Genomic DNA, 56,799 nt, shown 5'->3' on the forward strand with positions numbered 1-56,799 from the left:
GGCAGATCCTGCTCGGCGACTTCAACGCGGCACCGTCCGCTCCCGAACTCGCGCCGCTGTGGCGGGCCGGTCGCATGGCCGGGCGGTGTGCGGCGAGGTGGTCAGACGGGATGTCAGACCTCCTCGGTGCCACCGCTCTCCTCGTCGGTTGCCTTCTCTTCCTTGGCCGCTGCCGGTGTCGCACCCGGCTGGGGTTCGGCCACCGCCACCCGCGCGGGGCGGATGGTGCGCTCGCCGATCCGATACCCCGGCTGCAGGATCGCCACGCAGGTCGTCTCGGTGACATCCGGCGCGTACGAGTGCATCAGGGCTTCGTGGATCGTCGGGTCGAAGGGCTCGCCCTCCTTGCCGAACTGCTGCAGGCCCAGCTTGGCGACGACCGTCTCCAGGGACTCGGCCACCGACTTGAACCCGCCCACGAGCTCGCCGTGGTCCCGGGCCCGGCCGACGTCGTCGAGCACGGGCAGGAGCTCGGACAGGAGACCCGCAACAGCGATCTCCTTGACCGTGGCCCGGTCCCGCTCGACGCGGCGGCGGTAGTTCTGGTACTCGGCCTGGAGCCGCTGGAGGTCGCCCGTGCGCTCGTTGAGCGCGGTGCGGACCTGGTCCAGCTGCGCGGTCAGGCCGACTGTCTGCACTCCGTCCCCGGCCGGGGCCGCCCCCTCCTCCGAAGAGGAGGAAGAGGCGTCCTTCGGCTCAGCTCCGTCAGGGGTGGCGCCGGAGGGGACGTCGGGCTTCTCCTCGAAGCCCGGGGTCTCCTCGGTCACACCGCACCGCCCTTGGCGTCCTTCTCGTCGTCCACGATCTCGGCGTCGACGACGTCGTCGTCGGCCTTGCCCTGGGCGCCCGGCTGCGGGTCACCCTGCGGGCCGCCGTCGGCCTGGGCGTTGGCGTACATCGCCTGGCCGAGCTTCTGCGAGACGGCCGCGACCTTCTCGGTGGCGGTACGGATCTCGGCGGTGTCCTCGCCCTTGAGCTTCTCCTTCAGCTCGGTGAGCGCGGTCTCCACCTCCGTCTTCACGTCGCCGGGGACCTTGTCCTCGTTGTCCTTGAGGAACTTCTCCGTCTGGTAGACGAGCTGCTCGCCCTGGTTGCGCGACTCGGCGGCCTCGCGGCGGCGGTGGTCCTCCTCCGCGTACTGCTCGGCCTCCTCACGCATCCGGTTGACCTCGTCCTTCGGCAGCGAGGAGCCGCCGGTGACGGTCATCTTCTGCTCCTTGCCGGTGCCGAGGTCCTTGGCGGCGACGTGCATGATGCCGTTCGCGTCGATGTCGAACGCGACCTCGATCTGCGGGACGCCACGCGGGGCCGGCGGCAGGCCGGTCAGCTCGAACATTCCGAGCTTCTTGTTGTACGCCGCGATCTCGCGCTCGCCCTGGTAGACCTGGATCTGCACGGACGGCTGGTTGTCCTCGGCCGTCGTGAAGATCTCGGAGCGCTTGGTCGGGATCGTGGTGTTGCGCTCGATGAGCTTGGTCATGATGCCGCCCTTGGTCTCGATACCGAGGGACAGCGGGGTGACGTCGAGGAGCAGGACGTCCTTGACCTCACCCTTGAGGACACCGGCCTGGAGCGAGGCGCCGATGGCGACGACCTCGTCCGGGTTCACACCCTTGTTGGCCTCCTGGCCACCGGTCAGCTCCTTGACGAGCTCGGCGACGGCCGGCATACGGGTGGAGCCACCGACGAGAACGACGTGGTCGATCTCGGAGAGCTGGATGCCCGCGTCCTTGATGACGTTGTGGAACGGGCTCTTGCAGCGGTCCAGGAGGTCGGCCGTGAGCTGCTGGAACTGCGAGCGCGTGAGCTTCTCGTCCAGGTGCAGCGGGCCCTCGGCGGACGCCGTGATGTACGGCAGGTTGATCGTGGTCTCGGTCGAGGACGAGAGCTCGATCTTCGCCTTCTCCGCGGCCTCGCGCAGACGCTGGAGGGCCATCTTGTCCTTGGACAGGTCCACGCCGTGGCCGTTGGCGAACTGCTTCACCAGGTAGTCGACGACGCGCTGGTCCCAGTCGTCACCACCGAGGTGGTTGTCACCGTTGGTGGCCTTCACCTCGACGACGCCGTCACCGATCTCCAGGAGCGACACGTCGAAGGTGCCGCCACCGAGGTCGAAGACGAGGATCGTCTGGTCGTCCTTGTCGAGCCCGTACGCCAGAGCGGCGGCGGTCGGCTCGTTGACGATACGCAGGACGTTCAGGCCCGCGATCTCGCCGGCCTCCTTGGTCGCCTGACGCTCGGAGTCGTTGAAGTACGCGGGGACGGTGATGACCGCATCGGTCACCTTCTCGCCCAGGTACGACTCGGCGTCACGCTTCAGCTTCTGCAGGATGAAGGCGCTCATCTGCTGCGGGTTGAAGCTCTTGCCGTCCAGGTCGATCTTCCAGTCGGTGCCCATGTGGCGCTTGACCGAGCGGATGGTCCTGTCGACGTTGGTCACTGCCTGGCGCTTGGCGACCTCTCCGACCAGCACCTCGCCGTTCTTCGCGAAGGCGACGACGGACGGCGTGGTCCTGGCGCCCTCTGCGTTGGTGATGACGGTGGGCTCGCCGCCTTCGAGAACGCTGACGACGGAGTTAGTCGTGCCCAGGTCGATGCCGACCGCACGTGCCATTTCAATTCCTCCAGCTTGACTACTTGAGTGGATCTGACTCAAGGATGCATGACACCCGTCCCACTGTCAACAGACCTGAGCCGAGTCGACTCAACTATCGTGCGGACACCTAGCACCACCTGCGGATTTCCCCTGTGCGAGACCTGCACGGGAAAGCACACGCGAGGCGCGCGGGCCGATCACGCACGACACTCCCCGCCCCCCGGCCACGCAACCCCTCCCCATCATCGCCGCATGGGATCGTTCTGTCACAAAATGCCGTGAGCCACGCAAAACCGGCACTCGATCCACCGTGAACCCCTGGCAGGTGCGAACGATGCAGACACAGCAGAGGCGGAGTGCGGCACGCACCCGACGACGGAACCCGCACCGGGAGCGACCGTCGGCCAAGCGCGTACTGGACCTGACCCTCGGCTCGGCCCTCCTGGCCCTGACCTCTCCCCTGCTCGCCACGGGCGCCGCCGTCCTTGCGGCGCGACGGCCCCCCGGCGGCGTACTGACCCACTCGCCCCGGGTCGGGCAGGACGGCCATGTCTTCGTACTGCGCTCACTGAGCACCCGGAGGCTCCGGCTCGACCTGCTCTCCAGGCTGCCGTACGTCGTACGGGGAGACCTCTCCCTGGTCGGCCCGGAGCCCCTGACCCCGGACGAGGCGGACGCGGGGCGCAGCACGGACCCGGGCACCCCTCCCGCCGCGAGACACTGGCGGCAGGAACTGAAGCCGGGCCTCACCGGCCTGGCGCAGGTGCGCTCCCGCTCCGGGATGCCGTGGGACGAGCCGGCACTGCTGGACCAGCACTACGCCGAGCACCACGGAGTGGGAATGGACCTGGCCATCCTGGCGAGAGCCGTGCACGCTCCGCTCCGCGAGGCGGCCCGAGGGCTCACCCGGCGCGGAAAGGCACGCCTGAGCGACACAGATCACCGCCTGTCCGGCTACAGCGCGGCAGAAGAAGTGGGTAGTGTCAGCACAGACTGATTAAGTTACTGCTTAGTAATCCCGGATAATCGCCAGTACTCGCTCATTGACGCTGGATTCCACCCTCGCAGGCCCGAGGAGCCCCCAAATGCAACTCGCCGCGATCATCGTGTCGCTGGTTCTGATCGTGGTCGGCGTGGCCCTGTTCCTCCGCGCCCTCCTGCAGATCTACAACTTCATGCGGCTCGGCCAGAACGTGCCCGCGGGCACCCGCACGGACGAGCCCGCACAGCGCACCCTCACCGTGGCCAGGGAGTTCCTCGGCCATACCCGGATGAACCGCTGGGGCATCGTCGGTGTCGCGCACTGGTTCGTGGCGGTGGGCTTCTTCTCGCTGCTGCTGACGATCGTCAACGCGATCGGCCAGCTCTTCAAGGCCGACTGGCTCCTGCCGATCATCGGCGACTGGGCGCCGTACAACGTCTTCGTCGAGTTCATCGGCACGATGACCGTGCTCGGCATCCTGACCCTGATCGTCATCCGCCAGCTGGCCCACCCGCGCAAGCCGGGCCGCAAGTCCCGCTTCGCCGGGTCCAACTTCGGCCAGGCGTACTTCGTCGAGGCCGTCATCCTCATCGTCGGCGTCTGCATCTTCATGCTGCACGCCCTCGAAGGCGCCCAGCACCACGTCGACGGCTACGAGTCCTCCTTCTTCATCTCGTACCCGGTCGTCAACTGGCTGGAGGGCATGGACGTCTCCACCCTCCAGAACCTCACCTACTTCTTCGCCGGCCTGAAGATCGCGACCTCCTTCATCTGGATGATCACGGTCGCCCTGAAGACCGACATGGGTGTGGCCTGGCACCGCTTCCTGGCCTTCCCGAACATCTGGTTCAAGCGCGACGCCAAGGGCGAGACCTCGCTCGGCGAGCTGCTCCCGATGACCTCCGGCGGCAAGGAGATCGACTTCGAGGACCCGGGCGAGGACGACGTCTACGGCGTCTCGCAGATCGAGCACTTCTCCTGGAAGGGCCTGCTCGACTTCTCCACCTGCACCGAGTGCGGCCGCTGCCAGTCGCAGTGCCCCGCCTGGAACACCGGCAAGCCGCTCTCCCCCAAGCTCCTGATCATGTCCCTGCGCGACCACGCGCACGCCAAGGCCCCGTACCTGCTGGCCGGCGGCGGCAAGACGATGGAGGGCGAGGAGAAGGCGTCCGAGGAGCAGCTGAAGGACGTACCGGCCGCGGCTCTCGCGGAGGCCGGGCGCCCGCTGATCGGCACGGCCGAGGAGAACGGCGTCATCGACCCGGACGTGCTGTGGTCCTGCACCACCTGCGGTGCGTGCGTGGAGCAGTGCCCGGTCGACATCGAGCACATCGACCACATCGTCGACATGCGCCGCTACCAGGTGATGATCGAGTCCGCGTTCCCGTCCGAGGCGGGCACGATGCTCAAGAACCTGGAGAAGAAGGGCAACCCCTGGGGCCTGGCGAAGAAGCAGCGCGTCGAGTGGACCAAGGAGGTCGACTTCGAGGTCCCGATCGTCGGCAAGGACGTCGAGGACCTCACGGAGATCGACTACCTGTACTGGGTCGGCTGCGCCGGCGCCCTGGAGGACCGGGCGAAGAAGACCACCAAGGCCTTCGCCGAACTCCTCCACATCGCGGGCGTCAAGTTCGCGATCATGGGCGGCGACGAGAAGTGCACCGGTGACTCCGCCCGCCGCCTGGGCAACGAGCCGCTGTTCCAGCAGCTCGGCCAGGAGAACGTCGCGATGCTGAACATGGCGTTCGGCGAGGACGACGAGGACGACTCGACCAGGAAGCCGAAGTCGTCGAAGAAGATCGTCGCGACCTGCCCGCACTGCTTCAACACCATCGCCAACGAGTACCCGCAGCTCGGCGGCGAGTACGAGGTCATCCACCACACCCAGCTGCTCCAGCACCTCATCGACGAGGGCAAGCTGATCCCGGTGACCCCGGTCGAGGGCCTGATCACGTACCACGACCCGTGCTACCTGGGCCGTCACAACAAGATCTACACCCCGCCGCGCGAGATCATCGCGAAGGTCCCGGGCCTGCGGAACGAGGAGATGCACCGCCACAAGGAGCGCGGCTTCTGCTGCGGCGCCGGTGGTGCCCGGATGTGGATGGAGGAGCGGATCGGCAAGCGCATCAACAACGAGCGCGTCGACGAGGCCCTCTCCCTCGACCCGGACATCGTCTCCACCGCCTGCCCGTTCTGCCTGGTCATGCTGACCGACTCGGTCAACGGCAAGAAGAACGACGGCAAGGCGAAGGAGTCGGTCCAGGTCGTCGACGTCTCGCAGCTGCTGCTGGACTCCGTGAAGACCCCTGCCGACCCGGCCGGGGAGGCGGAGCAGGCGGACGCGCCGGAGCCGGAACCGGTGAAGTAGCCCGCTCAGTCGCGTGACGGAAGCGGCCGGACCTGCCTCGGGGGCAGGACCGGCCGCTTCTGCTTTCCCGTCCCCCGGGGCCGCCCCCGGGGTTCCCCTAGGGGATGTCACAGCTCGGCCGCAATGGCGGGCAGGTTCCCCAGGCCCTCTGACCGCACCGCCCCGGACCAGGTACGTTCGATGACGTGGCTGGATTCAGGATCGGACGCGGCCGGGACAACCGCACCCCGCAGCAAGCGCAACAGCAACCGCGGCAGCAGCCGTACGGCACACAGGCACCGCCGCCGTACGGCCAGCAGCCCTGGCCCCCGGCAGGAGGCAACACGGCCCCGCCCCCACCCCCGTACAACAACGGCGGCAACGGCGGCTACGGCGGTGGCGGCTACGGAAACGGCAACGGCGGCTACGGCGGAGGCCAGGGCGGCGGCCACGGTGAGCCGGAGTACTTCGGCGACCCGTACCACCAGCCCCAGCACCCCCACGGTTCCCCCCAGCAGGGCGACCCGTACGCCAACTCCCCCGGCCACACCCAGGCATTCAGCATCGGCGAGGATCCGTACGGCCCCGGCGACACCTACCGCGCCGGCCAGGCCCCCGCCCAGCCCGCGGGCCCCCGGCTGCGCTGGAAGGAGCTGCTCACCGGCATCGTGCTGCGCCCGGGACCGACGTTCTGGCAGATGCGCGACTACCCCGTCTGGGGTCCGGCGCTGATCGTCACGTTCCTGTACGGCCTGCTCGCGCTCTTCGGCTTCGACCAGGCCCGGGACGACGCGATCAACGCGACGATCTCCACAGCGGTGCCCTACGTCGTCATCACGGGCCTCGGCTTCGTCATCGGCGGCCTGGTCCTGGGCGCGGTCACGCACACGCTCGCCCGTCAGCTGGGCGGCGACGGCGCGTGGCAGCCGACGGTGGGCCTGTCCATGCTGATCATGTCGATCACGGACGCGCCCCGCCTGATATTCGCGCTCTTCCTCGGCGGCGAGAACTCCCTGGTCCAGATTCTCGGCTGGATCACCTGGCTGGCCTCGGCCGCGCTCTTCACCTCGATGGTGAGCAAATCGCACGACCTGCCGTGGCCGAAGGCGCTGGGCGCGTCCGCGATCCAGCTGATCGCCCTGCTGTCGATCATCAAACTGGGCACGATCTGACGCCACCGGCCCGCCCGCCCGAAGACACCGAAACCCCCGGCACACAGAATGTGCCGGGGGTTTCTCGCGCCCCATCCCGCTCAGGCGTCCAGAACCTGCCCGCTGCGCCGTACGACGGGCTTGTCCACGCTCCACGGGAAGTTGATCCAGCGGTCGGTCTTCTTCCACACGTATTCGCACTTCACGAGCGAATGCGACTTCTCGTAGATGACCGCGCTGCGCACCTCGGCGACATGATCGATACAGAAATCACGCACCAGCTTCAGCGTCTTCCCGGTATCGGCGACGTCGTCGGCGATCAGGACCTTCTTGTCCGAGAAGTCGATGGCATTCGGAACGGGCGCCAGCATGACCGGCATTTCCAGCGTGGTGCCCACGCCGGTGTAGAACTCCACGTTCACCAGGTGAATGTTCTTGCAATCCAGGGCGTAGGCGAGCCCGCCGGCGACGAACACCCCGCCGCGCGCGATGCTGAGCACGACATCGGGCTCGAACCCGTCGTCCGCCACGGTCTGCGCCAGCTCACGCACGGCACGGCCGAACCCCTCGTAGGTCAGGTTCTCGCGCACGTCATTCGCCTCATCGCTCATGGGACATCACACCTGGGTCCGGTGGAAATTCATGAATGAACGCGACGCGGTCGGCCCGCGCTGGCCCTGGTACCGCGATCCGTACCGCTCGGAGCCGTACGGGAACTCCGAGGGCGAACTCAGCCGGAACATGCACAGCTGCCCGATCTTCATCCCCGGCCACAGCTTTATCGGCAGCGTCGCGAGATTCGACAGCTCCAGCGTCACGTGCCCGGAGAAACCGGGGTCGATGAACCCGGCGGTCGAATGCGTCACAAGCCCGAGCCGCCCCAGCGAACTCTTGCCCTCCAGCCGCGACGCGAGATCGTCGGGCAGCGAGATGACCTCGTACGTCGAAGCGAGCACGAACTCACCGGGGTGCAGGATGAACGCCTCGTCCCCGTCCGGCTCGACCATGCGCGTCAGATCGGCCTGCTCGACGGCCGGATCAATATGTGGATAGCGGTGGTTCTCGAACACCCGGAAGTAGCGGTCGAGCCGCACATCGATGCTCGACGGCTGCACCATCGACGCGTCGAACGGATCAATGCGTACACGTCCGGCGTCGATCTCGGCCCGGATGTCCTTATCTGAGAGAAGCACGCCCCGAGGATACGCAGAACGCGCGGGCCCACCCCAATCCGGGACCGCCCGCGCGCCTGCCACCACCGCTTAACGCTGCTCGAACACCACCGGCACGGCATGCCGCAACCGCGCACAGCGCGGACAGCGAATGAGCCGCCCGGGCCCGATCCGCCCGGCCCCGAGCTGCTGCATCGGGAACGAAGCGGTAGCGAAAACGTGCCCTTCGGCACAGCGGACGACGGTGCGCTCCATGGAGTCCATCAAGTCCCTTCCCCAACAAGCCTTGGACGAGAACGCCACATTAGGGGATGAACAGGACGCCACTCCAGGCGGCACTCCGACCACCCACGCTACGCCCTCAACTCCCGCCCACGGCACCCGCATCCACCATCCGCACGCAACAAAAAGGCCCCACGGCTCAAACGCCGGGGACCTGCGATGGGGTACAGTATGGGACGGTAGAAGCCGTTCAGGCGGCATGCTTCGCGGGTGTAGTTTAATGGTAGAACATGAGCTTCCCAAGCTCAGAGCGCGAGTTCGATTCTCGTCACCCGCTCTTTGAAAGGGCCCCAGGCCAATGGCCGGGGGCCCTTTTCGTTGCCCGACCTCATAGACTCCGGGCAACAATCACGTTCCCCAGGAATCCACACGACACGCCAAATCTCTTCTCCTGCACCGACGGTCAGGGGAGCCAGGCTGCCTCCAGGTCACCGAAGAGGGCGTCGGGAGAGGCAAGGACCACGGTACGGAGCGGCGCCCCCATCAGAGCTGGATCGACCGGTACACCCATAACGTGCTCCATCAGCGCCAAGGACTCAGCGCCCAAAGCACCCAGGTGAAAGGCGACGCCGGTCGCCCACGAGGGAATCTCGGGCACGGGGTCCACCCAAGGTGCGTCTTCCAGGTCGGCGGGGTCGAACATGCCATCCACTCGACCATCGAACGCATGGATGACCTGGGAGTGACCGTTGACCGTCTGCTGAACGCTGAAGAACTCACCCCCGTTCACCGAGGCGCGCCTGGCGATCTCCGGGATGCTTCCGCGGTAGCCCCACTCGATGGCGATGACGTGCTTATCCACCGTGACGACCCGCAGGAGCGCGTAGTCCTCGTAGAGGTGACTCGCCTGCTCATCGGCAGCCTCGTCGAAAGTCATCGCCCGAGAGACTGCGGGATCCCCGCCGAAGGCCCGGATCACTTCGTCCTCGGCCATCCCCGAAATCACCGAGAACGTGTACACCACCAGCTCATCCGCATCAGCCCACGCATACCGGGCAACAAGGTCATCCCACACCGCAGCATCTCTCTTTTCAGGTTTGATAGAGCTCCCCTTTGAGCCAAGGGCTGTTTGAAAGTGCCAGTCAGCTGCTCGCTGGCCTATTCACGTCCAAGCCAGTGGAGAGGCGAAGGATCTTGTCCCAAGTAGCCATTACAGCCACAGCGGCGGCCGTAGCCAGGGCGACGCCGACAGCTGATGAGGCCAAGGCAAAGACGATGCCGGCGAGACAGAGGGTGAACGCAGATCCTCGCAACACCTGCTGTCGCCACGCTCTGCGCTCCCGGTGGCTGTGCAACAGCTCGTCGGCGGATGCGTCACCGGGCGCGAGATCTTGCAGCTGACCACTGGCGAGCACTTTCAGGATTCTCTCGACTCCGAGCAGAGCACGCTTCGCACCGTCGATGCGATCAAGTTCAACCCCGTCCCGAAGCTCGCGCACGAGGGCGGCGGCTGCTGAGAATCGAGCCACGACCTGGGGCATGGGGTTGCGGCCGTCGGGAAGCGCACGTTGCAGGGCGTATCTCTCCAGCGCAATGGCGAAGTCCTCCAACGCTTGGACTGCCGCGACATGCGGGGAGTTGAAGGGCGATGCTGTCGGAGGCACCTTCCCCTTCACTTCCAGAGGCTTGAGAAGTGCCTCATAGGCCCTACGTACCGTGGCTGTCACAGCCTCGGTTGTCCACCGTTGCATGCCTTGGTTCGAGACAAGTGAAGCAATCACGGCAGTGATCAGAATGGGCGTCACGAGGGCCCCGACAGCGAGGGCGTCGCGCCAGACGTGCCAGGCTGTGCGTTCGATGGTTGCTGCAAGGGCTAGCCCCGTTGAGAAGGATGTCAAGACGGGGACGATCACCTTTATGCCGAGTGCCCTCCTCGACACCTGATAGAGGACGTCTTCGCGCTGCAAGTAGTCCAGCGTTGGATAGTCTGGACGTGTCGCCAGGGAGCTGTCGCGGATCTGGCGCACCAAGTGAGCGCGACGACGTCGTGCGTGCACCCGCGCGCGAGTCCAGCAGAGCCGCTCCAAGAGTGTTCTTTTACCTCGGCGCTGCGACGTTGCCGTCATGGTCAGGGCCCATATCGACATTGTCCAAGCAGCGAAGACGAGCGCCACAAGGTCGGTTTTCGACACGCTCTCCCCTTCCGGAAAATCGTGGGACTCAGCCCCACCGCGCGCAGCGAACAGCGGGCAGAACTCGATAGAGAGCATTTCAGAGGTGCCGGGTCTGGTCGGTGCGGTGGCCGGTATCGTCGCCTCCTCCACAGCCAGTCCGGTGGCCAGACGCTCTCGATCGTCGTGGGCGATCTGGGGGTGGGCATCACGCTGGTGCTGGGGGCCGAGTTCCACCGCCGATCTCCGAGATAGGCATCGCGGGCGGCGGCGGCGTCATCGGCGCCGCCGCCGGGGCAGCGGGCCGGTGTCCTGCTCGCAGGAGTGACGTCTGCGGCCCGAGCGGCTCATCGTCGGCTCTTCCTGGATAATCGATGCATGGCATCACAGCCTCGTCTTTCCGACCTCCGTCGTGCCAAGTTCGTCCGGCGCCTGCCCGCAGCGCTCTCCGAGCTTGCCGGTCCCAAGCACGGCCCGGTACACCTGCCGCTCCACCTTGCCTGGTCGGGGTTGACCACGTTCGACCTCGACCGGCCCCGGCTACGGATGAGCTACTACCGGATCGTGCTGGCCGAGGGCCGGCACGACGACTTGGTCCAGTACCTCGACCAGGACCTTCTCGTCGGCCTGTGGCCCACACTGCGCACACTGGTCAGCCCTGATGTCCGCGAGGTCTGGGAGAGCGCCTTCGGCGAGCTGGCCGACAGCGCCCGGACCGCTGCGTGAACCTCACGGGCCTGCACCACCGCTTGCTTGCAGACGTGCTTGCCGTGGGCGGCGCTTACCCTCTCGCGCTCACCGGCGGCTACGCGGTCCAGGCACACGGCCTTGTCGACCGGCTCAGCCAGGACCTCGATGTCGCGACCGAGAACCCAGATCCCATGGAGGACATCGCGACCGTCGTGCGCACCGGACTGGAGCGGCGCGGATGGCACGTAGAAGCCCTGGAGACAGACCCGCTGTCCGCACGCCTGATCGTCACCGACCCTGCCAGCCGCGAAGAGTGCGAGGTCGACATCCTCAAGGAAGCACTCTGGCGACCACCCGTACACACCGAACACGGCTTGGTGCTGTCCCTCGAAGATGTCGTTGGGACCAAGGTCCGCGCACTGGCCGACCGCGGACTCGCCAGGGACCTGATCGACGTGCGGGCCGCTGCGAACCGCTGGAGCCATGTCGGACTCGAAGAGCTCGGACGGCGCCATGCGCGCGACTCCTTCAACCTGAGCGAGCTACAAGCCCGACTGGGCGGAGCCGAGTGGATCGACGACACAGAATTCGCCGCCTACGGGCTCGACGAGCAAGCAATCACCGGGCTGCGGCAGTGGGCACAGGCATGGGGCGACGACATCGGCGAACGACTCCAGGGGCTGGAAGCTCCGCACGAAGACTGATGGCCGCATGGAGGCTGGACGCTCGGCAGGATGCGCATCGGGCCGTTCAGACCTCAGTGGCCATGCCCCATCCGTGCCCAGCAGAGCGGACAACAGCGGTCAGGTACGGCTCCCAGGGACCGTAGCCAACCATCCCGTCCATTGGAAAAGCACAGGTCAGAGCACCTTCGGTAGCCCAAGAACCGTTGATTCCCAAGCTCAGAGCGCGAGTTCGATTCTCGTCACCCGCTCTTACACTGATCCCCAGGTCAGAGACCTGGGGATCAGTCGTTGTCTAGACGTGTCTAAGCGCCTTGCATCACCTCTGCACCACCTGCCCCGAGGTTCCTACCTGCCCGCCGGGCCGGAGCGGCCTTCAGCGTCTCCCGCATGATGCGCGAGCCTTGCTCAGCCATCTCGTTGATGGGGACGGCGAGTTCATCCGGCGTCACGTCGATCGTCCAGACGAAACGGCTGCGCCCTTCGGTGTCGGCGAGGACCTGCATCGAGGCGTGATGGTGCTTCGGCGCCATCGAGCCGCCGACCACCGCGTAGGCCACCCGGCGGGACGCCTCGTCGATGTCGACGATCAACTCGTGCACGACCACACCGTTCGCGAAGGTCACGATCCTGGTGTCCGCCTCCATGCGGGTGTCCGTGACGAAACCCGGCACCAGGCGCTGGTGCACGGCTCCGACCTCGCGCAGGGCCTCCCAGACGTTTTCCGGGGAGTTGTCGATCAGGAATTCCTTGTTGATGTGAGCCATGTGCCCTTCTCCTGTCGGGGGACGTGTCAGGCGCCGGTGGTGAGGCAGAACGGATGCCCTTCGGGATCGGTGAGGACGACCCACTGGCCCTTGCCGGGCTGGAACTCGGGCCTCAACGCTCCGAGGGCGAGGATCCGGCCGGCCGCCTCCTCCAGGTCGGTGACCGTGAAGTCGAGGTGGGCGTGCTTGGCATCGTCGGGCCAGCCCGGGGCCTGGTAGCCCTCGATGCGTACGAACGCCAGGCCGGGCTGCTCCACGCCGGCCAGGGAGGCGTAGTCCTCGCCGCTGTAGGTGATCTCCCAGCCGGTGACCTTGCTGTAGAACTCGGCGAGCCGAACCGGGTCACCACAATCGATGACTACGGTGCTGATCTGAGCGAGAACGGACATGACGGCGACTCCTTGAGCGCGGTAGGGAATGACCTGCGACGCCGCTCAGCTTGCTCGCCACCTCCCATCCCGGTCTTGAAGATCCTTGCGGTGGGGCCGATGTCAGACCCTCGGCGTAGCGTCGAAGAGTGCTCATCGCCACCGTCCTCGCCACCCGGCCCGACTTCCGCATCACTGCGGTGAGCTGCCGGGACGACCACACCCGCTGGTCGCAGACGGAGGTGCGAGAGGACTACCGGGTGGTGCTCGTGCAGCGCGGCCGGTTCCGCAGGCAGGTGGCCGGAGCCCCGGCCGAGATCGACCCGACGACGGCCTATCTCGGCGTGCCGGGTGAGGAGGAGCGTTTCGCGCACCCGGCCACCGGGGGCGACGAGTGCACCTCGATCAGCCTGACGCCCACGCTGTGGCGGGCCGTGGCCGGTGAGGACGCCCGCCCGGCTCGGCAGAGCGTGTACGTGGACGCCCGCCTCGACCTGGCCCACCGCCGCGTCCTCGCGTCCACCCGCACCGGCGACGTGGACCACGCTGTGACCGAAGAACTCCTCGGGCTGCTCTCCGCCGCCGTCGGACAGGCCGTCGACAGAGCCGTCCCGACCGGCACGCGCCCCGGCCGGGACGAGGGGCCGCTCGTCGCCGCGGCCCGGCAGGCGATCGGCGAGGCCCACCCCGCCTCCGAGGGACTGCTGCCGCTCGCGGAGCTCCTCGGCGTCTCGCCCTACCGTCTGAGCCGCGCCTTCACCCACGTGCTGGGAGTCTCCCTGACCCGCTACCGCAACCGGGTCCGTGTCGGCCGCACCCTCGACCGTCTGGACGCGGGCGAGGAAGGCCTCGCCACCCTCGCCGCCGACCTGGGCTTCTCCGACCAGGCCCACCTCACCCGGACCATGCGCCACTACCTCGGTCACACACCGACGGCACTGCGGCGGCTCCTCACCCCAGGGCACCCCGAGGGGGACATAGCCGGGTAGAGGGCCCTCAGCCAGCGGCCGACACGTGCCACTACGTCCCGGCAGGGACGGTGCGCAGCAGTCGAGAAGGAGGCGGCGAACACCTCGCCCGAGGCCCACAGCAAACGTTTGCCCAGCTCAGATCCTATGCGGACCCTCAAGGCACCGGGTGATTCCCAAGCTCGGAGCGCGAGTTCGATTCTCGTCACCGCTCCATGATGAAGCCCCAGGTCAGCGACCTGGGGCTTTCGTGTTGCCCAGAATGTGCAGGAGCACCTGAGGCGGTGCGGGGGTCATGGCCGAACCACTGCAGAAGGCTGTCGCCGACTTCGCCGCGTCCGTGGCCTGAGGTTCTCCGTCGACCGGGCTCAGCCGTGCGGGCCGCCGGTCCGGGTCAGCCCAGTCGTTTGAGTTCGCGCACGGCCGCGGGCAGTGCGAGGCACAGGGCGAAGGAGGTCGCGAAGCCGCCTCCCCCTGCCAGAACGACATCAGTGGCGCCAACGCCTGACCGGAGTACCAACAGGCTCACGGCGAGGCCGACCACCATGGAGCAGGCAACGTACAGCGCCAGCCACAGCTGCCACGTACGTCCGGAACGGGCTGTCGATTCGGGCATGGACTCGATCCTTTCGAGGGTCACGGGCGAGAAGGAGGAAGGACGGGTGGGAAAGATCGGCGGTGGTCGGCCGTCACAGCGGCTCGACCGAGCCGTGCAGCAGGTGTTCGGCGAGTTCGGTCCGCAGCCGACCGAGTGCCGAGACGTACGAGGCGTACGCATCGGCGCGTCGGCCGAGCTCGCCGAGAAGATCCACGCTCCGCCGCTGCTGCCCGATCGACGGAAAGCGCACAGGAAGGTGGCCCAGAGCCGCAGAGCTCAGCGAGGGGGCTGCCGTGGCCGCGGCACGGTGGGACATCCACTCGCGCGCGTACCGGAGGCCCAGGTACGCGTGGAGGTACAGAGGGTCGATCTCGGCGTTCGGACGTACGCGCAGACGCATCACGTTCGAGCTGAGCAGCCATCCGGCCTGTGGGCCGGAGACCAGCGCGGGTTGCTGCTGGGCCCCCGTACGCACGCAGACGATGTCGTCGGGGAGCAACTCGAACTTCTTGAAGCGCTCGGCCGTCTGCCACGGCACCCGGTTCCGGGGTTCGTCCGCGATCCTGCCTCCGACGAGATCCTGCGGGAAGACAAGAGGAATACCGGCGTCCGCCGTGCGTGCCCCCGCTGGAAGGCGGGTGTACGACGGACCGGGCCGGATCTCGCACAGGTCCTCGAGAACTGCCGCGTTCCAGCCGACGGGTTCCGAGCCCGTGCGGTAGCCGCTACCCGTTTCCACCGATCGCTGCTCCAGCAGGCGGAGCATGTCCGTATGCCCTGCCGCCTCCTCACTGACTGCGTGCAACCGGTCCGCCACGGGGGCAGCGCCGTAGTTTCCGCCCCCCAAGTAATCGGCGGGGCGCAGCGAGCACTCCTCGTCGGCGATGACCGCACGGGCCACCACGACAGCCGACAGGCCCCGGTCGGCAGCGCGCGCCGCGTATTCCTCACCGTCCGGGCGCTGCTCTCCGTCGAGCCACGGGCGGACCACGGCCGTGATCGCATCGCAGTCCGTGTCGCGCAGCACGCGCCGACGCCGGACCTTTGTGCCCAACTCCTGGGCATCGACGAACAGGACGTCTTCTCTCACCGGATGCTCCACACGTCGCAGCAACCACAGGGAGACCGGCACGGGTGTCGCGGAGAAAAGATGGGACGGCAGCGTGACGACGCACTCCACGGCTCCACTGCGGACAAGGGCGCGGCGAATCCTGCGCTCGGCGGTGTTCACCGAGTTGCCTGCCTTCACCGGCATGACCACCGCGGCTCGACCGCCGAGTACCAGCGCGCCGAGGATGTACTGCACCCAGGCGAAATTGTCGTTGCCCTGTGGTGGTGGTCCGTATGGCCAGTTTCCCGTCCGGCGCCCGGGGCCGGGTGCGTCGCTCATGTTGAACGGAGGGTTCGTCAGCACCACGTCGGCACCGTGTTCGCGGTTCGGTGGCCATCGGTCGGACCGGGTGCTGGTCAGTTTCGGTCGTACGCCGAGGTGGAGAAGGTACAGACTCGCGACGGCTTGCAGCCGGTTGTCGAGGGTCTCGCCGTACACGGTCCCCCGCGCGCCTCCGATGTGCCGGCACGCGGCCGCCAGCATCTCTCCGCCCCTTGTGTAGGGGTCCAGCACCGTGGCCTCCTGCCCCGGGGTCAGTACGAGTTCCGCGGACAACGAGGCCAGGCCCACCGGGCTGCAGAACTCCGAGCTTTGCAGCCCTTCCCGGGCACTGAACGACTCCCACACGAGCTGGAACGCCCCAACGCCTGTGCCGGCCGCCGTCCGTACTGCCGTGGTGAGGTCGTCCCAGCTCCGCGGTTCCAGTTGCAGCAAGCTGCTGCGCATGTCGGTGCGGTCACCGTTCCGGCGCAGCGTCTCCTGGGCCATGTCGCCGAGGGAACGGAGCAGCGATTGCACGTCCCGGGCCCCTCGACCTGCCGACATGGCATCCTCGATCCGGCGCCACTGGTCCGGTTCCGCATGTCGTACGTACATCACGATGAGACAGAGATTCACGAAGTCCGCCATCGTCGCCGGGCCTCGGACCCGGTCCGCGAGTCGGCCCATCAGCTGGTCGACGGCCTTCTTGTCCTCGGTCCCGGTGCGCTGAGCGCTGCTCCCCACGGCTTTCGGTTCCGCAGGCGGTCGGTCACGGCTGGTCCGGCGGAATCGGTCGGCGTAGGTGGTTCCCGCCTGCTCCCCGTCGAGCAACTGGGATGGGGGAACGGTGCGGTTCATCAGCCACCGCGCGATCTCGGCCTCGTGGAAGAGCTCCGTATCGCCGGAACGCACAGGGGTGGGAAAGTCCTTGTGCCGCCGGGCCCAGTTCGACACGGCCGGGCGCCTCACGCCCGCGCGCTCCGCGATCTGGGTTCGGGTAACAAGACCGGTTTGTTCATCGTGTACCAACTGCACGACGGCTCCTGAAGGTTGGGCCGGTTGAGCTTCCGATGTGAGGACCGTACGAGGAAGAAGACACACGGGACAAACGCGCATTCACAGTGCTCACTCTGTCCGCCCTGGCGGAGCGGTAGGCTACCTGCCCCGCCACGATCACAGCAGAGACGAAGAAGCATGTGAAAACGGGCCCAGCAACGCTCCTGCGACCGAACCCTCCAGCCAGGTTCCTCGATTACATGGGTTAACAGAATTCTCGAGTCAGTCTCCTTGCACGTCAGTTGCGTGCGGAGTTACCGAGGAGGGCGACAGCCACTTCGGCGTCGAGCAGGACGCCTTCGAGCCCGCTCCCGATGGCCGGGTACAGGTGATTCCTCCGTACCGCGCATCGCGGTACGGAGGTGGAGACCCGAGCACGGCCCGGTACGCCTGCCGCTCACCTTGCGTGGTCAGGGCTGACCACGTTCGACCTCGACCGGCCCCGGCTGCGGATGAGCTACTACCGCATCGTCCTGGCCGAGGGCCAGCACGACGTCCTGGTCCAGTACCTCGACCAGGACCTTCTCGTCGGCCTGTGGCCCGCATTGCGCACACTGGTCAGCCGGGATGTCCGCGAGGTCTGGGAGAGCGCCTTCGGTGAACTGGCCGACAGCGCCCGGGCCGCTGCGTGAATCTCACAGAACTGCACCGCCGCCTGCTTGCAGACGTGCTCGCCGTGCGCGGTGATTACCCTCTGGCGCTCACCGGTGGCTACGCGGTCCAAGCACACGGCCTGGTCGACCGGCTCAGCCAGGACCTCGATGTCGCGACCGAGAACCCAGGCCGTATGGAAGACATCGCTACTGCCGTGCGCACTGGACTGGAGCAGCGCGGGTGGCAGTGCGAGGTCGACATCCTCAAGGAGGCACTATGGCGGCCTAAGGATGAGGACCAACCTCACAACCCGTGTGCGGCCGTGCCCCAGCCGTGCCTGACAGACCGAGGATTCACGGGAATCGCGGTCATCAACAGGCAACGTGCACGACGTAGGCCCCTGGCCGATGTTGCTGGCCAGGGGCCTTCAACCTGCTTGGTGGGTGCGGGATTTGAGCCCATGGTGGCATCACTGCCACGGCGGGTCTCAAGATCTGTGTCGGGTGCACACCCGGCCGCGCGACGGTAGTCGGCGAGGGTGCCGGAGGTCAGTTGCGGCAGCCGGGGACCGGGGTCGGGTTGTTGAGGCAGTTGTTGGGGGTGTTACGGATGACCACGGTGATACGCAGGGTCACGGTGCCCTGGTTGTTGTAGATGCCGCCGGGGTTCACGCCGCCGGCTGAGTTGCCGCTGATGACGCTGGCGGTCACGGTGGAGGTTCCGCCTGGCTGGGCGGGTACACCGTTGGCGAGACCGCCGCCGCCGTTCGGCGCGCTGTTGTTGATGAGGGTGCTGCCGTTGACCGTCAGCGTCCCGGTGTTGGCGATGGCACCGCCCACGTTGCCGGCCGTGTTCCCACTGAGGTTGCTGAAGCTGACGGCCGTACTGCCGTCGCTGGCGATGGCGCCGCCGTTCACCGCGGCGGTGTTGCCCGTGAACGCACTCCCGTTCACCTGCGCCTGGGAGCCACCGAAGACGCTGATGCCGCCGCCGAAGTTGGCGTGATTCCTCGCGATCAGGTCGCCGATAAGACTCAGGGAGCCATTGCCGGTGACGACGATGGCGCCACCGGCGCCGTTCTGGATCGAACTGCCCGTGGCGTCGCCATTGGCGAGGGTGGCTCCTACCAGGGTCAGATTGCCGCCGTTGACGGTGAAGATACGGAACGTTCCCGACACACGGGTGATCGTGTCGCTGTTGCCGTTGATGACGATCGGCGAGGTGATGGCGGGCAGCTCGGTGGTCAGCTGGTAGGTGCAGCGGGGCGCCAGATTGAGCGTGTCGCTTCCAGGGGTGCTGTTGGCGGTGTTGATGGCGCTCTGCAAGGCGGCCTCGCTGCACGCCACGGGCAGAGTCGCGGCCGATGCAGGGGAGGCCAGCACGACAGGGGCTAGCGTGGCGACGGCGCCCATACAGAGCACCTTGGCGGTCCGAGCGAGGGACTTACACGTGAGCATGTCACTCCTTCTGAAGTCGCCCGCCGCGAACGTCCGGCCAACAGAATGCGACGATGCGGCGCCGCGGGCGGGAGGGCAATTGAAAGATGCCCGATGCACCGCACGACATCACACACGTCATCCCGAATTGCGTCTCATGGCCCTGCGCGATGCACCTTACGGGCGAACAGGCTGTGGAGTGCATACGGCATGCGAGGACCCCGCACTGCAAGCGCATCAGATCCAGCGGGGAAGAACGGAAAGAAAAGCAGCTTGCCCCGCGACGCCCATCTCGACCGTTCACCCATTTCAGCGCCTGGACCGATCCCGAATGGCCGCTGATTCCCAAGCTCGGAGCGCGAGTTCGATTCTCGTCACCCGCTCCATGAAAGAGCCCCAGGTCGGCGACCTGGGGCTTGTCTGTTATCCAGACCGCTTTCATGGCGCGTTCCATTTGTGTGCCACAGGACCCGTCCGACCTGTATCAATGGCATACATGACGCCGCTTGGCCGACAGGCCGGCGGCTGCTCGTCCGCGAGGAACGGCCGCACCTCGGCACCCGGCTGCGCTTCACCGACGCGGACGGCCTGCGGTTCACCCGCTTCGCCGCCGGAACCGCGGACACTCAGGTCTCCCAGCCGGCACTGCGACACCGGCAGCGACGCGCCGAGGACCGCATCAGCAGTGCGCGCCACCGGCCCACGCGACCTCCCCTCCCCTGCACGACCCGGAACCGGATCCGGCCGGGGATCGCCGAGCTCGCCCCGGTCGGCCCGGTCCGGTTCCAGGTCCGCCCACACGACCCGACAGACGAAGAGGAGCCCGTCAGCAAGCTGACGGGCTCCCACGAAAGATCGAGGCTAACCTGCTATCGGGTCAGATCGTCGGTGTGTCGTCGACGATCTCCTTGTGCGGTTCGACAATGAACCTCCAGCCGTCGCTGGGCTCCAGGAACCGCACTCGGGTCGGGTAGATGTCCAGGGCGCGGCGGTCGCGATTCTGGTTGTTCGTGTTCTTCCGCCCCCGGGCCGGCTCCTCGTACAGATCGACCTTGACGTCAGGCACCGCGACGGCTTCCTCGCTCCAGCGCTGAACGATCCCCGCGCCGAACGCGTCCCGTGCGGCGGAGTAGAGCGAATCCAGAGATTCCTTGTTCCCGTCGGGCACGAAGAGGGCGAGGTTCAGGAGGACGCCGGCGCTCTGGAGAACCTCGATTTCTTCCCCTGCCTTGTCGGCAATCCAGATCCCACGCTCTTCGGTATTGTCCGGGAGAACATGAATTTCCTCACCGAAGATCGTCCTCGCAGTGAAGGACCCTCCCTCGAAATTCTTACCCGGCTTCGTGAGGGAAGCCGGGGCGTAGCAGTCGAGAGGAAGGCCATCCATCTCCGCCGAGACGAAGATGCCGTCCTGGAGGTCCAATTCTGCGACCTCTTCGGCCGTAAGACGTCGAGCCGTAACCTTCTCGGTATTCACGCCATTCCCCTTTTTCGCGGCGTCCTATAAATCCATTAGGACTATATCACGAAAGCGAACAGCCAGGCCCTTTATGCACACCTTCGCGCTCACGATAGTACAGTCAACTCTCCGAGTAATTTCTTCCGACAGAGCAGTAGACAATCCTGTCGAATCACCGACGAAACACAGCCCCGTAAAGAAATACGGTGAGATCCATCCAAAAGGTGACTCACCGCTTCGTCCGGGTTTTCGAACCAAGTCGTTTGCCAAGTGAAATGGGAGCGGCCTTGGTCGAACGGTGCCCCAGCAGCCCATCGACCCGGCGACCGGCGACCCGATCGAGCGAACCACGGCTGTCACCTCTCCGATCGGGCACTTCACGCCGCGCCCCTACGGCCGCCTTCGCGGGGCCGGCGTCTCTTCGCCCACGGCCCAGGCGGTTCGAAGGAGTGGCAGCGGTGCCCCGCAGGACAGAACCATGCGCACCGCAGCTCCGTCCGGCTCGCGCGTTTCTCCTCTCCTGCTTCGGAGGGCGCCCAACGAGAGGCGCACACTCCAGCGTGCTTGCCGCATGTCCTCGACGGCCCGCATCGGCGTCGCCTGTGCCCCAACCGTGCCCGGACGAACGGTCAAGAGCGGTGAACAGGGACGCTGAGAGACTGCGGCGGAAGCTCTCCCGAAGCGGCGTATCACCAGGTCAGAGCATATTCGACCCTGGTAGGAACCGTTGATTCCCAAGCGCAGAGAGCGAGTTCGAATCTCGTCCCCCCTCTTCCCCCGGGCCTCAGGTCAGCGGCCTGGGCCTCGTCGTGCCCGGACTTCTCTCCAGGCGTCGCGCTCCGTCTCAGCACCACCTGTCCCCTTGTCCTCGTAGGCTCGGGCGAGTATCTCCACGGTGGCGGCCATGGCCTGGCGGAGTTCGGCGGGTGCGACGACCTCGACATCCCCACCGAGCCTCAGCAGCTCGCCGCAGGCGTGCTCGGTGCCCTCGACCGGGATGACCGCCTCGATCCATCCGTCGTCGCCGACGGCGGTCGCGGTGGAGTCGACTGCCCGCACCACCTCCGGGGGGACGTTGTCGGGCAGGCGCCGGCGTCCCCGGGGAGAGAGGCGGACGGTGGCTGTGCCGGTGTAGCGGCGTGCCTGGAAGTCATCGAGGTAGGAGACCCAGTACGCGGCCAGGTCGAAGTCCCGCGGCCGGTCGAACCGCTCGTCGCCCGGCACCGCGTCGAGGACCTGGGCGACGCGGTAGGTCGCGGTCCCCTTGTCGGTGGCGGCCACGAGGTACCAGGTACCGGACTTGAGTACCAGGCCGTAGGGGTGGAGGCGGCGATTCACCTCCTGCGGGGCGCGCCAGCGGCGGTAGCGCACATCCACCGCACGCCGGGTGAGAACCGCGTCGACGAACAAGGGGAGATGCGGTACCTGTTCGGGTTCCCGGTACCAGCCGGGGGCGTCCAGGTGGAACACCGCCGCGGCCCGTGCCGCCTCCTCGCGCAGTCCTGCCGGCAGCGCGGCGAGAAGCTTCAGCCGGGCCGCCGACATCTCGGCCGTGAACCCCAGGTCGGCGGCGGGACCGGGCAATCCGGCAAGGAGCAGCGTCCGCGCCTCGCCTTCGCTCATCCCGGTGAGGCGGGTGCGGTAGCCGTCGAGCAGCCGGTAGCCGCCTCCGCGGCCCGGCTCCGCGTAGACCGGGACTCCCGCGGACTGCAGGCGCGCCACGTCACGGTAGGCGGTGCGCACGGACACGTTCAGTTCGTCGGCGATTCCCCGCGCGGACATACGGCCCCGCGATTGCAGCAACAGCAGCACCGAGAGCAGTCGACTGGCAGACATGCGCGCATTCTCCTCGGAAACCCTGACAGCACCTGTCACACAGCCCCCCTACCGTCGAACCACTTCCCGGCTACGACCGAACGGGCCGGGAGCTCTGCACGGAGAACATCGGACAGGAGTCCTGCTGTGCCACCCACCGAACTCGTCGGCCCGCCGGCCGTGATCGAGCTTCGCCAGTACACGCTGCGTCCCGGCCGACGCGACGAACTCATCGAGCTGTTCGACCGGGAGTTCGTCGAGTCCCAGGAAGCCGTGGGGATGAGTGTGCTCGGCCAGTTCCGGGACCTCGACGATCCGGACCGCTTCGTCTGGTTGCGCGGATTCCGGGACATGGAGGTGCGCCATCGCGGGCTCGCGGACTTCTACGGCGGACCCGTCTGGGCCGAGCACGGTCCGCAGGCGAACGACACCATGCTCGACTCCGACGATGTCCTCCTCCTGCGCCCCGTGCCGGCCGGGGGCGGCTTCACCGGCTCCCTGTCCGGGCGGCCCCCGGTCAGCGCTTCGGAGCCTGACCGGTTCGTGTCCGCCACCGTGTGGTCCTTCCCTCCCGGGCGGCAGAACGGCATCGCGCTGATCCGGGACGGCCTCCTCCCGGCGCTCCAGGAGACGGGACCCGCACCGCTCGCCTTGCTGACCACCGAGCACGCGCCCAACACATTCGCCGCGCTGCCGGTCCGCGCCGGCGAGAACGTCGCCGCGATCTTCACCTCGTATTCCGACGAGAGTGCGCACCGTCGGCACCTCGCCGACCTGCGGGCCCACCCCCTCGCCCGGAACGAGATCCTGCCGGATGTCGAGCGGGAACAGACAGCAGCGCCTCAGGTGCTGCGACTCGGGCCGACCGGTCGCTCGCTGATCTGAATCCGAACCGGTGCCTCGGGAGAGACGGTCGGGGGCGCCTGCGGCAGGCCGCCCCCGCATCGAGAAGGCCGCGCCACAACGTGCCATCGTTCCCGCAGGTCAGAGACCACTCACCGGCTGAGGCGCCGAGTGGTTCCCAGGCTCGGTGCGCGAGTTCGTTTCCCGCCGCCCGCTCCATGAGCTGCCACCGCTCCCCGGCCCGTAGGTCATGCGCAGGTAAAATGCTATAGTCCGGCATTCGCCTGGGGGGGTGTCTGAACGTCCTGTGTGCCGCGCGTCCATGACGTGCGGTTCGACGGCGTACGCACAAGTCTCTCCAAGCCTTCGCCCACCGTCCCTGGAGAGGTCCTGCATGGGCAGACGTGCGCTCGTACGAGGCGCCACCGCCGCCACTGTTTCCTTCACGCTCGCCCTCGGGCTCGGCCCGCTCACGGCCGGGAGTGCGCATGGGGAGACGGTCACCGGAGAGGTGGTCGTGCCGGCCACCACGGCCATGGTTCCCCGGACGAGCCTGCTGAGCGCGGGCCCCTCGGGGTTCCTCCGGTACGAGGAGGGGCGGGGCCAGCTGTGGACGACGTACGACGGTGTCGACACGGTCGTCGACGCCTCGGGCACGGACGCGTACGGCGTCACGAGTGCCGGTGCCGGCTCGGACGTCGTCGCCCGCTACGACATCGATGCCCGGGCCGTGACGCTGCGGAACATGACGTCCGGTCAGGTCAGTACGATCGCGCTTCCCGACGGACACTCGTACTTCAGCACCCTCGGGTCGACGGTCGTCACGACGGTGGGAACCCCGGGCACCGGCTCCGTGTGGCATCTGCTGGACGTCCGGGCCGACGGCTCCGTCACCGACCGCACGGTGGAGGGCGTCCCCTCCGGCGTCTACCTGTCGTCCGCCGGAGGGCTGGGCGACGCGCACGGGCAGGTCGTGCGGTACCGGAAGGGCGACGACGAAGTCACCGGGTGGCTCGATGTCGAGCAGGGGCGCTTCACCGCCTTTCCGTACACCGTGCGGGCGTGGTACTACCTGGTCGCGCTCAGCGCCACCCATCTGGTGTGGTTCTACGACGGCACCCTGCACGTCGCCTCCCGCCAGGACCCGGCCGCCGCCGTGCGGACCGTTCGGGTCGGCGACATCGCGCAGGTAATGGGCCTGGTGGGGGACACCGTCATCGTGTCCCGGTACGACTCCTCCCTGGGCCGCTACGACATCAGCCGCCCGGTCTCGCGGGTGGAAGCCATCCCCCTCGACGGCTCCGCGCCGCGGACGCTGCTGGCCAGAACGTCGCAGCAGGCCATGCCGACTCCTGACGGCGGGCTGCTGGTCGCGGGCGGCGCCGACCCGGGCCACTGGGGCGTCTCCCTCATCGGGGCCGCCGGGGGCGGCGGGGTCACCGTGCGCCGGATCGCGGACGCGTACCCCCGGCAGACCGCCCGCACAGTCTCCCAGCTGACCCTCGCCCAGGGGCGGTTGACCACCGTGGAGCAGGACCCCGCGGGTGACTGGACGTATCTCCACACCCGGGAGACCGCAGTGGCCGGCTCCCCCACGGCGGGGACACGCACCACCCGCGGCCGTATCGTGGTGGAGAACTACTCGGAGGGCCGCCCGCGTCTCATCGACACCGGCGACGGCCGGACGGTCGTCTCCGGCTACGGCACGAGCGCCGCCCAGCAGCCCCAGCTCCTCGGGGCCGCCCAGTCGCTGCCCGGCACTCGCATCGACAGCTCCCGCAGCTACCGGACCGCGACCGCCGCCAACGGCCGCTTCGCCGCGCTGACCAGGCCGTACGACAGCACCGGTGCGGCGGAGACCCGGATCGTCGACCTCGACTCCGGGCGCACGGTGTACACGACCACGGATGCCGTGCGGGCGGTGTGGGGCACCACCCTGTGGGTGATGTCGGGGAATGACAGTGTGGTCCCCGTCGACCTGCTGACCGGGCAGCGGGGCGAGCCGGTGTGGTTCGGGCGCGGCTGCCTGCTGAACGACTTCCAGGCGGTCGGCCGTTGGCTGCTGTGGAACTGCGTGCTCAACTCGGAGGGCCAGGGCGTCTACGACACCGTCACCAAGCGGAACCTGACGCTCGTCTCCGGCTCCGGCTGGGAGCAGGCGCAGCTCGGCGACGGCTTCGTCGCGACCGCCGAGGACGGGCAGCTGAAGGTGATCGACGTGCGCGGCGGAACACCCGTGTCGCACACCGCCGGGAAGTTCGAGGGGAACGCCTGGGACGTCGACCCGTACACCGGCGTGATCGCCCAGCTCCGTTCCGACAACACCATCCGCCTGACCTCCAGCGACGTCCCCGTCTCCGCTCTCGTCCAGCGCGACGCCACCGTCGCCGCCTCCGTGGACGTCAAGGGCGGCGCCGCGCAGTGGAGTCCGAAGTGGTGGCTGAACAAGCCCGCGGCCTCCTGGAAGCTCGTGATCGGCAACAGGGCCGGTACGGCCGTGCGCACGCTCTCCGGCGGTCCGGCACGCGGTGTGGTGACCCCGGCCTGGAACGGCAAGGACGGCTCCGGCCGGCTGGTGCCCAACGGCGCCTACACCTGGAAGCTGACCGTCACCCCCGCGGACGGGCAGGGCGCGGCGCTGACCAGGGCGGGCACGGTCGAGGTCAGCGGAGCCGCCGCGGTCCGCCGCGACTTCGTCGGGTCGGACGGCTTCGGCGAGCTGATGACGCTGAACGGCTCGGGCGGGCTGACGTACCAGTACGGGACGGGGAAGGGAACGTTCACCGGGAAGCGGACGGGCTCCGGGTGGCCGACCACGGTGAAGGCGGTGCCCTTCGGCGACCTGAGCGGTGACCGGTGCAACGACGTGCTCGTCCGGTTCAGCAGCGGTGCGTTGCGCGCCTACCGGCCCGCGTGCGGGGCGGCGGTGACGCCCTCCACCGCGTACACCTCGCTGGGCACGGGCTGGAACCAGTACGACGTGCTGACCTCGCCCGGGGACATCAGCGGTGACGGCCGGGCCGACCTGATCGCCCGCCGGTCCTCGACCGGCGACGTCTACCTCTACAAGGCGACGAGCACGGGCAAGCTCTCCGCCAAGGTGAAGATCGCGTCCAAGTGGACGGGCTACAAGAAGATCCTGGGCGCGGGCGACCTCAACGGCGACGGTCACGGCGACCTGCTGGTGCAGGACAGGTCGAACGAGCTGTGGCGCTACGACGGCACCGCGACCGGCAGGTTCAAGAGCCGCGTGAAGGTCTTCGACAACTGGGGCTCGTCGTACAACGTGATCGTGGGTGTCGGTGACATCACCGGCGACGGCAGGGCCGACATCGTCTCCCGCGACACCTCCGGCACCGTCTGGCGCAACAACGGCAACGGCAAGGGCTCCTTCGGCGGCCGTACGAAGATCGCCACCGGTTGGCAGGGGTACAAGGGCCTGTTCTGAGCCGGCCTTCGCCACTGCCCCGCGGGCCCGGACGAGATGATTCGTCCGGGCCCGTTCCATGCCGCATGCCCAGGACACCCCGGCCACCGCTGCCCGGCGAACGAACCGCGCATGACCTGCGACCAGAACCGCGCCCGAGACGGTGCCTCAGGAGGAGGCCATCTGCGTGCGTACCCGCAGCTCAGAAGCCATATGCCGCAGCGCGATGCCGGGATTGCTCCCGGTCCGTGCCGGAAGACGGATCCACCATTCCGGTCATCCCGACTCCTCACGCTCGGTTGCCGGTTCGGGAAGCGTGGCGACTTCGGGAAGCGCGGCGACAAGGATGTCGGCAGCCTGGGTGACGTTGTCGGCGTCGACCGCACGGGCCATGGCGTCCCGTGCCGCGTCGGGTGTCGTGTCCGGCGGCACCACCAAGAGTGCGAAGTGGTCGTTGTCGCCGCGTGTGATGAGGGCGGTGTCGTCACCGACGGGAAAGGAGTCGAGGTGTATGACCCGGTCGTCGACGACCACACGAGTCGGGACATCATCCCAGGCAGCGGTGTCCAGGCCGACCCTCGTAATGGGGCCGAGGTGCGCGGTGAGCACCTCGATCAGGGCGGGCAGTTCGGCCGAGACATCCCGGGAGCGGGGCCACCAGGCGCCGTCGAGGATGCCTTCGCGCAAGTGCGTCGTCTGCAGCCGGAGCAGTGCCGTGCCCGGGTTCACCGCCCGATGGATCTCGTCCGGAAGGAGCTTCCGGGAGGTGGGGGCGTCAGATTCGGCCATGGTGGTCCGCCTGCCTGCGCGGGGCCGCCGACACCTCATGGCCGGCGAGATACCGCCGTGGTCTCACGGTACTCCGCGTGCCCGTGGTCATGCCCACGAGACTCCGCGTGCCCGTGGTCATGCCCACGAGCATCAGCCGGGCGGTGTGGCCGGTCGGAAATCACCTGGTCAGAACGGCTCGCCCGGCCGCGGCGCGGAGTAGGCTTCAAGTACCGGGAGTAACTCGAACACCCGCTCCCACGCGGACGTCGTTTCCGGCGATCAAGACACTGGGCCGTCCTGCAGGGCGGCCCGGAGACGGGTCCGCATCATGACCACGACCGTCGACCGCGGAGTGGTACGGGCGCTCGTTCCCCCGCTCCCGACGCGTATTTCCCTCACGCCGAAGACCACCCTCGCCGGCCAGTTGGACGGTGCCTGGTGGCCCTATTCGCGCGACCTGATCACCGAGCTTCCGTCCCTGGTCGAAGCGCTGGAAGGGCGTTGGGGACGCATCACGCGCGCCATGGTGAATCCCACCCGCTGGCCCGTCGTCCCGCACAAGGTTCCCGTCACCGGGCACACCGTGCACGTGGGCTGGTTCACCGAACAGGATCCCGACAAGATGATCCTGCTCTCCCACACCTCGGAGCGCTGTGACCTGCTGGTGATCCCGCCCGGGACCGAGCCCGCCGCGGCCGCCCGGCTGATGACCGCTGCCGCCGTCCCGGGCAGCGTCCTCACCGCCGGTGTGCTGATGTCCGAAGAAGCCGCGATCGGCCGCCGTATCCGCGACGCCCGAAGCAGCCAGGAGGCCTGGGAGACCGATGGCGGGTCCGCACTGCCGCCCCTCCAACATCCGGTCGTCGGCGCGCGGATGATCCCCCTGCCGGGGAACACGCAAGGGTGACGGCATCGAGACTCCGCGAGCACTCCTCGCGACCGAAGGCCGCGGGTGGGGCACCCGGCACCCGGGACCCGGGACCCGGGACCCGGGACAACGCACCCGTCGGTCTCTCGCTTCGCTCCGAAGGGAGCACCGTCTTGTACCCCGTCGAGAACGAGCCCCTGCCGCAGGCAGGACATGCCGAGATCCGGATCGTCGCCGCCACTCCCGAAGCCGCCCGCGCGGTCGCCGAAGTGATCCGCCGCTGCTTCGCCGGAACGGAACAGCGCAGCTACCCCACCCCCGGGGGCGGCACCCGGCTCCACCTCACCGTGGACACCGGATCGGCCGCAGGACCCGCCCTCTCCTGGCTCGCCAGCAGCAGACCGTTCGCGCACACCGGCGCCCACGGCGACGAAGTCTGAGGAGCAACGGGCCCCGGCCCACCAGGGAATCCGCCGCACGGTGACCGAAGAGGAACGCGGCCGAGCCGGACTGCCCGAGGGCCGACCCGTCCACCGCTCACCCCGGCACCTACGGCCTCCGCGGCCCCGTTCGGGCACACGAACGAGGGGGACGGGTCCTGCCCGACAGCCCGCTCTTCCCCCCGGCCGGTCCGGCCCGAAGTCGTACAATTGAAGCTGGATCGAGCACTCTCACGTGTGACGATCCGGAAGGGCGGCCCCGGCGGAGTGAATGCGTTGGGGCCGTTGGGACGACGGCCGCCATGAGGCCCGCACACCCCGACGTCATGTCGCCGCCCGGTGCTGGTCACCCACCTCGCGCGCGAGGTCTCCTGGAACGGAGCGTGCTCCCGCTACGGGGCGCGCCAGGGCTCAGTCGGTCCCTTGGCCTTCAGTGCGTGCCGCTGGGTCAGCCGTGAGATGTCCTTCGCGGTGACGATCCCCACCAGATGGTGCCCGTCCACGACGAGAATGCGCATGCCAGTACCCGGGCGGAGCTTGTCGAGAGCCTCACTCAGAAGATCACTCGGGGCGGCAACCGCGCACTGTGACAGCGGGATCGCCACCTCGCGCACGCGCAACGCCTCCCGGTGCGCTCCCGGTACCCGGGCAAGTCTGCGTGTCTGAACGATCCCGCTGGGACGGCCTTCGGAATCGAGCAGCGGCACGGCGGAATGGCGGGAGTTCACAGCCACCTCGTCGATGAAATGCCGGATGGTCAGCCAGTCGGCGCCGGCGGTCACCGGGCTGGACATGGCATCGGCGACCTTGACGCCCCGCAGTGCCGTGTGGATCACGGCGCGCTGCCGTTCCGCACCGGCGACAACCGTGATGAAGAGACCGACGAATACGAGCCACAGCCCGCCCGGCACCCCGCGCAGGAAGGAGATCCAGCCGAAGGCCATCAGCAGCCCGCCCACGACCTGGCCGCTCCGGGAGGCCACCCGATCCGCACGTTCCCGGTCTCCGGTACGCCACCACAACAGCGCCTGCACCACCCTTCCGCCGTCGAGCGGCGCAGCGGGAAGGAGGTTGAATGCACCCAGGAAGAGGTTGGCCCAGCCGAGCCACACCAGAACGGCGGCGGGCACCGCCCAGCCGGACAACGCGTGCAGCCCGATTCCCGCTCCGAGCGCGGCGCTTCCGATGGCCAGGCTGGTGAGCGGCCCGCTGATCGCCACTGCGAAAGCCACCGCCGCCGTCGGTGGTCGCCCCATCCGGGTCATCCCGCCCAGCGCCCACAGCGTCACGTCCTGTACCGCGATCTTCTTCCTGCGGGCAATCGCAGCGTGTGCCGTCTCGTGGAGCAGGAGGCTGCCCATGAGCAGCACGGCCCCCACGGCACTGGCGAAGGTGTAGACCGCGTTCGAGCGCCCTGGAGTCCACACGGGGAGGGTCTGGCGGCCAAGACCGTACGCGAACAGGACGACCAGCAGCGGCACGCTCCAGTGCATCCGCAGTGGTACCCCGACAACCTGTCCGACACGGACCGAGCCGTTCATCGTCGTCTCCCGCCGGCCCGGCACCCGGTCCACCGGTCAGGACCTCGCGACCCGACTCCATGAACCGACCAGCACGGCACCCACCCACAATTGTCGCTCTCAAAATCGCCCGCAGTCGGCCCAGGCCCGGGACGAGTCCAGCCGGCGGCGGGGGACCTGCCGTCAGGCATCCCCGGGCGACCGCCGCGGGTCCTCAAGTGCGCCGGCTCCGCCGCGACGGGCTTTTATTGACCGATCGTTCCACAAAGACTTAGGGTCTCCGGTGTGGCCAGGACCAAGGAATTCGATCCGGACGCCGCGCTGCAGTCGGCCCTTGAGCTGTTCTGGCGGCGCGGCTACGAAGCGACGTCGATGGCCGACCTCGTCGAGCACCTCGGCATCGGTCGCGCCAGCATCTACGCCACCTTCGGCAACAAGCACGAGCTCTACCTGAAGGCCATGGACAGGTACACCGAGGGGCACGATCCACTCCTCCTCGCCGAACTCTCCCGGCCGGGAGCCGCACTGCCGGGGGTGCGGGCGCTGGTACGCCGCTTCGCCTCGGAAGCCACCTCCCCCGACGGCCGGCTGAATGGCTGCCTCATCACCAACACCGCGGCCGAGCTGGCACCGCACGACCCCGCGGCGGCCCGTCGGGTCGAGATCAGCTGGGAGCACATCGAAACCGCGCTGCACTCCGCGCTCGTACGGGCCCAGGACCAGGGCGAGTTGACCGAGGAGCGCGATCCGCGCGCGTTGGCCCGCATGCTGCTCGTCCTGCTTCAGGGCGTGCGGATCGTCGGCAAGGCGTCCAGTGATCCCGCCCGGGTGCGGGATGCGGCCGAGCAGGCGCTGACCCTGCTGGACTGAGCCCCCACGCGCCGGAGCCACGGGGCCGTTCCCGCACACCCAAATATTGGACCGATCGATCCAATATCAAGTCGCGCGTCGCGACTCCTGGTTCCTGGCCGCTACGGGGCCGCCCTTGCCCTCCTGAACCACCGCACCGCGTCATCCGCTGCTCAAAAGGAGTTGTCGAAATGAACCGCTTCAACGGCACAACCGTGCTCGTCACGGGCGCGGGCTCCGGTCTCGGCCGCGCGATCGCGCTCGCCTTCGCCGCCGAGGGCGCATCCGTGGTCGCCGCGGGGCGCACCGCGGCCTCCCTGGACGAGACGGTCGGCCTCATCGAGGCGGCCGGCGGCACGGCTGCCGCCGTCACCGCCGATGTCACCGACTCCGGCCGGCTCCGCAACCTCGTGCGCGAGACCGTCACCCGCTTCGGCGGGCTCGACATCGCGGTCAACAACGCCGGGATACTCCGCGGCACCGTACCTGTCGGGGAGGTGAGCGAGGAGGACTGGGACGCGGTGCTGCGGACCAATGTCACCGGCGTCTGGCTGGCCATGAAGCACGAGATCGCGCACATGAGGGAGAACGGCGGTGGAGTCATCGTCAATGTCTCCTCCAACCTGGGCGCACACCTGCGTGTCCCGAACGCCGCCGCGTACATCACCTCGAAGGCGGCTGTCTCCGCACTGACCCGTGCCGCCGCTCTCGACCACATCCACCAGGGCATTCGCATCAACGCGGTCAGTCCGGGCGCCTCCGCCGCTCCCATGTCGCTCCTGCCCGGCGAGACCGAGGCCGACCGTACCGAGCGGGTGAAGTCGCAGAACCCACTCGGGCGGGTCGCGGAGGCCGAGGAAGTGGCCGCCGCGGTGCTCTACCTCGCCTCGCCCGCGGCCGGCGCGGTGGTCGGCACGGACCTGGTCATCGACAGCGGGGCGTCCGCCTGACGGCTCGCGGGCGGGGGCGACCGCCCCGCCACTACGAGGACGGCGAGCCGGGCCGTCTCCAACGGTGGTGGACGACGTCGGTGGGAGACGGCGCCGGTGACAGACGACATCGGTGGGAGACGGCCGCCTCGTTCGTACCTGTCTGCCGGTGCCACGGGGGCGGGGCGTCATGTCGGTGCGGGCGGGCCTCGCTCACCGCACGGGGAAGCCGAAGGAGTACCCCTGCTGCCTCAGCCAGGGCAGGATCTCGCGCAGGGTGGCCACGGTCTGGGAGCGGTCCCCTCCCGCGTCGTGGAAGAGGACGGTCGGCCCGTTGGCGATCTCGCGCTTGACGGTGGCGACCATGGTGTCCACACCGGGACGCTCGAAGTCCCTGGAGTCGACGTTCCAGCCCAGCGGCCGCATCCCCCGGGACGCGGCAAGGTGCCGGCTGTACGGGGTGAAGGCACCGCCCGGGGCCCGGTAGTACTGCGGCCGGACACCTCCGGACGCCTTGGTGATCATGCGTTCGGCATCCAGGATCTGCTGGGACTGGTATGCCTCGGACTTGGTGTCCATGGCGGTGTCGTGCGAGACCGTGTGGTTGCAGAGCCGGTGCCCGGCCGCCACGACCTCTTTGACCAGGTCCGGGTATGCCTGGGCCTGCGTGCCCACCATGCAGAACGTGGCCTTCACGCCGTTGTCCTTGAGCAGTTGCAGCACCTGCGGCGTCCAGGTCGGGTCCGGTCCGTCGTCGATGGTGATGTTGACGCCCCGGGCGCCGCGGTCCGAGGCGTGCGCGATGTCCTCCGCCACCTTGGTCACCTTCCCGTCCTGGTGCCGGGCGTCCGGCGTCGAGACACCCGCCTGCGGCAGCCGCCCTCCGGCGGTGTCGGCCTGCGCGGTCCACACCGAAGCGGCAGCGGCCACCGCCGTCACCCCGAGCGCCGCCCCCAGAAGCCGGCTGTGCCATCCCCTTCCCTTGTGCTTCGCCATGCCCGCCCGCCCCTTTGCTGTCTCCGCCGATGCCCTGCCCTGCTCTGCTCTGCTCCGCTCTCATCAAGTCATACGAACACCGCTACGGGATACCTCTGTTACCGATCACGGACGAACCCGCAGGGGACCGGCGACAAACGCCGGAGACCCGCGACGGATGAGGAGAACCCCGCACGGCTCACCGCCTCCCCACGTCGTGAGCCGTGCCTTCCGCGACGGCCCGGAGCTTGTCCGGGTTGGCCACGTCGTGGATGGTGGTGATGCGGCCGTCGCCGGCTGCCGTCCACCGGCCCGGTGCGGTGGCTTCGCGCCCGGGGACGCCGGGCGGTCCTGCTGCCCGCGGCTCTTCGGCCCCGTCTCCGTACGACCGGGCGTCGGGGGGCGGCGATCGCCGCCGCCACCCGGCTCGCCTCCAGGCGCTGCAGCACCTCGTCCTCGAACGAGGGCATGACGACGTCCGGCACCGGTCCGTGACTGCGCGTCATCAGCCGTGCCCGTCGCAGGCACTCGTTGCGCACGATGCGGAACATCCACGACGCCAGCGCACCCGAGGCCCGCAGCATCCCGATCCTGCGGTACAGGATGATCAGCGCTTCCTGTGCGGCGTCCTCCGCGTCCTGGGGAGAGGCGCACAAGGAATGTGCGAACCGCCGCACATGCGGGTGCGAGCCCGACACCAGAGCGGCTGCGGCCTCGGGGTCGCCCTCCTGCGCCGCGGCGATCAGCTGATCGCCGGGCCATGCGAAGTCAGCCATGCGATCGCCCCCGCCGGCGCCGTACGAAGACAGCGCACGTACAGATGAGCACAGCCGCGACGATGGCGGCACCAATGATCACGACACACCTCCGGTTCCCGTGCCGACCTCGTGTCCGCACAGGGATGAGAGGCGCGATCACCGCCGAAGGATTCACCCCCGCACGGCCGCACGGCGCGATGCGACGGAACAGGGCACGCTCCGGCAGTGACGGCGACCGTGGCTCCGGTGCCCGGAGCACGAGTCCGGCTCCGGGCACCCGCTCCATGACGAAGGCTCCCGGCGAGCAGCGGTGTTACACCTCGACCCCGTCCCGGTTCGCGGAACGGCCGAGGGAGTCGACGTCCTCCATGAACTCCAGCATCCGGGCGTTGACCAGGTCGGGGTGGTCGATCTGCGGTCCGTGGCCGGTCGCGGCGATGATCTCCGCACGGGCTCCGGGGATCAGGCGCGGGACGCGCTCCAGTTGCCGCTGCGGGTGCACCAGCAGGCTGCGCTTGCCCATGATCAGGTGGAACGGCGTCCGGATGGAGCCCAGTTGCTCGTCGGAGAGCGGCAGCGGTGCGGGGCGGCGGATCCTGAAGGCCCGGGCGCCCACCTGGACCCACTTCCGCAACTCGGGAACGGCGATGACCGGCTGCTCCAGCCAGGAAGCGAGGCGGGGGCGCAGCGCCTTGGGGGCGAAGCTGGCGAAGAGGCTCACGAAGACCCAGGCGAAGAAGCGCAGACCCACCTTCTCCAGGCCGCCGGGATCGAGGGCGGTGACCGAGGCGAGCCTGCCGGGCCGCAGGTGAGCCTGGTTGATGACGAGCCAGCCGCCGTAGGAGGAGCCGACGAGGTGGACCCGGTCCAGGCCGAGCGCGTCGAGTGCCTCGTCCATCCACTGGGCGGCACGCTCGGGCTGCCACATGGGCTCGCGGTGGACGCTGCGCCCGGCGTCGCCGGGGGTGTCGAGCGCGTAGACGGGCCGTTCGCCGCTGAGCGCCGGGGTGTTGGGGTACCACATCGCCGAGCAGTAGCCCGCGCCGTGGATCAGGACGACCGGCGTGCGGGATTCGGCGGCGGGGTCCGTGGGGCCGTACCGGTAGACGTGCGTGGTGCCGAAGCTCGTCTCGACGTCCGTCTCGGAACGAACGGGTGCGCCCATCGCGTAGAGGACGTCGCAGGCGGCGAAGTACCGCTCGCGCAGGGCGTCGTTGACGTAGCGGCCGACGTCGCGGCGGGCTCGGGTGGTGTTCTCGGGCACGGCGGCACCTCCGGTGAGGAATCGTCCTTCGTAATACGACCGTATCACCATGCTGATACGGCGGTACCATGAAGGGGTCCGGGCAGCCGGACCGCGCAGGCACGACCGACGGGTGGAGACACGAGAGCATGCCGAAACGCGTGGACCACGAGGAACGGCGCAGCCAGATCGCCGAGGCGCTCGTCCGGGTCGCCGGACGACGCGGACTGCACGCGGTCGGCATGCGGGACGTGGCGGCCGAGGCCGGTGTCTCGCTGCGGCTGGTGCAGTACTACTTCGGGACCAAGGAGAAGCTGCTGCTGCACGGGCTCCAGCATCTGACCGACCGGTTCACCGCCCGCGTGGGCGCCCGCCTCCGGGCCGGCGGCGCGGACACCGGACCGCGCGCGACCGTCGAGGCCCTGCTCCTGACCTCCCTCCCGACCGACGAGGAGAGCCGGACCTTCCACCTCCTCTACACCTCGTACGCGATCCTGTCCGTGACCGACGAGGCGCTGGCCGCCCAGCCCTTCATCGAGAATCCCGACGCCGCCGAGGACGCCCTGACCGGGCTGCTGCGCCGGGCCCAGGAGGCCGGTCTCGCCGATCCCGGCGTGGACGCGCGCACGGAGGCCATCGGCCTGCTCGCCATGGCGGCGGGCATGGGCACCAGCATCCTGGTGGGCCAGCGGGGCCCGGAGTCGGCAGCCGAGGTGCTGCGCCACCACCTCGACCGCGTCTTCACGCCCGCGACACCGTGAGCGCGGTGGCCCGGCAGGACTTCCGCGGCACCGGCCGGGGCGATGCTCAGGGCCGGACCTTCGGGGCCCCGCGCACGGGGATCACGAAGCATGCAGCGGCGGCCAGCACTCCCGCCAGCAGGAAGCCCCGCGCGTAACCGGCCGAGCCGATCAGCCCGCCCAGCAGTGGCGGCGTCAGCGACGCGGCGAGGTTCTGGCCGGTGTTCTGGACGCCCATGGCCCGGCCCGACCAGGAGCTCCCGGCGAGCTCGGCGGTGGCGGTGAAGGCGAGCCCGTTGGTGCTCGCGGTGACACCGCAGGCGACGACCATCGCGAGGTCCGTCAGCGGCGAGGGCCACAGCGCGCCCAGCGCGGTCGCGCCCATGACGACGGCGATGCACACGGACAGCTGTCGCATCGGCCGCATCCGGCTGCCGACCCGGTCGGACCAACGGCCCGCAGCGACCCGGGACGCCGCCCCCAGCACCTGTGACACCACCAGGAGTTGCCCGGCGTGCACGGCGCTCCAGCCCCGTACGTCGATCAGGAACACCATCGCGAAGGCGTTCGTGGCGAACTGCGGTACGCACAGCAGCGCGCTGGAGGCGTGGATGCGCCACAGCCCGGAGTGGCGGTACGGGTTGGGGGCCGGTTCCCGCCCCGCGGCCCGCGCGGTGCGGGGCGGATCCGAGGTCAGCGCGCCGACGAGCACGGCCACGACACCGCACAGCACCGCGCAGAACAGCACGGTCCCCGCCAGGCCGCCGCGCGCGGCGAGCGCGGGGACCACCAGGGCGGCGATGCCCATGCCCAGCGGGGTCGACGTCTGCCGGATTCCCATGGCGAGCCCGCGCTCCCGGGCGGAGAACCATCCGACGACGAGCCGGCCGCTCGCCGCGGAGACCGAGGCGCTCGCCGCCCCGGCCAGCGCCAGGAGCACGCCCAGGGGAACCAGGCCGTTCACCGTGGCGCCCAGGGAGAGGAGTACGGCCGTCATGGCCAGACCGGAGGTGATGACGACCCGCTCGCCGAAGCGGTCGACCAGGGCGCCCCAGGCTATGAGCGTCAGCATGAGGCCGACCGTGGGACAGGCGATCAGCAGCCCGACCTGGCCGAGCGTGAGCCCGTTGTCCCGCCTCAGCGCCTCCGAGGTGTACGGGAGTCCGTAGAGGAAGGTGCAGGCGACCGTCTGCGCCGCGGTCCCGAGAGCCAGCATCATCCAACGGCGCACAGCGTCCCTCCCCGTTCCTCCCTGGTACGTGTGGGTTGAAACTATTGCATCGCATCCACCATGCAAGACAGGTCGTCTCATATCGTGAACACATCCGGAGGCAGGAACGGGCCGGCCGTCGGCGAACAATCTTCGCGAGAGCAACACACCGACTGCGCACAACCTCCCGCAGGTGCCGTTACGTTGTTGCCCGCTCGATCGTGAGTGCGAACTTGAACAGGTCGCCGGAGTTCCTGGTGACACAGTCAGCGCAGAGAGATCGCGGATGGACTACTGCTCCTCGTGCCGTCGGACGCTCAACGGGGCCCTGGCGTGCCCCGGATGCGGTGCGTACGCGCCGGACATCGCCCCGCACGGCCATCACCGGCACAGCCCGGCAGCGGCGACGACCGTGGCACCCATGGCCACCGTCAGGGTGGTGGAGGAATGGCCGGCGCAGGAGTTCCCCGACTCGGCCGGCTATTTCGACACGCCGCACATCGAGGCCGAGCCCGCCGCCCCCGCCCCGCACGTCGAGGCCGAGCCGCACATGCCGGCCGCCCCCGCCCCGCAGGGCCGTGCGGCCAGGCGTCGCCAACTGGCGCGCTGGAAGAAGCACCGGCGCCGGGCGGTGCTCGCGTCGACCGTCGCGCTCGTCGGGGGCGGCCTGACCCTCGCCGTACTCCCGTCCCGGCCGTCCACCGCCCACAGCACGCAGGCCTCCACGGCGCCGGAGCCGAAAGCCACGGCCACCGCCGCGGACCGTACCGACGCCCCCCACACCGAGACGGACGCCGGTACGGACACGGATGCCGGTGCCGATTCGCCCTCTCCCGTACGCCCGCGCACCCTCGACGCGCGGGGCTCCGCCGCCGATGGCCGGTCGCACGCGGTCACCGGTCCACCACGGGCCGCCGCCGCGGTGCCCGCCACGGTCACGAAGAGCACGCGCCACACCGTCACAGCCGCCCGCCCCGCCACGGCGACGAGCCCTCGGCCTCCTGCCGGCAGCGCCCCGGCCCCGCGCACGACCACGCCCGCACCCGCCCCCTCGCAGGCCGGCGACCCGGCTGCGGACGCGCCGCCCCCGAGCCCCGCGCCGGAGACGACCCGGCCGGGCCGGATCTGCGTGCTCGTCCTCTGCGTCGGCTGACCGTCCCCCGGCCGATTTCCGGCCGTTCTCCGACCGTTCCCCGGCCGACTTCCGACCGCCTCCGCAGCGGCCTTGTTGTGAACATTCCGCGCAAGAGTGCAACTGGCGTGTCGGTCTTGACAATTGCCCACCTGACCGATGTTAAGATCATCTTACTTCCAGTGGGCTGACGGCATATGGGGGCATTCCGGGAGGGATGAATTCCTCGGCCCCACACCCGGAGGGGCCCTCCCTGGGTGGCGCAGACCGCGGCTAGACCGGCCCGGCGCTGCGGCACGTGAGGGAGCGTCAAGCCGTATCCATAGCCATGGCACTTGAAGTGAGTCTCATGACATTTGCACAGGGCCCTCTTCTGTGGGCACTGGTTGTCGTCGCGCTGGTCGCCGTGGGTGCCGTTCTGCGGGCTCGCAAGACCAACATCGGACTGCGCAGACAGAACTCCGAACTCCACCAGCAAAGAGACACGTTGCAGCGCCAGCGTGACGAACTCCACGTCGCGTACACCGGCCTGACCCATCAGCACTCCGGCGAGCTGGCCGAGGTCCGCAAGGACGCCGAGGAGGAGACCAAGGCGGTCCTGAAGGCCGCCGTGCGTACCCTCCAGGGGCTCGCGGACGAGCAGCAGGTGGTCATCGAGAACGCCCAGCAGAAGTACGGCGACGACCCCGGCATCCTCGCCGACCTGATGGCCGTCGACCACGCCAACAGCCAGTTCGGACGCCGGGCCCAGGGCATCGCGGTGCTGTGCGGCGGCTGGCTCGGGCGCCGGGAGACCGTCGCGTCCGTCTTCGACGTGGCCCGCAGCGCCCAGGGCCGTATCCGGCAGTTCGACCGGGTGCGGATCAACGGGCAGGTGAACTTCTCGGTCGTCAGCAAGGCCGTGGAGCCCGTGGCCGTCGTCCTCGCCGAGCTGCTGGCCAACGCCACCAACTACTCCGCTCCCGGCGCCCCGGTGGAGATCAACATCCAGGCCGTCCCGACGGGCGTCTGCCTCATCGTCGACGACGCCGGTCTCGGCATGGGCCAGGAGGAGAAGGACCGCGCCGCGGCCCTCCTCGCGCCGCAGGCCGCGATCAGCGTCTCCAGCCTGGGCATTCCCCCGCAGTTCGGGTTCGCCGTCTCCGGGATGCTGGCCGCCCGCTACGGGTTCAAGGTCTCGGTGGACTCCGTATCCCCCTATGGAGGCGTACGCGCCGTGGTTCTCCTGCCCGACGAGTTGCTGACCGGCGATGTGCCCGCGCCGCCGCCCCCGGTCGCCGAGCGCCACGACGCGGAGATCTCGGCGCTCCCCCGGCGCCAGGCGCCCGCGCCGTCCCCGACCCCGCTGTTCCCGCCGGCCGCGCAGCCGGTCGCCACTGGGCTGCCCACCGGGCCCGCCACCACCGCCGGTGGTCTGCCCAAGCGTCGTCGCAAGAGCCCGGTGTCGGTCGTGCCGTCGTCCGAGCCCGGGCCGGTGCGCAGCAACGAGGAGACCGCTTCCCGTCTGGGCGCGTTCCAGCGCGGTACCCGGTCCGGGCGTGACATGACGACGATGGAAGGACCCGAGTTCCAGTGAACCCCGATCTGTCCTGGGTGCTCAACGATGTGCTCCAGGTACCCGGCGCACGGCACGCGATCCTCGTCTCCGCCGACGGTCTGCTGCTGGCCAACTCCAGTGAGATCGGCCGGGACGACGCGGAGACCGTGGCGGCCGCGATGAGTTCCATGCAGTCGCTGAGCCGGGCCGTCGCGCCCTTCATCGGGGCCCAGGCCCCGGGCCGCTGGCGCCAGACGCTGCTGGAGTACGACCACGGCTGGATCTTCCTGATCGCGGCGGGCACCGGTGCCTACCTGGCGGCGGCCGCGGCGGCCGACGTGGACATGGAGGCCATGTCCTTCCGCATGCAGCAACAGGTCACCGCGCTGGGGAAGGCGATGACCACACCTCCCCGCCAGGACGCGGGAATCGACGTATGACGACGCCGGGCGAGGAGCAGGCGGTCAACAGCGGGTTCGTCCGGTCGTACGTGATCACCGGGGGGCGCGGCCTGCCCGATGCGGAGGGACTCTCCCTCGTCACCCTGGTCACCATCGCACCCGACCGGCAGCCGCCCCCTAACCCGAGCCCGGAGGTCCGGGCCATCTGGGAGCTGTGCTCCGGCGGCTATCTCTCGGTGGCCGAGGTGGCGGGCCACCTCGGCCAGCCGGTCGGTGTGGCGCGTCTGCTGCTGAACGATTTAGCTGAACAAGGTCATCTGATGCGCCGCAAGGCGCCACCGCCGGCTCAGCTCGTTGACAGGAAGATCCTCGAAGAGGTGTTGCATGGACTCCACGTCCGGTTCGGCTGACAGCATCTATGTGCCGGACGCGGTTCGGCGTGCGGCGAAGATTCTCGTCGTCGGGCACTTCGCCGTGGGCAAGACGACGCTCATCGGCACCCTCTCCGAGATCACGCCGCTGCGCACCGAGGAGCGGATGACCCAGGCCGGGGCGCACATCGACGATCTGCGCGGTGCACCCGACAAGGTGACCACGACGGTCGCGCTGGACTTCGGCCGTCTGACGCTCAGCGACGAACTGGTGCTGTACCTGTTCGGTACGCCGGGCCAGCAGCGCTTCGTCGAGCTGTGGGAGGACATGGCCCGCGGCTCGCTCGGCGCGCTGCTCCTCGTCGACCCGGCCCGTCTCGCCGACACCTTCCCGGTGATCGACCTGGTCGAGACGTACGGGCTGGAGTACGCGGTCGCCGTCAACAGCTTCGATCCGTACTCCCGGCACGCCGAGGAGGAGTTGCGCGAGGCTCTCGATCTGCTGCCGGACACCCCCGTCGTGTACTGCGACGCCCGGGACGAGAAGTCGTCCGCGCAGGCCCTGATCACTCTGGTCCAGCACCTTCTGGCACACGTGGCCTGAGGAGCTGTCGCCCGGCCGCCGTTCGGACGGCCCAGGTCGGGCGATGGCTCCCGGGCCCGTTCTCCGTCCACCGTCCGGGCCCCTCGGGGCCCGCGATCACATCGAGGAATCACACATGGACTCGTCGCCGGGATCCACCCCGTACAGCGCCCCCACCGGGTGCCCGATGCGCGGTGAGCACCAGACGTCGCTCTACGGGCCGGAGTTCGCTTCCGATCCGCAGCGCGTGTACGACGCGTTCCGGGCGCACGGACTCGCCGCTCCGATCGAGCTGGCCCCCGGTGTGGAGGCCACCCTGGTCGTGCAGCACGAGGCCGCGCTCCGGGTGCTGCAGAATCCGTCCTTCTTCGCCCGTGACGCGAGGCGCTGGGCCGCGCTGCGGGAGGGTCGCGTACCGCTGGACAGCCCGGTGCTGCCGATGATGGCGTACCGGCCCAACTGCCTGTTCACGGACGGCACCGAGCATCTGCGGCTGCGCAAGGCGGTCACCGAGAGCCTCGGCCGGCTCAACACCACCCGGCTCAGCCGGGATGTGGAGCGGATAGCCGACTACCTCATCGACCAGTTCATCGAGCGCGGCAGCGCGGACCTGCTCGGCGACTACGCCAAGCTGCTGCCGCTCCTGCTGTTCAACCAGCTCTTCGGCTGCCCCGGCGACATCGGCGACCGGCTGACCCGCAGCATGTCCGCGATCTTCGACGGCGAGGACGTGCTCCGGGCCAACGCCGAGCTGACCGAGTGCCTGATGGAGCTCGTCGCGCTCAAGCGGCGCCAGCCCGCCGAGGACATCACCTCCTGGCTGATCCAGCATCCGGCGGGGCTGCGGGACGAGGAGCTCAAGGACCAGCTCGTCATGCTGATGGGCGCGGGCATCGAGCCGGAGCGCAACCTGATCGCCAACGCGCTGCTGCTCATGCTGTCCAGCGACACCGGGTCCGCGCAGCGGCGGGGCACCGGGATGCTGGTCGAGGACGCCCTCGACGACGTGCTGTGGAACAACCCGCCGATCGCCAACTACGCGACGCACTACCCGGTCCAGGACATCGACCTGGGCGGTGTGACGCTGAAGGCGGACACCCCGGTACTGATCAGTTTCGCCGCCGCCAACAGCGACCCCGCGCTCACCGACGCCCGCCAGACCCTGAGCAAGGGCGCCCATCTGGCCTGGGGCGCGGGCCCGCACGTCTGCCCGGCGAAGTCCCCCGCACAGCTCATCGCCCTCACCGCGATCGAGAAGATCCTCAACTCGGTGCCCGACCTCGCCCTCGCGGTGTCGCCCTCCGCGGTCGAATGGCGTCCGGGCCCCTTCCACCGGGCCCTGGTGTCACTGCCCGTGTTCTTCACGGCCGCCCCGGCGCGCCGGACCACGGTGTCGGCGGCACAGTCGCCCGTTCCGTCCCGGAATGCCGCCCCGAGCGAGGCGCCGGTCCCGCACTACGACCACGCGGAGCCGCAGAAGAAGACGAAGGGCTGGTGGAGTTCCTTCCTGGACGTGTTCCGGGTGTGAGGAACATCTAATCGGGCGCGGCGTACGGCTTGTGCACATAAGGCGGACTTTCGTACGGGTAACAGCTGTGACAGGAGAGGGAGTTGAGGCGCACGCGACAGATGACAAGGGGCTGAAGCAGGGTTTCTCTGTGATACGGGCAACAAGGATCCACGCATGGCGGGCATATGCGGAGGGGTAGGTTCTGCCGGTAACCATGAGCCCAGGTCAAGGAACTCTGCGTGAGCGCTATATGTGGCACAGACAGGCCCCCCGTCGACCGCCGTGCCCTCATCTCCCTCCTGAAACGTCTCAAATCGCCCGAGGGGCAGGCTGATCCCTACCCTTTGCTGGCCGATCTGAGATCCATGGGCGATGTCGTACGCGCTCCCTGGGACGCGTACTTCGTCACGGGTTTCGACGCGTGCAGCGAGGTGCTGCGCGGACGCAACTGGCTGGCGCCCGACTTCGCCTGGCAGGAACGCCAGGCGGACACCGAGCGCTGGGAGGCCGTCGCCACGCAGGAGATGACCAAGACTCTCTCCCGCCTCAACGCACCCGAGCACACCTGTCAGCGCCGCAGTCTCGGCAATCTCTTCGACCGCTCGACCATCACGCGGCTGACCCCTCAGGTCGAGGAGCACGTCACCCGGCTCCTGGACGAGCTGGCCGACAAGCTGCACTGGGGCGAGGCCGACCTCGTCAGCACGGTCAGCGAGCAGTTGCCGATCAGCACCATCGGTTCCTGGCTGGGGATACCTCCCGAGGACTACGCGCACATCCTGGAGATCACCCACAACCAGGTGCACGCCCAGGAGCTGCTGCCCACCAAGAAACAGCTCACCGTCTCCGCCGAGGCGACCGTCCATCTGCGCAGCTACTTCACCGAACTGGTGAAACAGCGCCGGGCCGACCCCGGCAACGATGTCCTGACCGGCTGGATCCACACCTGGGACGCCCGGGAACCCGACCGCGAGGCGGCGGACGAGATCCTCTACCGGCTCACCATGTTCGTCACCATCGCCTCGCTGGAGACCACCGCCACCCTGCTGTCGGCCATGGTGCAACTGCTCCTGAGGGAACCCGGCCGGTGGGCCTGGCTCGGCGAGAACCCCGGCTACATCGACGCCGCCGTCGACGAGGTCCTGCGCTACGACCCGCCGATCCACATCAACACCCGGATCGCGGCCGAGGACACCGTGCTGGCGGGTGTGCCGATCGCCAAGGACAGCATGGTCCACGTGATGTACGGGGCCGCCAACCACGACCCGCGGCGCAACGAGGACCCGGACGCCTTCGACGTCCAGCGCTCCGGCACGCATCTGACCTTCGGGGGCGGGGTGCACTACTGCCTGGGCGCGGCCCTCGCCCGCCTGGAGGCACGCACGCTCCTGACGCAGCTGCTGAAACGCTTCCCCACCCTGCGTGCCGTCTCGCCGGCCAAGTACGCCTCCCGGCTGGTCTTCAGACGGGTCACCTCGCTGAGCGTGGCGATATGAAGCTCTCGCTGTCGCAGTACCTGACCCCGCACCGGCGGCCGAGCACGGTGCGCGCCGAGCGCGAGGGCGCCGTCCTCCGGGTGGAGCTGGACTCCCCGGACACCGGCAACGCGGTCACCGAAGCGATGCTGGACGATCTGCTGGCGGTCCTGGCCGTACCGGACCCCGACGTGCGGGTGCTGGTGCTCAGCGGGGCCGGAGACGACTTCTGCCTGGGCGGCGACCGCAACGAGTTCGCCGACTGGCTCGAAGAGGACCCCACCGGGCGGGGCATCCGGATCGCCGGTGACAAGGCCCGCCGGGTCTGCGAGGCGATCTCCGGCAACCAGGCCGTCACCATCGCCCGGATCCAGGGCAAGGCGATCGGCGCCGGTCTCGCGCTGGCCCTCGCCTGCGACCTGCGCGTGGGCGCCGACACCGCCGGTTTCCGGCTGCCGGAGCTGGCGCTCGGGCTGCCCACCGCCTGGGGCGGCGTACTGCCCCGGCTCATCCACGAGGTCGGCGCCGCCCGCGCCCGCGAACTCATCCTCACCGGACGCGCCTTCGACGCCACCGAGGCGTACGAGCTGTCGGTCCTCCAGCGCATCGTGCCCGAGAGCGACCTGGACGCGGCGGTCACCGCCTGGGCCAAGCCCATCGTGCGCCGCCCCGAGGCCGCCCTGCGCGTCACGAAGGCACTCCTCAACTCCTACGCCGCCCCGACCCGGCTGGCCGACCCGTCCGTACTGGACGCGGAACTCATGGCCACCGTCGCGGCGGCGACCCGGCGGAGGTAGGGCGGCGGCCATCGGCCTCCCGGCCGGTGCCGGGGCGAGGCGGCCTGCTCAGTCGCAGCCGAGAGCGGTGCGCGCGGCCTTCGGGAAGCGGTCCAGGACCGAGGACTTGCGGAAGAAGTCCATGGCGGCTTCGTCCACCGGGCCCTTCGTGTTCTCTTCGAGGAAGAGATTGTCCATGGCGAAATACGTCTCCTTGCCCCCGCAGACGGCCCGTTCGAAACCACGCTTCTCGGCCCCGCTGAACAGTTCCGGGTTCCGGATGATCGCGAGGCGGGCGAAGGGGCCGTATTCGTCGTCCCTCGGCAGGCCGGTCGCGGGGTGCGCCAGGGACAGGTCGCAGAACCATGCGTCGTCGAAGGAACCCGAGGTCTGTTGCTGCACGGGGGTGCCCGCCGGGGCCGTGGCGGCGAGGGCGAAGCCGGCCAGCCCACACACCTTGGCCGGATCGGACCTGCTGACCCGGGAGGCGGAGAAGTAGCGGGAGCCGCCCGTCCCCGACGCCGTGGAGCCCGCTTGCGAGGTGGCCGGCAGGCACTGGTGGGACGTAGCTATGGCGCGGGCCGCCCGCTCCGCCGTCCGGGACAGCTTGGCCGGGTCCACGTCGCCCCGTTCCACTCCCACCCGCAGGACGGTGCGATCACCCTTGACCGCCCCTTCGCCCACCATGGCGCACGAAGCGGGGAGAGAGACCCAGCCGGTGCCGTGCGTGTCGAAGGCACCGGGGAAGAGGCCCGTCACAGTGTTGTGCTCGCCCGAGACGGTCCACAGGGAATCGACGAAGGGATGGTCGGCTCCGACAGCGGTGGCCCGGAGACGGACTCTTACGTCCTTCCCGCCGGGAAGCCAGCCGGTCCGTTCCAGCACGCAGGCGTTGGTGGAGTCGAAGCGGCTGGTCACCCGGCCGCTGCCGCCGAGACCCTCCTGTGCGTCCTCGCTGCTCAGCCAGCCGCCGCACAGTTCCCGGGGTCCGAACACGTTCGTATTGGCCGCCACCGTCACTCCCGCCACCACGAGCAGTGCGCAACAGGCCAGGACGAGGCCCCGTCGCCACCGACGCCGCGTTCGGGGTGTTTCCGTGGTCACGTGCGTTTCACTGACCCTTCGTCCCAGGACACCGATGTCGCCGCTCCGCGTGCACACTTGCGTGCAGGAACCCTGATTTCTTCGCAAGTATGGTCCATCGAGCACGCGCCACTGGACGGCGGTCAGGCCTCGGCCGGTAGGGCTGTCGGCGTGCCGTTGATTCTGGCGATGCGTTCGCGCCAGGGGATGGGGTCGGGTTCGGTGCGGGCGGCGGCGCGGCAGCAGGCAGGGCATTCGGATTCGCCGAACAGGGGGCGGAAGAGATGTGAATCGCCGGGGCCCGCGCATTCGACGAGTTCGGGGAGGGGCGGGCGGGCGTGGGGCCGGTGCTGGAGCGGCGGTTCGGGGAGCTTCTGGATCAGGCGGTGGCGCAGGAAGCCGACGGCCGAGCGGACGCCGTCCCGCGGGCGTTCGGAGAGCAGGGCGTGGCGGAGGTCGGATTCGCTCAGGCCGCGTTCGAGCCACTTGACGGCCTCCACGGCGAGTGTGCGGGCCTCGCGTACGCCCAGGTGCAGTTCACGGCGGCCGTGGCGCAGGGAGAGCAGGACCCGTTCCGCGCGGGCCAGTTGGGCGGGGTCCGCCGGGGTGGTCCGTGGGGGCGGGTCGGGGGTGGCGTCTGGGGCTCGCTCAGGTTCGGCGGGTGGGTGGGGAGTTGTCTTGTCACTGTGGTCTTCTAACGGTTCATAGCCACCGGCCACCCGAGGGGTCGGCTCACCGACCGCCGGGAACCGCGTACTCGGCGGCGGGGCCGTGAGTACGGGGGCGGGGGCGGGCGCGGGGGCGCGCAGGAGGAGTCGCGCCTGCTCGGGCGTCAGGGGGGTGTTCGCGACCAGTTGCTCGGTCAGCCAGCGGCCTCCCTCGGACTGGCTCCGCCGCTCGTGCACGTAGCCGTGCTCGACGAGCTGTTCCTTCGCCCTCTGGTACGCGCGGCCCTTGATGCCCATCCTGCGGGCGAGTTCGCTCAACGGCTTGCACGGGCCGTCGCCCGGGAGTCCCTGGACGTAGAGGAGCAGGATCTTCGCGTCACTGTTCAGACGCGGATGGCGTACGACATCGTTCGATGCCTTCGTATAGCGCGCGGACGGCGCGATAGCATGACGCAGCATTTCCGGTGGCCTCGCAGCTCCACTGGTGGTGTAGGCCCTCGGACCGGTGTTGTCGCACCGCCGGGGGCCGCTCCATGCGCACGGAAGCACACAGAGCGTGATGACGTGGTCACCGTAGCGCACCTTTCCCATCTCCCGCCATGTGGACGGAACTTCGCGACGTCGCGCGTACGAGGACCGCCGGAGACCGACGGCTCCACGCAGCCGTATGTACTGCAGCGACAGTACGTACGACTGCATGCAGGGCGACGACGACGATGACGCCCCTGTTCGCGAAGGATCGAGGCATTCCTTCGAAAGACTGGAGCGCCTCCTCGTGGCTACCTTCCTTTACCGACTGGGCCGCTTCTCCTTCCGGAGACGCCGGCTCGTCGCCCTGCTCTGGGCGGTGGTCCTGGCCGCCTGCGCGTTCGCCGCGGCCAAGGCCCCGGCCGCCCCCGAGGACGGGTTCTCGATGCCCGGGACGGAGTCGCAGAAGGCGTTCGACCTGCTGGACCAGCGTTTCCCCGGCGGCAACTCCAACGCCGCCGACGCCCGGATCGTCTTCGTCGCGCCCGAGGGCCAGAAGGTCACGGCGGGCCCGAACAAGGCGGCCATCGAGAGGATCGTCGCGGACGTGGCGGGCGGCGACCAGGTCAAGGGCGCCCTCGACCCGTTCACGATGGCCGGGGCGGTGAGCAAGGACGGCACGACCGCGTACTCCACCGTCTCGTACGACGTACAGAGCATCGATCTCACGACCGCCACCACCGAGGCGCTGGAGGACGCCGCCGAGAAGGGGCGGGACGCGGGCCTGACCGTGGAGCTCGGCGGATCGGCCCTGGTGCCGAAGGGCGAGCTCGGCGGCACCACCGAACTCGTCGGCGTCGCCGCCGCCGCGGTCGTCCTGCTCATCACCTTCGGGTCGCTCGCCGCGGCGGGCCTCCCGCTGCTCACCGCGATCGTCGGCATCGGCGTGGGCGTGGCCTCGATCGTCGCCATCGGGATGTCCACGACCACGACCACGCTCGCCCTGATGCTGGGGCTCGCGGTCGGCATCGACTACGCCCTGTTCATCGTCTCGCGCTACCGGACGGAACGCGCCGAGGGCCACGGCGCCGAGGAGGCCGCCGCACGGGCAGTGGGTACGGCGGGTTCCGCCGTCGTCTTCGCCGGTCTCACCGTCGTCATCGCGCTGGCGGGCCTGTCCGTGGTCGGCATTCCCGTCCTGACCAAGATGGGTCTCGCCGCGGCGAGCACCGTCGTGATCGCCGTCCTGGTCGCGATGACCCTGCTGCCCGCACTGCTCGGCTTCTTCCAGAAGGCCGTCCTGCCGCGCGCCCGGCGCACGGCGCGGGGCGGACAGCGCGCCAGGCCGGGCCGGCCCGGCCTGGGTACCCGCTGGGCCCGGTTCGTGATCCGCCGGCCGCTCGCGGTCCTGGTGCTCAGCATCCTCGGCCTCGGCCTGATCTCCGTACCGACGTTCGATCTCCAGCTCGGCATGCCGGGCGACGAGGCGAAGTCCACCTCGACCACCCAGCGCCGCGCCTACGACGCCCTGGCCGACGGCTTCGGTCCCGGCTTCAACGGACCGCTCACCGTCGTCGTCGACGCGAAGGCCGCCAAGGACCCGAAGGCCGCCGCGGCGCAGGCCGCCGAGCAGCTCACCGCGACCGAGGGCGTCGTCGCCACCACGCCCCCCGCCTTCAACGAGGCCGGTGACACCGCGGTGCTCACCGCCGTACCCTCCACCGGGCCCAGCACCGGGGCCACCACGGAACTCGTCCGCACCATCCGCGACGAGGCCCGTGATCTGGAGTCCGGGACCGGAGCGACGATGCTGGTCACCGGGGCGACCGCGGTGAACATCGACGTGTCGCAGAAGGTCACCGACGCGCTGGTCCCCTACCTCGCGCTCGTCGTCGGCCTGGCCTTCCTGCTCCTGATGGTCGTCTTCCGCTCGCTGCTGGTCCCGCTCAAGGCGGCGCTCGGCTTCCTGCTCTCCGTGACGGCGGCCTTCGGCACGATCGTCGCGGTCTTCCAGTGGGGCTGGCTCGCCGACGCCCTCGGCGTGGAGCAGACCGGGCCGGTGATGAGCATGATGCCGATCTTCCTGATCGGTGTGGTCTTCGGGCTCGCCATGGATTACGAGGTCTTCCTGGTGACCCGGATGCGGGAGGCGTACGTCCACGGGGAGCGGCCCGGCGAGGCGATCGTCACCGGGTTCCGGCACAGTGCCCGGGTCGTCGGGGCCGCCGCCGTCATCATGATCGCGGTGTTCGCCGGGTTCATCGGTATGAGCGAGTCGATGATCAAGATGATGGGCGTCGGTCTCGCCTCGGCCGTCTTCTTCGACGCGTTCGTGGTCCGGATGACCGTCGTCCCGGCGGTCCTCGCGCTGCTCGGCGACCGGGCGTGGTGGCTGCCGAAGTGGCTGGCGAAGGTCCTGCCCCAGGTGGACGTCGAGGGCGAGAAGCTGAACCGGGGCGGGCCTGCGGTGCCCGCTCCCACGGACGAGCCCGCCCCCGATCCCGTACGCGTGTGACCGCGGCGGAGTGAGGTGAGGCGGTCGGAGGCCCGCCCGTCGTACGCGCGACGGGCGGGCCTGCGGCCGCGCCGTGTGGGAGAACGGCCGGGTCGAGGACCATGGATGGTCGGACAGACCCCGTGGAAGAGACAGACCCCGTGGAAGACGAGGAGAGACTGCGTGTTCACCGACTGGTGGCAGTGGGCCCGACGCCACCCCCGGGCCGTCGACGTGGCGACAGCCGTGGTGCTGTGGATCTTCGTGGTCTTCTCCAGCACCCTGACCGACGCCCGGATCGTCCGCACCCCGCCCCTCGACTTCTCCCTGGTCGCCGCCGTGCCCTCCGTCCTTCTGCTGCTGGGGCACCGCAGGTTCCCGCGCACGGTGGTGGCGGTGACGACGGTGTGCGGTGGTGTCCTGGGCGTCATGGGCGGCCGGATCGGCTTCGACCCCAGCCCCGGCGTCGCCGGTGCCGCCCTGGTCGCCCTCTACCTCCTGGCCCTGCGTACGGAGCTCCGCACGACCATCGTGTACACGACCGGGGTGGCCGTCGCGCTCGTCATCGTCTCCGTCGGCTGGGGCAAGGGCGCGCTGCTGCGGCCCGACCAGATCGGCACCCTCTCGTGCGTGCTGCTGGCGGGCGCCGTCGGTGAGTCGGTACGGAACCGGCGTGGCCATCTCGCCGCCGTGGAGGCACGGGCCGAACTGGCCGAACGCACCCGCGAGGAGGAGGCGCGCCAGCGGGTGGCCGAGGAGCGGACCCGGATCGCCCGGGAGCTCCACGACATCGTGGCGCACCACATCGCCCTCGCCCACGCGCAGGCGGCCACCGCCGCGTATCTGCTGCGCAGCAAGCCCGACCAGGCGCAGGAGATGCTCGACCAGCTGGCCGGGACGACCTCCTCCGCGCTGCGCGAGCTGAAGGCGACCGTGGGGCTGCTGCGCCGCGAGGGCGACCCGGAGACACCGCTGGAGCCCACTCCGGGGCTGGCCCGGCTGCCGGAGCTGATCGCCTCCTTCGAGCACACGGGGCTCGTCGTGTCGGTGTCCGTGGAGGGCACGGCGCGGCCGCTGCCGCCGGGGGCGGACCTGACCGCGTACCGGATCGTTCAGGAGGCGCTGACCAACGTCACCAAGCACTCGGGCAGTGCGACGGCCTCGGTCCGCCTCGGCTACTCGCGCCGGCTGCTCACGCTCACCGTCTCCGACGACGGGCACGCGCCGCCGGTGGCGGGCGAGCCGGGCTACGGTCTCATCGGCATGCGCGAGCGGGCGCTGTCCGCGGGCGGGAGGCTGGACGCCGGGCACCGTGCGGACGGGGGCTTCGAGGTGACCACGGAGCTTCCCCTGGAGACCACGGCCACAGCCACGGAGCCCGGGCGGAACGACGGGGACACCGGGGACGACGGGGAAAACGGGGACGACAAGGAGAGGACGGCGCGGTGACCATCCGGGTACTGCTGGCCGATGACCAGGCGCTGCTGGCCGGGACCTTCCGGCTGCTGATCGATTCGAACGACGACATGGAGGTCGTCGGTGTCGCGGCGGACGGCCGGGAGGCGGTGGAGAGGGCCCGCGCCACCACGCCGGACGTGGTCGTGATGGACATCCGCATGCCGGGCATGGACGGGCTGGCGGCCACCGAGGCGATCTGCCGCGACGAGGCGCTGCGGGACACCCGCATCCTGATCCTCACCACCTTCGAGATCGACGAGTACGTGGCCCGCGCCCTGCGCGCGGGGGCCAGCGGCTTCCTCGGCAAGGACGTCGGCCCCGAGGAGCTCCTGGACGCCATCCGGACGGTGGCCTCGGGCGACACCCTCCTGTCGCCCACCGCCACTCGGGCCCTCATCACCCGCTACCTGGCCCGCCCGGAGGGCGGTGTCGCCGCGCCGGAGGCCCTGGACGTCCTGACCGCCCGGGAGCGCGAGGTCATGGCGCAGGCCGCCGAGGGCCTGTCGAACGACGAGATCGCCGCCCGGATGCACGTCAGCCCGCTGACCGTTCGCACCCACGTCGGCCGCGCGATGACGAAGCTGGGCGCCCGGCACCGGGCCCAACTGGTCGCCATGGCCTACCAGTCGGGCCTGGTGCGGGTGGACCCGCCGCAGGGCCGGGGCACGGCCGTCTGAGGTCTCTCGCCCTCGTTCCCGACGCGCGGGGAGTCGGTCGGCTGGCTAGCGTGAGGAGCCGGACCACCCACCGAGCGCGAAGGAGTCAGGGCCATGGCTGTACAACCGGAGGGCACCCCGTGCTGGGCCGACGCGATGTTCGCCGACCTGGACGGAGCGAAGAGCTTCTACGGTGATGTGCTGGGCTGGACGTTCGGTGAGTCCTCGTCGGAGTTCGGCGACTACACGCAGGCGTACGCCGACGGCAAGGCGGTCGCCGCGGTGGTGCCCCCGATGCCCGGCCAGGAGGGCCCGTCGGCCTGGTGTCTGTACCTGGCCTCGCCGGACGCGGAGGCCACCGCGGCGAAGATCCGGGACAACGGCGGCGAGACGCTGATGGACCCCATGCAGGTCGGCGATTTCGGCACGATGCTGCTGGCCCGCGACCCCAGCGGCGTCGTCTTCGGGGTGTGGCAGGCGGGCAGCCACGAGGGCTTCGAGGCGCAGAGGGTGCCCGGTGCGTTCTGCTGGGCCGAGGTCTTCACGCGGGAGCCCGAGAAGTCCGACGCCTTCTTCCCCGCCGTCTTCCCGTACTCGATGGTGAAGATCGCGGACGAGCACGTCGACTTCAGGATGTTCAACCTCGGCGACCGGACCGTCATGGGGCGGATGAAGATGGGCGACGAGTTCCCGCCCGAGGTTCCGCCGCACCTGAACGTGTACTTCACCGTCGCCGACTGCGACGCGGCGGTCGCGAAGGCCACCGAGCGCGGCGCCATTCTGCGGTTCGGCCCGATGACCATGCCGTTCGGCCGGTTCGCCGCACTGACGGACCCGCAGGGCGCGGCGTTCTCCGTCATCGACGTCCACACCACCGAGGGCGAGATCCCCGAGACGACACCGGTCTCCTGACCGGGGCGGCCCGCCCGGCGGCCGGCCGCGACCGCCCGAGTTGCGGGGGCGCCGCGCATGGGGTTGTTTCGGTAGTAGGGATGCCGACGGGGTGCGCGCGCATGCGCCCCCGGCTCCCCCCTGGCTGGGGGTGAACCACCGTGCTGTTCGCCGACCGCGTGGACGCGGGACAGCAGCTGGCCGAGGCGCTCCGCCACCTCGAACGGGAGAAGCCCGTCGTGCTGGGACTGCCCCGCGGCGGCGTCCCGGTGGCCTTCCAGGTGGCCCAGACCCTCGGTGCCGAACTCGATGTGATCGTCGTCCGCAAGCTCGGCGTACCGCACCACGAGGAGGTGGCGTTCGGCGCCATCGGAGAGGGCGGGGTGCGGGTCGTCAACGATGACGTCGCGGGCCGGCTGTGGGCCGGCAAGCAGGATCTCGCGGCGGTCGAACGGGTCGAGGAGGCGGAGCTCGTACGCCGGGCACAGGTGTACCGCGCCGGCCGGGCACGGACCCCGCTCGACGGCCGGACGGTGATCGTCGTGGACGACGGCTTCGCGACCGGCGCCACGGCCGAGGCAGCCTGTCTGGTGGTACGGGCGCAGCGGCCGGCGCGGCTGGTGGTGGCCGTGCCGGTGGCGCCGCCGGATGCGGTCGTGCGGTTGCGCCGGAGCGCGGACGAGGTGGTGTGCCTGTCGGTGCCGCGCCTGTTCTACGCGGTCGGCGAGTGGTACCGGGACTTCTCCCAGACGTCCGACGAGGAGGTCGTCTCCCTGCTGGCTCAGGCCAGGAACAGCGGGCATGTGACACCGGGCTGCGACTGAGCGGAACGCTTGTCCGGCCGCAGCCCGGTCACGGTCAGTCCGCGCAGTACGTGTCCCGCTCCGGCCGGGTCCCGGTGTTCAGGAACGTGGTGACCGCGCGGTCGCCGCAGGCGTTCCCGTGGCCCAGGTACATGCCGTGCCCACCGTGGTCGACGGCGACCAGGCGGGCCCGGTCGCCGAAGGCCTCGCGCATCTTCAGGGCGCCGGAGTACGGGGTCGCCGGGTCGCGCAGGCCCTGGATCATCAGGACGTTGGACGGTCCCTGGTCCGTGATCCTGGTCGGCGGCTCGGCAGGGGCGTCCTTCCAGAAGGTGCACGGGGTGATGTTCGCCGTCATCCCGGCGGTCAGCGGGTGCTTCACGCGGTCGGCGGCGACGGCCCGCGCGTACGAGGAGACCGTGCCCTGCCAGCGCACGTCGTTGCAGATCACGGCGATCGTGATGGCCGCCTCCTCGTCCGGTATCGGCCCGCTCAGCGCGTCGGGCAGGACCGGCTTCGACGAGGGGTCCCCGGCCGCCCGGACGAGCCCCGCCAGCCCGGCAAAGGCGTCGTCCTCGTACAGGGCCAGCTGGATCGCCTGGCGCAGCCGGTTGCCGGTCAGCGGGACGCCCGGCGTGGTGGACTCCCTCGGCTCACGGTCCAGTCGCGCCGCCAGGTCCAGCACCAGCGGCTGCACGTCCTCGGCCCGCCGGGCCAGTCGCAGCCCCTCCGCCTCCCTGGCCGGGTCCGCGGCCCAGCGCGCGAAGTCGGGGAAGCGATCGGCCGCCCCCACCGCCATGTTCGCCAGCCAGCCCTTGGCCACCCGCGACGGGTTCGGGTCGCCGCTGCTGTCCAGCACCCAACGGTCGGTGTGCTGCGGGTACTTCTGCGCGTACACGGCGCCCACGTACGTGCCGTACGAGCTCCCCCAGGCCGACAGCTTCTCCTCGCCGAGCGCCTGCCGGAAGCGGTCGATGTCCCGTACCTCGTTGGCCGTGGTGAGGCTCCGCAGCATCGCTCCGCCGTTGCGGGCGCAGGCCTCGGCGGTACGCCGGGAGCGGGTCACGTTCTCGGTGATCGAGCCGTCGGCGCCGGGCCAGGCCCGCAGGTTCACTATCTCCCGGTCCTCCGGGGCGAGCCCGCAGCTCGCCTTCGGGCTGCCGCCGACCCCGCGCGGGTCGAGGCTCACGATGTCGTACCGCCCCTGCGTCTCCCGCTGCAACCGCTCCCCCTTCTGCGTCACCCGCTGCACCCCGGAGGAGCCCGGCCCGCCCGGGATCACCATGAGCGTCCCGCGCCGGGCGGCCGGGCGGTCGCTGCGGACCCGGGTCACCGCGAGGGAGATCTGCGGGCCGTCCGGGTCGCGGTAGTCGAGCGGTACGGGAAGTTCGGCGCACTCCTGCCCGGCGGGGCCGCCGTCCTGGGCACAGGACCGCCAGGACAGCGCGGGTGCGGGGTCGGCCGACGCGGCGGCCTGCGAGGGAGCGGCCCCGGTGAGAGCGGTGGCGACGGCGGTGACGGACAGGGCGACGAACGCGGCAGATTTTCCGTAAGTCCTCATGGCCATAGCCTTGTTGAGCGACAGCCCGCACCCCATCCGGGAGGCATCACGGAATGCGGTGGGGTTAGCCCCCGGTTGCACGATGCCGACAGCAAGAAGCCCCACCGCGCGGTGCACGATGGGGACTTCGGGATCACATGCGCCGGACCTCGCGAGCTCAGACGGCGCCGAACTCCCCGGCCTTGACGCCCGCCACGAAGGAGGAGAACGAGGCGGCGGGAACGTTCAGAACCGGGCCGCCGGGGTTCTTGGAGTCGCGGACGGGGACGACGCCACGGAGGGCGGCGAGGTTGGCGGCGACCTCGACGCAGTTGCCACCGTTGTTGCTGTACGAAGACTTGAACCAGCGGGGGGATTCGGTCGTGGTCGTCACGGGGTGCCCTTTCGTACCTCTCGGATCATGGCCACCGATGCCGCCTGGGACAGCGCTTCGGCCTGTAGTTGATGGTAGGCCGTCAACAAGGGCAGCACGGAAGTCGTATCGCGCTCAAGATGACCTCGCATCTGAGATTCCGCGTACGCGACCACGGACAGGTCCGACAGCGTCAGCAGGTTCATCGGGAGGTCGAACGTGCGGCGTTCCCCCATCTCGAACGGAGCGATCTGGAGCACAGTGTTCGGCAGTTCGGCGAACTCCAGCAGCCGGTCGAGCTGAGCGGCCATGGCCCCGTCCCCGCCGACCCGCCTGCGGATGCAGCTCTCGTCCATCACCACCAGCATCATGGGAGGGCGGGACCGCACCAGCGCGGCCTGACGCTCCGCCAGGAATGAGATTCGCTCGGCTGCTTGCTCCGGAGCGATCACTCCTCGCCGCACGGCACTGTCCGCCAGGACCCGTGCGTACTCCGGCGTCTGCAACAGCCCGGGAATGATCCCGATTTCGTACAGCCGGATCTCCACGGCGCGTCCCTCGTGCCCCACGTACTGCGGGAACCCCTCCAGCAGTGAACCGTGCCGGATCTCGCGGTACTGGCGTTCGAACGTGTCCGCTGTTTCCCCGGTTCCGAAAACCTGGTCCGCATTGCGCGAGAACCGAAGAGTCGGCATCTTGCGACCAGTTTCGACGGCGGAGATGTGCGTGCCGGAGTAGCCCATCCGCTCGGCCAACTCCTCCTGTTTCCAGCCACGTTCCTCGCGCAGGCCGCGGATGCGTGCGCCGAAGGCGGCTTCCGGGCTGCTCTCGGGGTCCAGATCCTTGCGGTTCAACGGCTGCCACCTGACTTTTCGTTCGCACCCAGCAAGTTGAAGCACTCCCGACTCTAGGCCAACCTGAGCTCCCTTAGTAGTGGAATGACTACGGAGAGGAGTTATCTGTGTTCGCCGAGAACAGGCGTGAAACAGAAGGCTGTTGTCCCGGGTGCCAGGAACTCCGCCTGGCCGAGGCCCTCGCCAGTGATCAGCACGACTACAGCGGGGCGACCGACTGCCGGGTGCTGCTCCGGCGCCACCGGGACACGGCGGACTGCACGGAACGGGGATCGGCATGAAGGAGCAGGAGCCCACGCCCGAGCCGGAGTTCCCCGAGTTCAACCCGCTGCGCTGGCCACCCTGCGAGTGCGCGCGGTGCCGCGCCGGCGGGGACGACGACGCCGGGGACTCCGCGTCGATACGGCAGCTCCGGGCCAGGGTCACCGAGGAGAACGGGCTGCGCAGTTCCCTCCGGCGCACGCGGTGAGAACCCCGGCGCGCCCTCTGCGCCTGCCTGGGCCGGCCCCCAGAAGTCCCATGCCGTCGACAATCAGCTCGCTCGGCGGGGAGAATCTGCCGCCATGCGGAAGAACAGAGCCACGCTGCTGACCCTGCTGGGCATCCTCCTGATCTCGAATGTCGTCCTGGTGACGATCCTGGTCAGCACGAACATGTTGTCCGATGGTGATGTCGCGATAGGCAAGGCCGCCCCCCGAGGTGC

At 69.4% G+C, this 56,799-nt stretch carries 50 protein-coding genes, 1 tRNA gene and 4 pseudogenes (1 of these 55 only partly in view); 31 read left to right on the forward strand and 24 right to left on the reverse strand.

Features of this window, described 5'->3' with window-relative positions:
* Positions 1-113: 113 nt before the first annotated feature.
* On the reverse strand, positions 114-767 hold the full coding sequence (gene grpE / locus ACWCPY_RS30255) for a nucleotide exchange factor GrpE (RefSeq protein WP_451270238.1): 654 nt from the start codon (positions 765-767) through the stop codon (positions 114-116).
* Entirely contained in the window at positions 764-2,614 is a 1,851-nt protein-coding gene (dnaK, locus tag ACWCPY_RS30260) for a molecular chaperone DnaK (RefSeq protein ID WP_329820266.1), read from the reverse strand. The genes grpE and dnaK overlap by 4 nt, the downstream gene beginning before the upstream one ends.
* Before the next feature lie 316 nt (positions 2,615-2,930).
* Between dnaK and ACWCPY_RS30265 the strand changes: the two genes are divergently transcribed.
* The 3 genes from ACWCPY_RS30265 to ACWCPY_RS30275 all read left to right on the forward strand — a co-directional run bounded on the left by ACWCPY_RS30265 (position 2,931) and on the right by ACWCPY_RS30275 (position 7,100).
* On the forward strand, positions 2,931-3,593 hold the full coding sequence (locus tag ACWCPY_RS30265) for a sugar transferase (protein ID WP_451270240.1): 663 nt from the start codon (positions 2,931-2,933) through the stop codon (positions 3,591-3,593).
* Positions 3,594-3,681: 88 nt separating this feature from the next.
* Complete coding sequence (locus ACWCPY_RS30270) at positions 3,682-5,949, forward strand: (Fe-S)-binding protein (protein WP_451270242.1); 2,268 nt, start codon at positions 3,682-3,684, stop codon at positions 5,947-5,949.
* A gap of 185 nt (positions 5,950-6,134) precedes the next feature.
* Positions 6,135-7,100 (forward strand): Yip1 family protein, encoded by a 966-nt coding sequence (locus ACWCPY_RS30275; protein WP_451270244.1) that lies wholly within the window; start codon positions 6,135-6,137, stop codon positions 7,098-7,100.
* Between the two features lie 80 nt (positions 7,101-7,180).
* Here ACWCPY_RS30275 and ACWCPY_RS30280 read toward each other — a convergent pair whose 3' ends face one another.
* Together ACWCPY_RS30280 and dcd are read right to left on the reverse strand one after the other, a co-directional pair.
* Positions 7,181-7,690: a phosphoribosyltransferase gene (locus tag ACWCPY_RS30280; protein ID WP_329820262.1), complete on the reverse strand. Its 510-nt coding sequence runs from the start codon at positions 7,688-7,690 to the stop codon at positions 7,181-7,183.
* 6 nt (positions 7,691-7,696) lie between these two features.
* A complete protein-coding gene (gene dcd / locus ACWCPY_RS30285; RefSeq protein WP_072487843.1) occupies positions 7,697-8,272 on the reverse strand; it encodes a dCTP deaminase in 576 nt (191 codons plus the stop codon).
* Between the two features lie 467 nt (positions 8,273-8,739).
* On the opposite strand from dcd, the gene ACWCPY_RS30290 reads away from it, so the two are divergent.
* Positions 8,740-8,810: transfer RNA gene (locus tag ACWCPY_RS30290), tRNA-Gly, on the forward strand.
* A gap of 126 nt (positions 8,811-8,936) precedes the next feature.
* On the opposite strand, the gene ACWCPY_RS30295 is transcribed toward ACWCPY_RS30290, so the two are convergent.
* Both ACWCPY_RS30295 and ACWCPY_RS30300 read right to left on the reverse strand, forming a co-directional pair.
* Positions 8,937-9,548 (reverse strand): DUF6461 domain-containing protein, encoded by a 612-nt coding sequence (locus tag ACWCPY_RS30295; protein ID WP_385548069.1) that lies wholly within the window; start codon positions 9,546-9,548, stop codon positions 8,937-8,939.
* 67 nt (positions 9,549-9,615) lie between these two features.
* Positions 9,616-10,881, reverse strand: coding sequence for a hypothetical protein (locus tag ACWCPY_RS30300; RefSeq protein ID WP_451270247.1), 1,266 nt, complete (start codon positions 10,879-10,881; stop codon positions 9,616-9,618).
* A 141-nt stretch (positions 10,882-11,022) separates the two neighbouring features.
* Here ACWCPY_RS30300 and ACWCPY_RS30305 point away from each other — a divergent pair, with 141 nt between their 5' ends.
* On the forward strand, positions 11,023-11,370 hold the full coding sequence (locus tag ACWCPY_RS30305; RefSeq protein WP_266804929.1) for a transcriptional regulator: 348 nt from the start codon (positions 11,023-11,025) through the stop codon (positions 11,368-11,370).
* Positions 11,367-12,038 carry a nucleotidyl transferase AbiEii/AbiGii toxin family protein gene (locus ACWCPY_RS30310; protein WP_451270249.1) on the forward strand — a complete coding sequence of 224 codons (672 nt, stop codon included), beginning with the start codon at positions 11,367-11,369 and terminating at the stop codon, positions 12,036-12,038. The genes ACWCPY_RS30305 and ACWCPY_RS30310 overlap by 4 nt, the downstream gene beginning before the upstream one ends.
* Before the next feature lie 284 nt (positions 12,039-12,322).
* On the opposite strand, the gene ACWCPY_RS30315 is transcribed toward ACWCPY_RS30310, so the two are convergent.
* Entirely contained in the window at positions 12,323-12,784 is a 462-nt protein-coding gene (locus ACWCPY_RS30315; RefSeq protein ID WP_451270251.1) for an SRPBCC family protein, read from the reverse strand.
* 26 nt (positions 12,785-12,810) lie between these two features.
* Positions 12,811-13,173, reverse strand: coding sequence for a VOC family protein (locus tag ACWCPY_RS30320; protein WP_451270253.1), 363 nt, complete (start codon positions 13,171-13,173; stop codon positions 12,811-12,813).
* Between the two features lie 128 nt (positions 13,174-13,301).
* Between ACWCPY_RS30320 and ACWCPY_RS30325 the strand changes: the two genes are divergently transcribed.
* Complete coding sequence (locus ACWCPY_RS30325) at positions 13,302-14,141, forward strand: helix-turn-helix domain-containing protein (protein ID WP_451270255.1); 840 nt, start codon at positions 13,302-13,304, stop codon at positions 14,139-14,141.
* Positions 14,142-14,514: 373 nt separating this feature from the next.
* Here ACWCPY_RS30325 and ACWCPY_RS30330 read toward each other — a convergent pair whose 3' ends face one another.
* Positions 14,515-14,736 (reverse strand): hypothetical protein, encoded by a 222-nt coding sequence (locus ACWCPY_RS30330; protein WP_451270257.1) that lies wholly within the window; start codon positions 14,734-14,736, stop codon positions 14,515-14,517.
* A 73-nt stretch (positions 14,737-14,809) separates the two neighbouring features.
* A complete protein-coding gene (locus ACWCPY_RS30335) occupies positions 14,810-17,002 on the reverse strand; it encodes an N-6 DNA methylase (RefSeq protein WP_451270259.1) in 2,193 nt (730 codons plus the stop codon).
* A 492-nt stretch (positions 17,003-17,494) separates the two neighbouring features.
* On the opposite strand from ACWCPY_RS30335, the pseudogene ACWCPY_RS30340 reads away from it, so the two are divergent.
* Positions 17,495-17,778 (forward strand): annotated as a pseudogene (locus tag ACWCPY_RS30340) (transcriptional regulator).
* Positions 17,775-18,026 (forward strand): annotated as a pseudogene (locus tag ACWCPY_RS30345) (nucleotidyl transferase AbiEii/AbiGii toxin family protein); the annotation flags it as partial. The pseudogenes ACWCPY_RS30340 and ACWCPY_RS30345, both read left to right, overlap by 4 nt.
* A gap of 262 nt (positions 18,027-18,288) precedes the next feature.
* On the opposite strand, the gene ACWCPY_RS30350 reads toward ACWCPY_RS30345, so the two are convergent.
* The 3 genes from ACWCPY_RS30350 to ACWCPY_RS30360 all read right to left on the reverse strand — a co-directional run bounded on the left by ACWCPY_RS30350 (position 18,289) and on the right by ACWCPY_RS30360 (position 22,471).
* Positions 18,289-19,197 carry a hypothetical protein gene (locus tag ACWCPY_RS30350; protein WP_451270261.1) on the reverse strand — a complete coding sequence of 303 codons (909 nt, stop codon included), beginning with the start codon at positions 19,195-19,197 and terminating at the stop codon, positions 18,289-18,291.
* Between the two features lie 856 nt (positions 19,198-20,053).
* Positions 20,054-20,653, reverse strand: coding sequence for a hypothetical protein (locus ACWCPY_RS30355; protein ID WP_451270263.1), 600 nt, complete (start codon positions 20,651-20,653; stop codon positions 20,054-20,056).
* Between the two features lie 771 nt (positions 20,654-21,424).
* A complete protein-coding gene (locus tag ACWCPY_RS30360) occupies positions 21,425-22,471 on the reverse strand; it encodes a helix-turn-helix transcriptional regulator (RefSeq protein WP_451270265.1) in 1,047 nt (348 codons plus the stop codon).
* Between the two features lie 126 nt (positions 22,472-22,597).
* Between ACWCPY_RS30360 and ACWCPY_RS30365 the strand changes: the two genes are divergently transcribed.
* Positions 22,598-23,335, forward strand: coding sequence for an NIPSNAP family protein (locus tag ACWCPY_RS30365; RefSeq protein ID WP_451270267.1), 738 nt, complete (start codon positions 22,598-22,600; stop codon positions 23,333-23,335).
* A 352-nt stretch (positions 23,336-23,687) separates the two neighbouring features.
* Positions 23,688-26,741 carry an FG-GAP-like repeat-containing protein gene (locus ACWCPY_RS30370; protein WP_451270269.1) on the forward strand — a complete coding sequence of 1,018 codons (3,054 nt, stop codon included), beginning with the start codon at positions 23,688-23,690 and terminating at the stop codon, positions 26,739-26,741.
* A 255-nt stretch (positions 26,742-26,996) separates the two neighbouring features.
* Here the strand turns inward: ACWCPY_RS30370 and ACWCPY_RS30375 are convergent, their stop codons facing one another.
* Positions 26,997-27,509, reverse strand: coding sequence for a DUF5994 family protein (locus ACWCPY_RS30375; RefSeq protein WP_451270271.1), 513 nt, complete (start codon positions 27,507-27,509; stop codon positions 26,997-26,999).
* 310 nt (positions 27,510-27,819) lie between these two features.
* On the opposite strand from ACWCPY_RS30375, the gene ACWCPY_RS30380 reads away from it, so the two are divergent.
* A complete protein-coding gene (locus ACWCPY_RS30380) occupies positions 27,820-28,398 on the forward strand; it encodes a DUF5994 family protein (protein ID WP_451270273.1) in 579 nt (192 codons plus the stop codon).
* A gap of 134 nt (positions 28,399-28,532) precedes the next feature.
* Entirely contained in the window at positions 28,533-28,799 is a 267-nt protein-coding gene (locus ACWCPY_RS30385) for a hypothetical protein (RefSeq protein WP_451270275.1), read from the forward strand.
* A gap of 392 nt (positions 28,800-29,191) precedes the next feature.
* Here the strand turns inward: ACWCPY_RS30385 and ACWCPY_RS30390 are convergent, their stop codons facing one another.
* Positions 29,192-30,340, reverse strand: coding sequence for a site-2 protease family protein (locus tag ACWCPY_RS30390; protein ID WP_451270277.1), 1,149 nt, complete (start codon positions 30,338-30,340; stop codon positions 29,192-29,194).
* Positions 30,341-30,604: 264 nt separating this feature from the next.
* Here ACWCPY_RS30390 and ACWCPY_RS30395 point away from each other — a divergent pair, with 264 nt between their 5' ends.
* Together ACWCPY_RS30395 and ACWCPY_RS30400 are read left to right on the forward strand one after the other, a co-directional pair.
* Positions 30,605-31,189, forward strand: a complete 585-nt coding sequence (locus tag ACWCPY_RS30395; protein ID WP_451270279.1) for a TetR/AcrR family transcriptional regulator — start codon at positions 30,605-30,607, stop codon at positions 31,187-31,189.
* 170 nt (positions 31,190-31,359) lie between these two features.
* Positions 31,360-32,118 carry an SDR family NAD(P)-dependent oxidoreductase gene (locus ACWCPY_RS30400; RefSeq protein WP_451270281.1) on the forward strand — a complete coding sequence of 253 codons (759 nt, stop codon included), beginning with the start codon at positions 31,360-31,362 and terminating at the stop codon, positions 32,116-32,118.
* A gap of 192 nt (positions 32,119-32,310) precedes the next feature.
* Here the strand turns inward: ACWCPY_RS30400 and ACWCPY_RS30405 are convergent, their stop codons facing one another.
* The 3 genes and pseudogenes from ACWCPY_RS30405 to ACWCPY_RS30415 form a co-directional block, all read right to left on the reverse strand.
* Positions 32,311-33,093 carry a polysaccharide deacetylase family protein gene (locus tag ACWCPY_RS30405; protein ID WP_451270283.1) on the reverse strand — a complete coding sequence of 261 codons (783 nt, stop codon included), beginning with the start codon at positions 33,091-33,093 and terminating at the stop codon, positions 32,311-32,313.
* A gap of 317 nt (positions 33,094-33,410) precedes the next feature.
* Positions 33,411-33,848: pseudogene (locus ACWCPY_RS30410) on the reverse strand (RNA polymerase sigma factor); the annotation flags it as partial.
* 295 nt (positions 33,849-34,143) lie between these two features.
* Positions 34,144-35,094, reverse strand: a complete 951-nt coding sequence (locus ACWCPY_RS30415; RefSeq protein ID WP_451270285.1) for an alpha/beta fold hydrolase — start codon at positions 35,092-35,094, stop codon at positions 34,144-34,146.
* Positions 35,095-35,222: 128 nt separating this feature from the next.
* Between ACWCPY_RS30415 and ACWCPY_RS30420 the strand changes: the two genes are divergently transcribed.
* The gene (locus tag ACWCPY_RS30420) at positions 35,223-35,834 is read left to right on the forward strand and encodes a TetR/AcrR family transcriptional regulator (RefSeq protein ID WP_451270287.1); all 612 of its coding nucleotides are present in this window, start codon (positions 35,223-35,225) and stop codon (positions 35,832-35,834) included.
* A gap of 46 nt (positions 35,835-35,880) precedes the next feature.
* Here the strand turns inward: ACWCPY_RS30420 and ACWCPY_RS30425 are convergent, their stop codons facing one another.
* A complete protein-coding gene (locus tag ACWCPY_RS30425; protein WP_451270289.1) occupies positions 35,881-37,044 on the reverse strand; it encodes an MFS transporter in 1,164 nt (387 codons plus the stop codon).
* Positions 37,045-37,309: 265 nt separating this feature from the next.
* Here ACWCPY_RS30425 and ACWCPY_RS30430 point away from each other — a divergent pair, with 265 nt between their 5' ends.
* The 8 genes from ACWCPY_RS30430 (at position 37,310) to ACWCPY_RS30465 (ending at position 44,829) form a co-directional block, all read left to right on the forward strand.
* Positions 37,310-38,176, forward strand: a complete 867-nt coding sequence (locus ACWCPY_RS30430) for an SCO2400 family protein (protein ID WP_451270291.1) — start codon at positions 37,310-37,312, stop codon at positions 38,174-38,176.
* Between the two features lie 328 nt (positions 38,177-38,504).
* Positions 38,505-39,731: an ATP-binding protein gene (locus ACWCPY_RS30435; protein ID WP_451270293.1), complete on the forward strand. Its 1,227-nt coding sequence runs from the start codon at positions 38,505-38,507 to the stop codon at positions 39,729-39,731.
* Positions 39,728-40,132: a roadblock/LC7 domain-containing protein gene (locus ACWCPY_RS30440; RefSeq protein WP_266417211.1), complete on the forward strand. Its 405-nt coding sequence runs from the start codon at positions 39,728-39,730 to the stop codon at positions 40,130-40,132. The genes ACWCPY_RS30435 and ACWCPY_RS30440 overlap by 4 nt, the downstream gene beginning before the upstream one ends.
* Positions 40,129-40,503: a DUF742 domain-containing protein gene (locus ACWCPY_RS30445; protein WP_072487820.1), complete on the forward strand. Its 375-nt coding sequence runs from the start codon at positions 40,129-40,131 to the stop codon at positions 40,501-40,503. The genes ACWCPY_RS30440 and ACWCPY_RS30445 overlap by 4 nt, the downstream gene beginning before the upstream one ends.
* Complete coding sequence (locus tag ACWCPY_RS30450; RefSeq protein WP_072487819.1) at positions 40,478-41,068, forward strand: GTP-binding protein; 591 nt, start codon at positions 40,478-40,480, stop codon at positions 41,066-41,068. Before ACWCPY_RS30445 ends, ACWCPY_RS30450 begins: the two co-directional genes overlap by 26 nt.
* Before the next feature lie 115 nt (positions 41,069-41,183).
* Positions 41,184-42,575, forward strand: a complete 1,392-nt coding sequence (locus ACWCPY_RS30455) for a cytochrome P450 (protein WP_451270296.1) — start codon at positions 41,184-41,186, stop codon at positions 42,573-42,575.
* A 347-nt stretch (positions 42,576-42,922) separates the two neighbouring features.
* A complete protein-coding gene (locus tag ACWCPY_RS30460) occupies positions 42,923-44,053 on the forward strand; it encodes a cytochrome P450 (protein ID WP_451270298.1) in 1,131 nt (376 codons plus the stop codon).
* The gene (locus ACWCPY_RS30465; protein WP_451270300.1) at positions 44,050-44,829 is read left to right on the forward strand and encodes an enoyl-CoA hydratase/isomerase family protein; all 780 of its coding nucleotides are present in this window, start codon (positions 44,050-44,052) and stop codon (positions 44,827-44,829) included. The genes ACWCPY_RS30460 and ACWCPY_RS30465 overlap by 4 nt, the downstream gene beginning before the upstream one ends.
* A 48-nt stretch (positions 44,830-44,877) precedes the next feature.
* Here the strand turns inward: ACWCPY_RS30465 and ACWCPY_RS30470 are convergent, their stop codons facing one another.
* Complete coding sequence (locus ACWCPY_RS30470; RefSeq protein ID WP_451270302.1) at positions 44,878-45,804, reverse strand: hypothetical protein; 927 nt, start codon at positions 45,802-45,804, stop codon at positions 44,878-44,880.
* 230 nt (positions 45,805-46,034) lie between these two features.
* Positions 46,035-47,018: a hypothetical protein gene (locus ACWCPY_RS30475; RefSeq protein ID WP_451270304.1), complete on the reverse strand. Its 984-nt coding sequence runs from the start codon at positions 47,016-47,018 to the stop codon at positions 46,035-46,037.
* A gap of 316 nt (positions 47,019-47,334) precedes the next feature.
* On the opposite strand from ACWCPY_RS30475, the gene ACWCPY_RS30480 reads away from it, so the two are divergent.
* The 5 genes and pseudogenes from ACWCPY_RS30480 to ACWCPY_RS30500 form a co-directional block, all read left to right on the forward strand.
* Positions 47,335-49,542, forward strand: a complete 2,208-nt coding sequence (locus ACWCPY_RS30480; RefSeq protein ID WP_451270306.1) for an MMPL family transporter — start codon at positions 47,335-47,337, stop codon at positions 49,540-49,542.
* Between the two features lie 162 nt (positions 49,543-49,704).
* Positions 49,705-50,970 (forward strand): sensor histidine kinase, encoded by a 1,266-nt coding sequence (locus ACWCPY_RS30485; protein ID WP_451270308.1) that lies wholly within the window; start codon positions 49,705-49,707, stop codon positions 50,968-50,970.
* A complete protein-coding gene (locus ACWCPY_RS30490) occupies positions 50,967-51,656 on the forward strand; it encodes a response regulator transcription factor (protein ID WP_451270310.1) in 690 nt (229 codons plus the stop codon). Before ACWCPY_RS30485 ends, ACWCPY_RS30490 begins: the two co-directional genes overlap by 4 nt.
* Positions 51,657-51,749: 93 nt before the next feature.
* On the forward strand, positions 51,750-52,547 hold the full coding sequence (locus ACWCPY_RS30495; RefSeq protein ID WP_451270312.1) for a VOC family protein: 798 nt from the start codon (positions 51,750-51,752) through the stop codon (positions 52,545-52,547).
* 140 nt (positions 52,548-52,687) lie between these two features.
* Positions 52,688-53,314, forward strand: a pseudogene (locus ACWCPY_RS30500) (phosphoribosyltransferase); the annotation flags it as partial.
* 70 nt (positions 53,315-53,384) lie between these two features.
* Here the strand turns inward: ACWCPY_RS30500 and ACWCPY_RS30505 are convergent.
* From ACWCPY_RS30505 to ACWCPY_RS30515, 3 genes are all read right to left on the reverse strand, one after another.
* On the reverse strand, positions 53,385-54,890 hold the full coding sequence (locus tag ACWCPY_RS30505; protein WP_451270314.1) for an alpha/beta hydrolase: 1,506 nt from the start codon (positions 54,888-54,890) through the stop codon (positions 53,385-53,387).
* A gap of 157 nt (positions 54,891-55,047) precedes the next feature.
* Positions 55,048-55,263 (reverse strand): DUF397 domain-containing protein, encoded by a 216-nt coding sequence (locus ACWCPY_RS30510; protein WP_451270316.1) that lies wholly within the window; start codon positions 55,261-55,263, stop codon positions 55,048-55,050.
* Complete coding sequence (locus ACWCPY_RS30515; protein WP_451270318.1) at positions 55,260-56,096, reverse strand: helix-turn-helix domain-containing protein; 837 nt, start codon at positions 56,094-56,096, stop codon at positions 55,260-55,262. The genes ACWCPY_RS30510 and ACWCPY_RS30515 overlap by 4 nt, the downstream gene beginning before the upstream one ends.
* A gap of 277 nt (positions 56,097-56,373) precedes the next feature.
* On the opposite strand from ACWCPY_RS30515, the gene ACWCPY_RS30520 reads away from it, so the two are divergent.
* Both ACWCPY_RS30520 and ACWCPY_RS30525 read left to right on the forward strand, forming a co-directional pair.
* Positions 56,374-56,565: a hypothetical protein gene (locus ACWCPY_RS30520; protein ID WP_403769951.1), complete on the forward strand. Its 192-nt coding sequence runs from the start codon at positions 56,374-56,376 to the stop codon at positions 56,563-56,565.
* 94 nt (positions 56,566-56,659) lie between these two features.
* Positions 56,660-56,799 carry the start of a hypothetical protein gene (locus ACWCPY_RS30525; RefSeq protein ID WP_451270320.1) on the forward strand. 547 nt of this gene lie beyond the right edge of the window, so the window shows 140 of its 687 coding nt (coding positions 1-140); its start codon is at positions 56,660-56,662; its stop codon lies off the right edge, out of view.

It is taken from the genome of Streptomyces sp. NPDC002403 (genome assembly GCF_053593015.1).

Bases quoted from the DNA above. Each gene is read 5' to 3' on its own strand.
- dnaK (WP_329820266.1), bottom strand. From the start codon at position 2,614: ATGGCACGTGCGGTCGGCATCGACCTGGGCACGACTAACTCCGTCGTC.
- ACWCPY_RS30265 (WP_451270240.1), top strand. From the start codon at position 2,931: ATGCAGACACAGCAGAGGCGGAGTGCGGCACGCACCCGACGACGGAAC.
- ACWCPY_RS30270 (WP_451270242.1), top strand. From the start codon at position 3,682: ATGCAACTCGCCGCGATCATCGTGTCGCTGGTTCTGATCGTGGTCGGC.
- ACWCPY_RS30280 (WP_329820262.1), bottom strand. From the start codon at position 7,690: ATGAGCGATGAGGCGAATGACGTGCGCGAGAACCTGACCTACGAGGGG.
- ACWCPY_RS30305 (WP_266804929.1), top strand. From the start codon at position 11,023: ATGGCATCACAGCCTCGTCTTTCCGACCTCCGTCGTGCCAAGTTCGTC.
- ACWCPY_RS30315 (WP_451270251.1), bottom strand. From the start codon at position 12,784: ATGGCTCACATCAACAAGGAATTCCTGATCGACAACTCCCCGGAAAAC.
- ACWCPY_RS30320 (WP_451270253.1), bottom strand. From the start codon at position 13,173: ATGTCCGTTCTCGCTCAGATCAGCACCGTAGTCATCGATTGTGGTGAC.
- ACWCPY_RS30330 (WP_451270257.1), bottom strand. From the start codon at position 14,736: ATGCCCGAATCGACAGCCCGTTCCGGACGTACGTGGCAGCTGTGGCTG.
- ACWCPY_RS30350 (WP_451270261.1), bottom strand. From the start codon at position 19,197: ATGCTCACGTGTAAGTCCCTCGCTCGGACCGCCAAGGTGCTCTGTATG.
- ACWCPY_RS30360 (WP_451270265.1), bottom strand. From the start codon at position 22,471: ATGTCTGCCAGTCGACTGCTCTCGGTGCTGCTGTTGCTGCAATCGCGG.
- ACWCPY_RS30370 (WP_451270269.1), top strand. From the start codon at position 23,688: ATGGGCAGACGTGCGCTCGTACGAGGCGCCACCGCCGCCACTGTTTCC.
- ACWCPY_RS30375 (WP_451270271.1), bottom strand. From the start codon at position 27,509: ATGGCCGAATCTGACGCCCCCACCTCCCGGAAGCTCCTTCCGGACGAG.
- ACWCPY_RS30380 (WP_451270273.1), top strand. From the start codon at position 27,820: ATGACCACGACCGTCGACCGCGGAGTGGTACGGGCGCTCGTTCCCCCG.
- ACWCPY_RS30390 (WP_451270277.1), bottom strand. From the start codon at position 30,340: ATGAACGGCTCGGTCCGTGTCGGACAGGTTGTCGGGGTACCACTGCGG.
- ACWCPY_RS30400 (WP_451270281.1), top strand. From the start codon at position 31,360: ATGAACCGCTTCAACGGCACAACCGTGCTCGTCACGGGCGCGGGCTCC.
- ACWCPY_RS30405 (WP_451270283.1), bottom strand. From the start codon at position 33,093: ATGGCGAAGCACAAGGGAAGGGGATGGCACAGCCGGCTTCTGGGGGCG.
- ACWCPY_RS30420 (WP_451270287.1), top strand. From the start codon at position 35,223: ATGCCGAAACGCGTGGACCACGAGGAACGGCGCAGCCAGATCGCCGAG.
- ACWCPY_RS30430 (WP_451270291.1), top strand. From the start codon at position 37,310: ATGGACTACTGCTCCTCGTGCCGTCGGACGCTCAACGGGGCCCTGGCG.
- ACWCPY_RS30435 (WP_451270293.1), top strand. From the start codon at position 38,505: ATGACATTTGCACAGGGCCCTCTTCTGTGGGCACTGGTTGTCGTCGCG.
- ACWCPY_RS30445 (WP_072487820.1), top strand. From the start codon at position 40,129: ATGACGACGCCGGGCGAGGAGCAGGCGGTCAACAGCGGGTTCGTCCGG.
- ACWCPY_RS30450 (WP_072487819.1), top strand. From the start codon at position 40,478: ATGGACTCCACGTCCGGTTCGGCTGACAGCATCTATGTGCCGGACGCG.
- ACWCPY_RS30455 (WP_451270296.1), top strand. From the start codon at position 41,184: ATGGACTCGTCGCCGGGATCCACCCCGTACAGCGCCCCCACCGGGTGC.
- ACWCPY_RS30460 (WP_451270298.1), top strand. From the start codon at position 42,923: ATGGGCGATGTCGTACGCGCTCCCTGGGACGCGTACTTCGTCACGGGT.
- ACWCPY_RS30465 (WP_451270300.1), top strand. From the start codon at position 44,050: ATGAAGCTCTCGCTGTCGCAGTACCTGACCCCGCACCGGCGGCCGAGC.
- ACWCPY_RS30475 (WP_451270304.1), bottom strand. From the start codon at position 47,018: ATGCTGCGTCATGCTATCGCGCCGTCCGCGCGCTATACGAAGGCATCG.
- ACWCPY_RS30495 (WP_451270312.1), top strand. From the start codon at position 51,750: ATGGCTGTACAACCGGAGGGCACCCCGTGCTGGGCCGACGCGATGTTC.
- ACWCPY_RS30505 (WP_451270314.1), bottom strand. From the start codon at position 54,890: ATGAGGACTTACGGAAAATCTGCCGCGTTCGTCGCCCTGTCCGTCACC.
- ACWCPY_RS30520 (WP_403769951.1), top strand. From the start codon at position 56,374: ATGAAGGAGCAGGAGCCCACGCCCGAGCCGGAGTTCCCCGAGTTCAAC.